At 65.7% G+C, this 56,465-nt stretch carries 55 protein-coding genes, 3 tRNA genes and 1 pseudogene (1 of these 59 running past the window's edge); 37 read left to right on the top strand and 22 right to left on the bottom strand.

Annotated features, from left to right (window positions below):
- From AC1DFC_RS04280 to rimO, 5 genes are all read left to right on the top strand, one after another.
- Positions 1-856, top strand: partial view of a RelA/SpoT family protein gene (locus AC1DFC_RS04280; RefSeq protein WP_413749400.1) — the final stretch only. It extends 1,349 nt beyond the left edge of the window; 856 of the gene's 2,205 nt are visible here — the last part of the coding sequence; its start codon lies beyond the left edge, outside the window; the stop codon is at positions 854-856.
- Between the two features lie 48 nt (positions 857-904).
- Positions 905-981: transfer RNA gene (locus tag AC1DFC_RS04275), tRNA-Val, on the top strand.
- A gap of 172 nt (positions 982-1,153) precedes the next feature.
- On the top strand, positions 1,154-1,522 hold the full coding sequence (locus AC1DFC_RS04270) for a hypothetical protein (RefSeq protein WP_007837006.1): 369 nt from the start codon (positions 1,154-1,156) through the stop codon (positions 1,520-1,522).
- 74 nt (positions 1,523-1,596) lie between these two features.
- A complete protein-coding gene (gene phaR / locus AC1DFC_RS04265; protein ID WP_007837005.1) occupies positions 1,597-2,157 on the top strand; it encodes a polyhydroxyalkanoate synthesis repressor PhaR in 561 nt (186 codons plus the stop codon).
- 39 nt (positions 2,158-2,196) lie between these two features.
- Positions 2,197-3,603: a 30S ribosomal protein S12 methylthiotransferase RimO gene (gene rimO, locus AC1DFC_RS04260; RefSeq protein ID WP_007837004.1), complete on the top strand. Its 1,407-nt coding sequence runs from the start codon at positions 2,197-2,199 to the stop codon at positions 3,601-3,603.
- Between the two features lie 84 nt (positions 3,604-3,687).
- Here rimO and AC1DFC_RS04255 read toward each other — a convergent pair.
- Positions 3,688-3,772: transfer RNA gene (locus AC1DFC_RS04255), tRNA-Leu, on the bottom strand.
- A gap of 155 nt (positions 3,773-3,927) precedes the next feature.
- Positions 3,928-4,012: transfer RNA gene (locus tag AC1DFC_RS04250), tRNA-Leu, on the bottom strand.
- An 81-nt stretch (positions 4,013-4,093) separates the two neighbouring features.
- Here AC1DFC_RS04250 and rnr point away from each other — a divergent pair.
- Entirely contained in the window at positions 4,094-6,355 is a 2,262-nt protein-coding gene (rnr, locus tag AC1DFC_RS04245) for a ribonuclease R (protein WP_478178705.1), read from the top strand.
- A 54-nt stretch (positions 6,356-6,409) separates the two neighbouring features.
- Positions 6,410-7,174 carry an SDR family oxidoreductase gene (locus AC1DFC_RS04240; RefSeq protein WP_007837002.1) on the top strand — a complete coding sequence of 255 codons (765 nt, stop codon included), beginning with the start codon at positions 6,410-6,412 and terminating at the stop codon, positions 7,172-7,174.
- 6 nt (positions 7,175-7,180) lie between these two features.
- Here AC1DFC_RS04240 and AC1DFC_RS04235 read toward each other — a convergent pair whose 3' ends face one another.
- Complete coding sequence (locus AC1DFC_RS04235) at positions 7,181-8,641, bottom strand: NAD(P)H-hydrate dehydratase (protein WP_413331522.1); 1,461 nt, start codon at positions 8,639-8,641, stop codon at positions 7,181-7,183.
- A gap of 41 nt (positions 8,642-8,682) precedes the next feature.
- Between AC1DFC_RS04235 and AC1DFC_RS04230 the strand changes: the two genes are divergently transcribed.
- Positions 8,683-9,111 (top strand): hypothetical protein, encoded by a 429-nt coding sequence (locus AC1DFC_RS04230; RefSeq protein WP_478178704.1) that lies wholly within the window; start codon positions 8,683-8,685, stop codon positions 9,109-9,111.
- Here AC1DFC_RS04230 and AC1DFC_RS04225 read toward each other — a convergent pair.
- Positions 9,101-10,354 (bottom strand): D-amino acid dehydrogenase, encoded by a 1,254-nt coding sequence (locus AC1DFC_RS04225; RefSeq protein WP_413331520.1) that lies wholly within the window; start codon positions 10,352-10,354, stop codon positions 9,101-9,103. The genes AC1DFC_RS04230 and AC1DFC_RS04225 overlap by 11 nt on opposite strands.
- Before the next feature lie 56 nt (positions 10,355-10,410).
- Entirely contained in the window at positions 10,411-11,733 is a 1,323-nt protein-coding gene (locus tag AC1DFC_RS04220; protein WP_007836998.1) for an amidase, read from the bottom strand.
- Positions 11,734-11,941: 208 nt separating this feature from the next.
- Between AC1DFC_RS04220 and rpsB the strand changes: the two genes are divergently transcribed.
- From rpsB to AC1DFC_RS04115, 21 genes are all read left to right on the top strand, one after another.
- Positions 11,942-12,694 carry a 30S ribosomal protein S2 gene (gene rpsB / locus AC1DFC_RS04215; RefSeq protein ID WP_007836997.1) on the top strand — a complete coding sequence of 251 codons (753 nt, stop codon included), beginning with the start codon at positions 11,942-11,944 and terminating at the stop codon, positions 12,692-12,694.
- 81 nt (positions 12,695-12,775) lie between these two features.
- Complete coding sequence (gene tsf, locus AC1DFC_RS04210; RefSeq protein WP_007836995.1) at positions 12,776-13,699, top strand: translation elongation factor Ts; 924 nt, start codon at positions 12,776-12,778, stop codon at positions 13,697-13,699.
- Between the two features lie 95 nt (positions 13,700-13,794).
- A complete protein-coding gene (pyrH, locus tag AC1DFC_RS04205; RefSeq protein ID WP_007836993.1) occupies positions 13,795-14,517 on the top strand; it encodes a UMP kinase in 723 nt (240 codons plus the stop codon).
- Between the two features lie 11 nt (positions 14,518-14,528).
- Positions 14,529-15,089 (top strand): ribosome recycling factor, encoded by a 561-nt coding sequence (frr, locus tag AC1DFC_RS04200; protein ID WP_007836991.1) that lies wholly within the window; start codon positions 14,529-14,531, stop codon positions 15,087-15,089.
- An 8-nt stretch (positions 15,090-15,097) separates the two neighbouring features.
- Entirely contained in the window at positions 15,098-15,817 is a 720-nt protein-coding gene (uppS, locus tag AC1DFC_RS04195) for a polyprenyl diphosphate synthase (protein WP_478178703.1), read from the top strand.
- A 19-nt stretch (positions 15,818-15,836) separates the two neighbouring features.
- Positions 15,837-16,682, top strand: a complete 846-nt coding sequence (locus tag AC1DFC_RS04190; RefSeq protein WP_478178702.1) for a phosphatidate cytidylyltransferase — start codon at positions 15,837-15,839, stop codon at positions 16,680-16,682.
- Positions 16,679-17,869, top strand: a complete 1,191-nt coding sequence (gene ispC / locus AC1DFC_RS04185; RefSeq protein WP_478178701.1) for a 1-deoxy-D-xylulose-5-phosphate reductoisomerase — start codon at positions 16,679-16,681, stop codon at positions 17,867-17,869. The genes AC1DFC_RS04190 and ispC overlap by 4 nt, the downstream gene beginning before the upstream one ends.
- A gap of 29 nt (positions 17,870-17,898) precedes the next feature.
- The gene (rseP, locus tag AC1DFC_RS04180; protein ID WP_478178700.1) at positions 17,899-19,272 is read left to right on the top strand and encodes an RIP metalloprotease RseP; all 1,374 of its coding nucleotides are present in this window, start codon (positions 17,899-17,901) and stop codon (positions 19,270-19,272) included.
- A 38-nt stretch (positions 19,273-19,310) separates the two neighbouring features.
- Positions 19,311-21,782, top strand: a complete 2,472-nt coding sequence (gene bamA, locus AC1DFC_RS04175; RefSeq protein WP_007836984.1) for an outer membrane protein assembly factor BamA — start codon at positions 19,311-19,313, stop codon at positions 21,780-21,782.
- Positions 21,783-22,328: an OmpH/Skp family outer membrane protein gene (locus AC1DFC_RS04170; RefSeq protein ID WP_007836983.1), complete on the top strand. Its 546-nt coding sequence runs from the start codon at positions 21,783-21,785 to the stop codon at positions 22,326-22,328.
- A 14-nt stretch (positions 22,329-22,342) separates the two neighbouring features.
- A complete protein-coding gene (gene lpxD, locus AC1DFC_RS04165) occupies positions 22,343-23,320 on the top strand; it encodes a UDP-3-O-(3-hydroxymyristoyl)glucosamine N-acyltransferase (RefSeq protein ID WP_478178699.1) in 978 nt (325 codons plus the stop codon).
- 23 nt (positions 23,321-23,343) lie between these two features.
- Positions 23,344-23,802, top strand: coding sequence for a 3-hydroxyacyl-ACP dehydratase FabZ (fabZ, locus tag AC1DFC_RS04160; protein ID WP_007836981.1), 459 nt, complete (start codon positions 23,344-23,346; stop codon positions 23,800-23,802).
- A 26-nt stretch (positions 23,803-23,828) separates the two neighbouring features.
- A complete protein-coding gene (gene lpxA / locus AC1DFC_RS04155; RefSeq protein WP_007836980.1) occupies positions 23,829-24,617 on the top strand; it encodes an acyl-ACP--UDP-N-acetylglucosamine O-acyltransferase in 789 nt (262 codons plus the stop codon).
- 10 nt (positions 24,618-24,627) lie between these two features.
- The gene (lpxB, locus tag AC1DFC_RS04150; protein ID WP_478178698.1) at positions 24,628-25,776 is read left to right on the top strand and encodes a lipid-A-disaccharide synthase; all 1,149 of its coding nucleotides are present in this window, start codon (positions 24,628-24,630) and stop codon (positions 25,774-25,776) included.
- The gene (rnhB, locus tag AC1DFC_RS04145) at positions 25,748-26,470 is read left to right on the top strand and encodes a ribonuclease HII (protein ID WP_478178697.1); all 723 of its coding nucleotides are present in this window, start codon (positions 25,748-25,750) and stop codon (positions 26,468-26,470) included. The genes lpxB and rnhB overlap by 29 nt, the downstream gene beginning before the upstream one ends.
- A gap of 5 nt (positions 26,471-26,475) precedes the next feature.
- Positions 26,476-27,261, top strand: a complete 786-nt coding sequence (locus AC1DFC_RS04140) for a TrmH family RNA methyltransferase (protein ID WP_007836977.1) — start codon at positions 26,476-26,478, stop codon at positions 27,259-27,261.
- Between the two features lie 142 nt (positions 27,262-27,403).
- Positions 27,404-28,588 (top strand): glutamine-hydrolyzing carbamoyl-phosphate synthase small subunit, encoded by a 1,185-nt coding sequence (gene carA / locus AC1DFC_RS04135; protein ID WP_007836976.1) that lies wholly within the window; start codon positions 27,404-27,406, stop codon positions 28,586-28,588.
- Positions 28,581-31,829, top strand: coding sequence for a carbamoyl-phosphate synthase large subunit (carB, locus tag AC1DFC_RS04130; RefSeq protein WP_478178696.1), 3,249 nt, complete (start codon positions 28,581-28,583; stop codon positions 31,827-31,829). Before carA ends, carB begins: the two co-directional genes overlap by 8 nt.
- 8 nt (positions 31,830-31,837) lie before the next feature.
- The gene (locus AC1DFC_RS04125; RefSeq protein WP_478178695.1) at positions 31,838-32,707 is read left to right on the top strand and encodes a Kdo hydroxylase family protein; all 870 of its coding nucleotides are present in this window, start codon (positions 31,838-31,840) and stop codon (positions 32,705-32,707) included.
- 64 nt (positions 32,708-32,771) lie between these two features.
- Entirely contained in the window at positions 32,772-33,248 is a 477-nt protein-coding gene (gene greA, locus AC1DFC_RS04120) for a transcription elongation factor GreA (protein ID WP_007836973.1), read from the top strand.
- An 11-nt stretch (positions 33,249-33,259) separates the two neighbouring features.
- Positions 33,260-33,676 carry a DUF4149 domain-containing protein gene (locus AC1DFC_RS04115; RefSeq protein WP_042674026.1) on the top strand — a complete coding sequence of 139 codons (417 nt, stop codon included), beginning with the start codon at positions 33,260-33,262 and terminating at the stop codon, positions 33,674-33,676.
- A gap of 33 nt (positions 33,677-33,709) precedes the next feature.
- Here AC1DFC_RS04115 and AC1DFC_RS04110 read toward each other — a convergent pair whose 3' ends face one another.
- Positions 33,710-34,468 carry a hypothetical protein gene (locus AC1DFC_RS04110; RefSeq protein ID WP_007836971.1) on the bottom strand — a complete coding sequence of 253 codons (759 nt, stop codon included), beginning with the start codon at positions 34,466-34,468 and terminating at the stop codon, positions 33,710-33,712.
- Between the two features lie 2 nt (positions 34,469-34,470).
- Positions 34,471-34,950 carry a YhbY family RNA-binding protein gene (locus tag AC1DFC_RS04105; protein ID WP_042674024.1) on the bottom strand — a complete coding sequence of 160 codons (480 nt, stop codon included), beginning with the start codon at positions 34,948-34,950 and terminating at the stop codon, positions 34,471-34,473.
- 33 nt (positions 34,951-34,983) lie between these two features.
- Between AC1DFC_RS04105 and AC1DFC_RS04100 the strand changes: the two genes are divergently transcribed.
- The 5 genes from AC1DFC_RS04100 to AC1DFC_RS04080 all read left to right on the top strand — a co-directional run bounded on the left by AC1DFC_RS04100 (position 34,984) and on the right by AC1DFC_RS04080 (position 40,492).
- On the top strand, positions 34,984-35,652 hold the full coding sequence (locus tag AC1DFC_RS04100; protein ID WP_413331513.1) for an RlmE family RNA methyltransferase: 669 nt from the start codon (positions 34,984-34,986) through the stop codon (positions 35,650-35,652).
- 167 nt (positions 35,653-35,819) lie between these two features.
- Entirely contained in the window at positions 35,820-37,736 is a 1,917-nt protein-coding gene (ftsH, locus tag AC1DFC_RS04095) for an ATP-dependent zinc metalloprotease FtsH (RefSeq protein ID WP_007836965.1), read from the top strand.
- Positions 37,737-37,839: 103 nt separating this feature from the next.
- The gene (gene folP / locus AC1DFC_RS04090) at positions 37,840-38,652 is read left to right on the top strand and encodes a dihydropteroate synthase (protein WP_413331532.1); all 813 of its coding nucleotides are present in this window, start codon (positions 37,840-37,842) and stop codon (positions 38,650-38,652) included.
- Positions 38,649-39,977, top strand: a complete 1,329-nt coding sequence (gene glmM, locus AC1DFC_RS04085; protein WP_007836960.1) for a phosphoglucosamine mutase — start codon at positions 38,649-38,651, stop codon at positions 39,975-39,977. The genes folP and glmM overlap by 4 nt, the downstream gene beginning before the upstream one ends.
- 14 nt (positions 39,978-39,991) lie before the next feature.
- Positions 39,992-40,492, top strand: coding sequence for a GNAT family N-acetyltransferase (locus AC1DFC_RS04080; RefSeq protein ID WP_413331512.1), 501 nt, complete (start codon positions 39,992-39,994; stop codon positions 40,490-40,492).
- 79 nt (positions 40,493-40,571) lie between these two features.
- Here the strand turns inward: AC1DFC_RS04080 and AC1DFC_RS04075 are convergent, their stop codons facing one another.
- From AC1DFC_RS04075 to lexA, 9 genes are all read right to left on the bottom strand, one after another.
- Positions 40,572-41,846, bottom strand: a complete 1,275-nt coding sequence (locus AC1DFC_RS04075; protein WP_056592700.1) for an acyl-CoA dehydrogenase family protein — start codon at positions 41,844-41,846, stop codon at positions 40,572-40,574.
- Positions 41,847-41,874: 28 nt separating this feature from the next.
- Positions 41,875-42,981 (bottom strand): phosphotransferase, encoded by a 1,107-nt coding sequence (locus tag AC1DFC_RS04070; RefSeq protein WP_413331511.1) that lies wholly within the window; start codon positions 42,979-42,981, stop codon positions 41,875-41,877.
- Between the two features lie 16 nt (positions 42,982-42,997).
- Positions 42,998-43,717: a Crp/Fnr family transcriptional regulator gene (locus AC1DFC_RS04065; protein ID WP_007836955.1), complete on the bottom strand. Its 720-nt coding sequence runs from the start codon at positions 43,715-43,717 to the stop codon at positions 42,998-43,000.
- Positions 43,718-43,778: 61 nt separating this feature from the next.
- Positions 43,779-44,558 carry an oxepin-CoA hydrolase, alternative type gene (locus AC1DFC_RS04060; RefSeq protein ID WP_413315790.1) on the bottom strand — a complete coding sequence of 260 codons (780 nt, stop codon included), beginning with the start codon at positions 44,556-44,558 and terminating at the stop codon, positions 43,779-43,781.
- Between the two features lie 6 nt (positions 44,559-44,564).
- A complete protein-coding gene (locus AC1DFC_RS04055; RefSeq protein WP_478178694.1) occupies positions 44,565-46,085 on the bottom strand; it encodes a 3-hydroxyacyl-CoA dehydrogenase in 1,521 nt (506 codons plus the stop codon).
- A gap of 85 nt (positions 46,086-46,170) precedes the next feature.
- Entirely contained in the window at positions 46,171-47,328 is a 1,158-nt protein-coding gene (locus tag AC1DFC_RS04050; RefSeq protein ID WP_007836952.1) for an MFS transporter, read from the bottom strand.
- On the bottom strand, positions 47,325-48,332 hold the full coding sequence (locus AC1DFC_RS04045; protein ID WP_007836951.1) for a D-2-hydroxyacid dehydrogenase family protein: 1,008 nt from the start codon (positions 48,330-48,332) through the stop codon (positions 47,325-47,327). The genes AC1DFC_RS04050 and AC1DFC_RS04045 overlap by 4 nt, the downstream gene beginning before the upstream one ends.
- 89 nt (positions 48,333-48,421) lie before the next feature.
- Complete coding sequence (locus AC1DFC_RS04040; RefSeq protein ID WP_007836940.1) at positions 48,422-48,799, bottom strand: hypothetical protein; 378 nt, start codon at positions 48,797-48,799, stop codon at positions 48,422-48,424.
- A gap of 138 nt (positions 48,800-48,937) precedes the next feature.
- Entirely contained in the window at positions 48,938-49,621 is a 684-nt protein-coding gene (lexA, locus tag AC1DFC_RS04035; protein WP_007836939.1) for a transcriptional repressor LexA, read from the bottom strand.
- A gap of 73 nt (positions 49,622-49,694) precedes the next feature.
- On the opposite strand from lexA, the gene AC1DFC_RS04030 reads away from it, so the two are divergent.
- Entirely contained in the window at positions 49,695-50,660 is a 966-nt protein-coding gene (locus tag AC1DFC_RS04030; RefSeq protein ID WP_413331509.1) for an asparaginase, read from the top strand.
- A gap of 36 nt (positions 50,661-50,696) precedes the next feature.
- Here the strand turns inward: AC1DFC_RS04030 and adk are convergent, their stop codons facing one another.
- From adk to AC1DFC_RS04000, 6 genes are all read right to left on the bottom strand, one after another.
- Positions 50,697-51,353 (bottom strand): adenylate kinase, encoded by a 657-nt coding sequence (adk, locus tag AC1DFC_RS04025; protein ID WP_413331508.1) that lies wholly within the window; start codon positions 51,351-51,353, stop codon positions 50,697-50,699.
- Positions 51,354-51,486: 133 nt separating this feature from the next.
- Positions 51,487-52,260: a 3-deoxy-manno-octulosonate cytidylyltransferase gene (gene kdsB / locus AC1DFC_RS04020; protein WP_413313576.1), complete on the bottom strand. Its 774-nt coding sequence runs from the start codon at positions 52,258-52,260 to the stop codon at positions 51,487-51,489.
- Positions 52,257-52,439 (bottom strand): Trm112 family protein, encoded by a 183-nt coding sequence (locus AC1DFC_RS04015; RefSeq protein WP_007836935.1) that lies wholly within the window; start codon positions 52,437-52,439, stop codon positions 52,257-52,259. The genes kdsB and AC1DFC_RS04015 overlap by 4 nt, the downstream gene beginning before the upstream one ends.
- The gene (lpxK, locus tag AC1DFC_RS04010) at positions 52,420-53,451 is read right to left on the bottom strand and encodes a tetraacyldisaccharide 4'-kinase (RefSeq protein WP_413331507.1); all 1,032 of its coding nucleotides are present in this window, start codon (positions 53,449-53,451) and stop codon (positions 52,420-52,422) included. Before lpxK ends, AC1DFC_RS04015 begins: the two co-directional genes overlap by 20 nt.
- A complete protein-coding gene (locus tag AC1DFC_RS04005; RefSeq protein ID WP_042674034.1) occupies positions 53,452-53,877 on the bottom strand; it encodes an ExbD/TolR family protein in 426 nt (141 codons plus the stop codon).
- A 100-nt stretch (positions 53,878-53,977) separates the two neighbouring features.
- Positions 53,978-54,610 carry a MotA/TolQ/ExbB proton channel family protein gene (locus AC1DFC_RS04000; protein ID WP_478178693.1) on the bottom strand — a complete coding sequence of 211 codons (633 nt, stop codon included), beginning with the start codon at positions 54,608-54,610 and terminating at the stop codon, positions 53,978-53,980.
- A gap of 315 nt (positions 54,611-54,925) precedes the next feature.
- On the opposite strand from AC1DFC_RS04000, the gene xseA reads away from it, so the two are divergent.
- Both xseA and AC1DFC_RS03990 read left to right on the top strand, forming a co-directional pair.
- On the top strand, positions 54,926-56,239 hold the full coding sequence (gene xseA, locus AC1DFC_RS03995; RefSeq protein WP_413331531.1) for an exodeoxyribonuclease VII large subunit: 1,314 nt from the start codon (positions 54,926-54,928) through the stop codon (positions 56,237-56,239).
- A 50-nt stretch (positions 56,240-56,289) separates the two neighbouring features.
- Positions 56,290-56,465 (top strand): annotated as a pseudogene (locus AC1DFC_RS03990) (superoxide dismutase [Fe]); the annotation flags it as partial.

Below are 56,465 nucleotides of genomic sequence, written 5' to 3'. Positions count from 1 at the left end.
GTTGAACACGCCGCTGTCGAACGGGCAGACGGTCGAGATCATCGCGGCCAAGGAGGGCGGTCCGTCGCGCGACTGGCTCAATGCGGAACTGGGCTATCTGGCCAGCCATCGTGCGCGCGCGAAGGTGCGCGCATGGTTCAACGCACAGATCACGCACGAGACCGTGGCGCGCGGACGCGAAGCGGTCGAGAAGCTGCTGCAGCGCGAAGGCAAGACAGCAGTGCGGCTCGAAGACCTGGCGTCGCAGCTCGGCTTCAAGTCGGCGGACCACCTGTTCGAAGTGGTGGGCAAGGACGAGTTCTCGCTGCGCAACATCGAGACGCTGCTGCGTCCGCCCGAGCCCGCACCGGGGCCGGATGACGGCGTGCTTATCAAGAAGGCGCGCGGCAGCGAAAAATCGGGCAAGGGTGGCGTGCTGGTGGTGGGCGTGTCTTCGCTGATGACGCAGCTCGCCAAGTGCTGCAAGCCCGCGCCGCCCGATGCCATTCGCGGCTTCGTCACGCGGGGCCATGGCGTCAGCGTGCACCGCGGCGATTGCAGCAACTTCCGCACGATGGCAGCGAAGGATGGCGAGCGCGTTATCGATGTGGAGTGGGGCGTTGCGAAGAAGGGTGCCGATGCGCCTGTGTATGCGGTGGACGTGGCCGTCGAGGCGGCCGACCGCCAAGGGCTGCTGCGCGATATCTCCGACGTGTTTGCGCGCGAGAAGATGAACGTGATCGGCGTGCAGACGCAGTCGATCAAGGGCACGGCGTGGATGACGTTCACTGTGGAAATCGCAGATGCCGCGCGGCTCACGCAGGTCCTTGGGCTGGTCACTGCAGTTATTGGTGTGCGATCTGCACGTCGCCGCTGAAAAGCGCGTTTTCTCCTGCTACAATAGCTGCTTCTCGGACACATCCTTAGGCGCGTAGCTCAGCTGGTTAGAGCACCACCTTGACATGGTGGGGGTCGTTGGTTCGAGTCCAATCGCGCCTACCAATTTCTGTTTCAACCCCGGCCAACCACCGGACCCGTTGAACAGAGCATGCACCGGGTTCCCCGGTGCACATATCGTCCCATTTGCGGTGATGCGGAAAAAGCCCTCGACCATGTTGTTGTGCTACCTTGGCCTCTCTGCACCCTCATTCTATTTTTCTTGACAAGCGATCCGATGAATACGCGATCAACGCTGGTTGATCGGGCTCATGCCGACAAGCGCCTTGCGGCGCTGTTGAAGCAGGCTCCCATCGAGTTTGCGCGTGCTGTCTACGGCATCAACGACCACGCGGGTGGACGTACCGACACGATGGCGGCGCGCGAAGTGGCGCGTGCCCAACGCCAGGGCATGCCCTTGACCGAAGAGCGCGCCGAACAGCGCGCTCGTGCCTACCTGCCGACCGTGGGGCAGGAGCACTGTCCGCGCTGCTGGGTGGTCTACGGCCAAAAAACACCGCTGCGTTTTCGAGAGGCCGACGAAGAGCGGCCCGAGTCGGCCGCCTGCCATGCATGCGGCGCGGAGTACGCGACATCGTCGGATTGAGGAAGGCGGCGAGCCCGGTCAGGGTAAACCTTGTCGCGGCGCAGCAAAACCGCTCCCTAGAATCATCCGATGACATGGGCGTCCATGTGAAGGAGTCCGCAGTGCAGAGCAAGAAGTCCGGGGTCAAGCCGGTACAGCGTGTGATCAAGAAGTACCCCAACCGAAGGCTCTACGACACCGAGACATCCACGTACATCACGCTGACCGAGGTGAAGCAGTTGGTCATCCAGAACGCCCAGTTCGTGGTGCGCGATGCCAAGACGGGCGACGACCTCACTCGCAGCATCCTGCTGCAGATCATTCTCGAAGAAGAAGCGGGCGGCGCGCCGATGTTCACCGAGCAGGTCCTGGCCAACATCATCCGGTTCTATGGACAGGCTATGCAGGGCTACATGGGGCCGTATCTCGAGAAGAACATCCAGGCCATGACCGAGGTGCAGGCACAGTTGGCCGAGAAGGCCGAGGGGCTGACGCCCGAAATGTGGTCGCGCTTCATGACCATGCAGTCTCCGATGCTGCAGGGGCTGATGGGCAATTACGTCGAGCAATCGAAGAACGTTTTCCTGCAGATGCAGGAGCAGATGCAGAAAAACACCGAACAGGTACTGGGGGCCTTTGGCATCAAGCGCCCTTGAATGCCCAGCCGTCACCGATAGCTGGGACAATAGAGGCATATGAGCGAAGTTGCCTCCCCCGAACGTACGGCCACGCCGGCCGCCCCCAAGGTCGGATTCGTGAGCCTGGGCTGTCCCAAGGCCCTTACCGATTCCGAACTGATCCTGACCCAGCTGAGTGCCGAGGGTTATCAAACCGCCAAGACTTTCGAAGGCGCCGATCTAGTGATCGTCAACACCTGCGGCTTCATCGACGATGCCGTGAAGGAGAGCCTGGACACCATCGGTGAGGCTTTGGCCGAGAACGGCCGTGTGATCGTCACTGGCTGCCTGGGCGCCAAGACTGGCGACCAGGGGGGCAACCTGGTGCGCCAGATGCACCCGAGCGTGCTGGCCGTGACCGGTCCGCATGCCACGCAGGAGGTGATGGACGCGGTGCATGCGAACCTGCCGAAGCCGCACGATCCGTTTATCGACCTGGTGCCGAACACCTTCGGCGTTGCCGGCCTCAAGCTGACGCCGCGCCACTACGCCTACCTGAAGATCAGCGAAGGCTGCAACCACCGCTGCACCTTCTGCATCATTCCCTCGATGCGCGGCGACCTCGTGTCGCGGCCGGTCGGAGATGTTCTGAGCGAGGCGAAGGCCCTGTTCGAAGGCGGCGTGAAAGAACTGCTGGTGATCAGCCAGGACACTTCGGCCTATGGCGTCGATATGAAGTACCGCACCGGGTTCTGGGATGGCAAGCCGGTCAAGACCCGCATGCTCGAACTGGTGCGCACGCTGGGTGAAATCGCCGAGCCCTACGGCGCATGGGTCCGTTTGCACTACGTGTACCCGTATCCGAGCGTCGACGAAGTCATTCCGCTCATGGCCAGTGGCCAGGTGCTGCCGTACCTCGACGTGCCGTTGCAGCACAGCCATCCCGATGTGCTGAAGCGCATGAAGCGCCCGGCCAGTGGCGAGAAGAATCTGGAGCGGCTGGCGCGCTGGCGCGAGGTGTGCCCGGAGCTTGTGATCCGCAGCACCTTCATCGCCGGCTTTCCTGGCGAGACGGAGCAGGAGTTCGAGCATCTGCTCGACTTCATCCGGGAAGCCGAGATCGATCGTGCTGGTTGCTTTGCCTACAGCCCGGTCGAGGGCGCGACCGCCAATGACATTCCCGGCATGCTGCCCGAGCCGGAGCGTGAAGCGCGTCGCGCCCGCTTCATGGAGGTGGCGGAGATCGTATCGATCGCCAAGCTGCAGAAGCGTGTTGGCTCGACGATGCAGGTGCTGGTTGATTCGGCGCCGGGCATGGGCCGCAAGGGTGGAGTGGGGCGCACGTACGCCGATGCGCCGGAGATCGACGGCACGGTTCGCCTGCTGCCGCCCGAGAAGATCAGCAAGACGCTGAAGGTGGGCGAGTTCACTCGCGCCCGCATCGTGGGCGCCGAGGGCCATGACTTGATCGCGCTGCCCGTTTGATGCTTCAGATTCAAGCGGACAAGAAAAAAGCCACCGGAGGCCGGTGGCTTGAATCGAATGACCTGGTAAGGGTCTTGTTGAATCTGGTGCCCAGAAGAGGACTCGAACCTCCACGATGTTACTCGCTAGTACCTGAAACTAGTGCGTCTACCAATTCCGCCATCTGGGCTTGTTTTTGCTTTTCAGCAAAGATTGCGATTATACATATTTTTGCGAAGCAACTTTGCTGCGCCGGCTGCTCGATGCAAATTCAAGCAGCCATGAAAAAAGCCACCGGAGGCCGGTGGCTTGAATCGAATGACCTGGTAAAGGTCTGTTTAAACTTGGTGCCCAGAAGAGGACTCGAACCTCCACGATGTTACTCGCTAGTACCTGAAACTAGTGCGTCTACCAATTCCGCCATCTGGGCCCACAGAACTGCCGAAGCAGTTATGTTTTGAATTTCAGGAAAGAAGGAGATCATATCAAAAATAATGTCACTTCCAGCGGCTTGCTGGATGAATTCGAAGGAACCGTTCAAGGGCATCGTGACGGGCATGGCTTCGTTCAGCGCGATGACGGCGAGGCAGACATCTACCTGCCCCCGAACGAGATGCGCGCGGTGCTGCACAAGGACCGCGTCAAGGCGCGCGTTGTGCGCCAGGACCGCCGCGGCCGTCCCGAGGGGCGCGTGGTGGAGATCGTCGAGCGTCCCGAGCAGCCCATCATCGGCCGCCTGCTGCACGAAGGCGGCATCTGGCTTGTTGCGCCGGAAGACAAGCGCTACGGACAGGACGTCCTGATTCCCAAGGGCGCCACCGGTCCCGCAAAGGTGGGGCAGGTGGTGGTCGTGCAACTCACCGAGCCGCCGGCGTTGTTCGGCCAGCCGGTGGGCCGCGTGAAGGAAGTGCTGGGCGAGATCGACGACCCCGGCATGGAGATCGAGATCGCCGTGCGCAAGTACGGCGTGCCGCATGAATTTTCCGCAGAGTGCCTGGCCGAGGCCAAGGCGCTGCCAGAGAAGGTTCGTCCCGCCGACAAGAAGGGGCGCGTGGACCTCACCGACATTCCGCTCGTCACCATCGACGGTGAAGACGCGCGCGACTTCGACGACGCCGTGTACTGCGAGCCTGCGAAGGTGGGCCGTGGCAAGGGCTGGCGCTTGCTGGTTGCGATCGCCGACGTCAGCGCCTACGTGCAGACGGGTTCGGGCATCGACATCGACGCCTACGACCGCGCCACCAGCGTCTACTTCCCGCGCCGCGTCATTCCGATGCTGCCCGAGAAGTTGTCGAACGGCCTGTGCTCGCTGAACCCCGAGGTCGAGCGCCTGTGCATGGTGTGCGACATGCTCGTGGCCGCAGACGGCGAGATCTACGCCTACCAGTTCTATCCGGCCGTGATGTTCAGCCATGCGCGCTTCACGTACACCGAAGTGGCGGCCATCCTTGGCAACACACGCGGCCCCGAAGCCGCCAAGCGCAAGGACCGCGTCAAGGATCTGCTGAACCTCGCCGATGTCTACAAGGCGCTGCTCAAGCAACGCGGCAAGCGCGGCGCGGTCGACTTCGAAACCACCGAGACGCAGATCATCTGCGACGACGCCGGGCGCATCGAAAAGATCGTTCCGCGCACGCGCAACGAAGCGCACCGCCTGATCGAGGAAGCGATGCTCGCGGCCAACGTCTGCAGCGCCGACTTCATCGCCGAAGGCAAGCACCCGGGCCTGTACCGCGTGCACGAAGGCCCGACGCCCGAGAAGAAGGAAATCCTGCGTGGCTACCTGAAGGCGATGGGCGTGGGCCTGAGCATCACCGACGACCCCAGGCCGGGCGAGTTCCAGGCGATTGCCGAGGCCACGAAAGAGCGCCCCGATGCGCAGCAGATCCACACCATGCTGCTGCGCTCGATGCAGCAGGCGATCTATACGCCGATCAACAGCGGCCACTTCGGCCTGGCCTACGAGGCCTACACGCATTTCACGAGCCCGATCCGGCGCTATCCGGATTTGCTGGTGCATCGTGTGATCAAGGCGATCCTCGGCAAGACGCGCTACCAGCTGCCGATGCTGCCCACGCCCGGCGAAGCGCACGCCAAACTGGCCAAGCGGCTTGCGTCGCGCGTGAAGGCGCCGACCAACAAGCCGCAGAAGGCCACTGTGGCGCCAAGCAAGGAAGTGCTCGCATGGGAGGCCGCGGGCCTGCATTGCAGCGCCAACGAGCGCCGAGCCGACGAAGCCAGCCGTGACGTCGAGGCGTGGCTCAAGTGCAAGTACATGCGCGAGCACCTCGGCGAGGAATACGGCGGTGTGGTCACGGCCGCCACGACTTTCGGCATCTTCGTCACGCTCGATGCGATGTACGTCGAGGGCCTGGTGCACATCACCGAGCTTGGCGGCGAGTACTTCAAGTTCGACGAGATGCGCCAGGAATTGCGCGGCGAGCGCACCGGCATCCGCTACGCCATCGGCACGCGGGTGCGGGTGCAGGTGAGCCGCGTCGACCTCGACGGCCGCAAGATCGACTTCCGCCTCGTGCGCGAAGGCGAAGAGCTGGCGACCCGTGCCATGAAGGACAAGGGCGTGGCATCGGGCGTGCCGGTCAAGGCCTCGGCCAAGCGCAGCACGCGCCAGAAGGCTGAAGCCGGCAACGCCGAGCCGCGCGCGGAGCGCGGTTCCTCGCCTGCGGCAGGACCGCAGTCGGCAATGCAGGCCTTCAAGTCGGCGGTCAAGAAGGCCGCCAACAAGATGAAGGGGCRCAAGCCGCGCCGATGAAGCCCAGGCCGCACGAACCATCGACCAACCCAAGAAGAGAAAGAGACACACAGCATGAGCGCTGAAGACAACAAGGGCCGCATCGCCATCGTCACGGGGGCGGGCTCCGGCATCGGCCGCGCAGCCGCACTGGCGCTGTTGGGCGACGGCTGGAGCGTGGCGCTGGCGGGGCGCCGCCTGGAGCCGCTGGAACAGGTGGCGCAAGAATCGGGTGCCGGCGCGCGCGCCTTCGCGGTGCCGACCGACGTGGCCAATGCGGACTCGGTGCAAGCCCTGTTCGCGGCCACGGTCGAGCGCTTCGGCCGTGTCGACCTGCTGTTCAACAACGCCGGCGTGGGCAACCCGCCGGGCCCGTTCGAGGACTGGACGCCCGCGCAGTGGCAGGGTGTTGTCGACATCAACCTGACGGGCATGTTCTTCTGCATCCAGCAGGCGTTCCGCACGATGAAGGCGCAAACGCCGCAGGGGGGCCGCATCATCAACAACGGCTCCATCTCGGCCACCGCGCCGCGGCCGAACTCGGCTGCCTATACGGCGACCAAGCATGCGGTCGAAGGGCTGACGAAAACTGCGTCGCTCGATGGCCGCAAGTACGACATCGCGGTGGGGCAGGTCGACGTCGGCAATGCCATGACCGAACTGGCCGCACGCATGGCCAAGGGCGTGCCGCAAGCCAACGGCGAACTTGCGATCGAGCCGCTGATCGACGTCAAGATCGTGGGCCAGTCGGTGCTCTACATGGCAAACCTGCCGCTGGAAGCCAACGTGCTGTTCCACACCATCATGGCGACGAAGATGCCCTTCGTCGGGCGCGGCTAAGCGCCGTCAGGCGGACGCACGGCGGGCCAGCGTGCCGGCCGTGAGCGGGGCGGCATCGGCCGGCCAGGTATCGGCGATGTGGCCGTGCTGCCAGACGGCTTCGTGCGCCGCCTCGAAGGCTGGCTGGCGCATGGCCAGTGCCGCGCCGATCATGCCGGCCAGCACGTCGCCGGTGCCGGCCGTCGCGAGGCGCGCATTGCCGGTCAGGTTGATGATGGGTGGTGCGCCGCGGGCGTCGGCAACCACAGTGCCTGAACCCTTGAGCACTGTCACGACACCGAAGCGCGCGGCGAGTTGGTGGGCTGCGGCCAGCCTGTCGGCCTGGACCTCGCCGACCGGGCAGCCTAGCAGGCGCGCCGCTTCCAGCGGATGCGGCGTGATCACGGTGGGTGCTCCGCCTTTTCCTCGCAATACCAATTGGGCTTGCAGCGCGCCATCGGCTGCGATGGCATTGAGCGCGTCGGCATCGAGTACCAGTGCGGCCGCCGTCGAGAGCGCGCGCGGCAGCAGTTCGGCCACGGCCTTTGCGCCGCCGCATCCGCACACTGCTGTCATGCCTGACAGGTCGAGCGTTCGGGCGTCGCGCAGCATCAGTTCGGGTTGCGCGATGTCGACGGGGGCCGCGCTCGGATCGAGCAGCCCGACGAATACGCGCCCCGCACCGCTGTGCAAAGCCGCCGACCCGGCCAGCAGCGCGGCTCCTGCCATGCCGAGCGCGCCGCCGATCACCGCGACATCGCCAAAACTGCCCTTGTGCGACGCATGTGCGCGCCGCCGAGCTTCGGGCGCCCCGGCGATCCGGGCCGCGGGTTGATCCTTGAATGCGCCGCAACCCAGATCGTCGAACCACACGGCGCCTGCCGCATCGCGGCCCTGGGCGGTGAACAGGCCGGGCTTCAGCGTGAGGAAGGTGACGCAGCTGCGCGTCGATGTCTGGGCAGGTTCGATGCCGTGGGTTAGCGTGCCCGTGTCGGCATTCAGGCCCGATGGCACGTCGACGCTGAGCACCGGCCGGGCACTTGCATGCATATTCGCCAGCCATTCGGCCATCGTGCCTTCGGGTGGCCGAGTCGATCCAATGCCGAGCAGCGCGTCGATGGCCAGTTCATAGGCCGAAGGCGGTGTCGATGCGAATGTCACGCCTGCGTCGCGGGCGCGCTGCAGCGATGCCTTGGCGTCCGGCGGCAAGCGGCTTTCATCCCCCAGGAAGGTGACGACCGGAAAGAAGCCCCTGTGCCGCAACTGCGCAGCGGCCTCGAAGCCATCGCCGCCGTTGTTGCCTGGCCCGCAGGCCACCCAGATCGTCCGTGCATGCGGCGCGATCGCCATTGCCAGCCGTGCGACTGCGAGGCCGGCACGCTGCATCAGCGCGTGCGCGGGCAGGGCGGCCGCCGCAGCCTGTTCGATGCGGCGCGTGGCGGCGATGTCGAACAGCTCGGCGACGGTGGCGGACGTGATGCGTTGCATCGGCGCATTGTGCCGTCGCGTCGTCTCCTTATCATCCGGGGATGAATCTCAAGAGCGTCGGCTGGGTGCTCGTCCTGCTTTGCGCGGCGCTCGTCTTCTTCGTGGCTGCGACGATGTCGTGGATTGCAGGGCTGGGATGGGTCCTGGGCCTGCTGTGCTGCGTGTGGGGCGTCTTTCTGCTGGCCGATTTGAAGCGATGGGTGGCTTTGCGGGACCTGGCATGGGCCGCCAATGTCGGCTTCGGCATCAGCGTGGTCCGCTGGTTTGACGTGCCGTCCGAAACCGTTTCCGGTCTGGTGCGCCTCGCGCTGCTGAGTGCTGATGCGCTGTGCCTGGGTTTCTTTGTGCTGGTCGGCCCCGGTTTGCTGGGATGGACTGCGCAGAAACTCCGGCCGCCGCCGGAGCCCGCGTTGCCCGTCGAGCAGCCGGCCTGCGCCGAGCGCCTGCGCCGGTGGGGTCCTAAAGACTGAGCCGTTCGACGCCCAGGCCTTCGAGGTCGATGCCAGGGTCTTGTCCGGCGATCAGGTCGCCCAGCACGCGCGCGCTACCACATGACAGCGCCCAGCCGCTCGAGCCGTGGCCGAGATTGAGCCACACGCCGGGGATGCCGCTTGCGCCCAGCACGGGCGGGCCGTCGGGCAGCATCGGCCGCGCGCCTTTCCATTGCTGTACGCCGGACTGCAGCGTGGCCGCGCCCGGGAACCAGTCGTGCAGCACCTTGTAGAGCGTCTGCACGGCAGCCGGATTCATCGTGTCGAGCGAGCCGCCGATCTCGGCTCCGCCAGCCACGCGCACGCGCTGGCCCAGACGGGAGATGGCAACCTTGTAGCGCTCGTCCATCACCGCGCTGCGCGGTGCATTGAGCGGTTCGCGGATCGGCGCACTGATCGAATGGCCGTAGACCGGCGCCATCGGGATGCGCAGCCCCAGCGGCCGCAGCAGCGACGCCGACGCCAGGCCGGCGCACATCACGACCGCGTCGTAGCGCACCGGGTCCGAGCCGCTCGCCAAAGACAGCGAAGTGGGCGCCGCGCGGCTCAGGGGGGCAATGTCGCAGTTGAAGTGAAACTGGGCGCCGAGCGACTCGGCCTCCCACTTGAGGAGCAGTGCGAACTGCCGGCAGTTGGCCACTTCATCGTCGGGCAGGTGGATGGCGCCCGCCAGCGGGGCCTCGGGGTTGAGGGCCGGCTCGATCAGCCGGGCCTCGTCTGCATCGATTTCCTTGAAAACGCTGCCGGCCGCGCGCAGTACGTCGAGCCCGGGCTGCACCAGCTTCTTTTCGCGCTTGGAACGCAGCAGCACCAGGTAGCCGTCGCTGCGTTCGTAGCTGAGCTCGCGCGCCTCGGTCACTTCGTGCAGGCGGTTGCGGCTGTAGAAGGCCAGGCGCTGCATGCGTGCGCGATTGGCGAGGTAGGTTTCGAGCTTGCAGGCCTTTTGCCAGCGCGACAGCCAGCCTATGTCGCGCGAAGCCAGCGGCCATCGCAGCTTGACGGCGCCGTGCGAGGACAGCAGCGAACGCAGCACCTTGCCGCGCATGCCGGGGGCGGCCCATGGCGTGACGTACCCGGGAGCGACCACGCCGGCGTTGGCGAAGCTGGCTTCTTCTGCGGCGGCGCCCCTGCGCTCGAACACGGTCACTTCATGGCCGTCGGAAACCAGTTCCCAGGCGGTGGTGACGCCGACGATGCCGGCGCCCACGATCGCGATTTTCATTGAATTTTCTGGATAAGAGAGATGGTTGGCGCCTGTGAGTTGGGCAGCGTCGGTTGTTATTTTTGCAGCGAGCGCTCGGCCTGGAGCGCAACTGCGAGCACGGCGTCGTCGTGCAGCGCGGCGTGCCACAGCATCAGGCCGACCGGCAGTTCGCCGTCGACGTGGCAGGGCAGCGAGATGGCGCAGCCGTCGAGCATGTTGACGATCGATGGATTGCGCAGCAGCAGTGTATTGACGCGGAAGAATTCGTCGTCGCGCTCGGCGCCCGGCGCCACGCTGGAGAGGGACGGCGCGGTGATCGGCACGGTCGGCGACAGGACGGCGTCGAACGGGGCGAGTGCGGTTTCGACGCGGGCGATCCAGTCGCGGCGGGCATGCATCAGGTCGATGTATTCGTGCGCCTTCATCGTGGCACCGCGCAGGATGCGCTGGACCACGCGCGGATCGTAGCCTGCGCCGCTGCGCTCCAGCAGCAGGCGGTGCCAGGCGTAAGACTCGGCTGCCGAGAAGCCGCCGGTGGCGTTGATGGTGGTCAACTCGGCCAGTTCGGGCAGTTCGATCTCGATGATGCGGGCGCCGGCGGCCCGCAACGCCTTCAGCGAGCGCTCGACAGCGGCGGCCACGGCGGGTTCGATACTGTCGAAGAACACGTTCTTCACTACCGCCAGCCTGTAGGCGGCCAGCGGGGCGTTGCCGGCGGTCACGCGCCGCGCGGCGAGGATTTCGTGCACCGTGATGGCGTCGCGCACCGACCGCGTCATGGCGCAAACCGTGTCCAGGGTGGTCGAGAGCGGCAGTGCGCCTTCCGCAGGTGTCAGCCGGGCCGTGTTCTTGAAGCCGACGATGCCGTTCAGCGCCGCCGGGATGCGGATCGAGCCGCCGGTGTCGGAGCCCAGCCCGATGAACGCAGCGCCGCTGGCCACCGACACTGCCGCGCCGGACGACGAGCCGCCCGGGATGCGGGGCGTGGCGGCGTCGCACGCGTTGGCCGGCGTGCCGTGGTGCGGATTGACGCCGACGCCCGAGAAGGCGAACTCCGTCATGTTGGTGCGGCCGGTCAGCACGCCGCCCGCGGCGCGCAGCCGCGCCACGGCAAGGGCGTCGGCCTTGGCAGCGGGCGCATGGGCCAGCACTGCAGAGCCGGCGGGCGTTGGCTGGCCTTCGACATCGAACAGGTCCTTCGCGGTGAAGGCCAGTCCGGAAAGGCGGCTATCGGGGGTCGACGCGGCGGCAGTCTGGCGGGCCTCGTCGAACATGGTGCGGGTGAAGACGTGCGCGCAGGCCGGGGACAGGGCGATGCCGATGGCGCGCTCCATTTCGGTGCGGGCGTCGGAGCCACCTGCCAGAAGGGTAAAGCGAGTGGCGTGAAGGTCGTTCATGGAGGCTGCGGATGCCGTGAGGCGGCTCGGTTTCGAGGGAGAGGAGGCGGCGGCCGTGCTATACTCTTTGGGTTTCGCTGGCAAAGCGACGGCTTTCGTTGCATCCAGCCAGACACATCCGCAAACCGGCCCAATCAAGGTGTTGTGACTCCGTTCAAAAGAGCACAAAACGGGCTGGATTTTAGACCCAACCTTTGGAGTAATTTCAATGTCTACCACCATGCGCGAAATGCTGGAAGCAGGTGTCCATTTCGGTCACCAAACCCGCTTCTGGAACCCCAAGATGGCCCCGTTCATCTTCGGCCATCGCAACAAGATCCACATCATCAACCTGGAAAAGTCGCTCCCGATGTTCCAGGATGCGATGAAGTACGCCAAGCAGCTCACCGCCAACCGCGGCACGATCCTGATGGTCGGCACGAAGCGCCAGGCCCGTGAAATCGTGGCTGCCGAGGCTCGCCGCGCCGGCGTGCCTTTCGTCGACACCCGCTGGCTCGGCGGCATGCTGACCAACTTCAAGACGGTCAAGACCTCGATCAAGCGCCTGAAGGACATGAAGGCCCAGCAGGAAGCCGGTCTCGACTCGCTGAGCAAGAAGGAGCAACTGACCTTCTCGCGCGAAATCGAGAAGCTCGAAAAGGACATCGGCGGCATCCAGGACATGACCGCGCTGCCCGACGCCATCTTCGTGATCGACGTGGGCTTCCACAAGATCGCCGTGGCCGAAGCCAAGAAGCTCGGCATTCCGCTGATCGGCGTGGTGGACTCCAACCACTCGCCCGAAGGCATCGACTATGTGATTCCTGGCAACGACGACTCGTCGAAGGCTGTCACGCTGTACGCCCGCGGCATCGCTGACGCGATCATCGAAGGCCGCAACAGCGCCACCGGTGACGTGGTCAAGGCCATCGCCGAAGGCAGCGACGAATTCGTCGAAGTCGAAGAGGGCGCTTCGGCCTGATAGGCGCGCTCGCGAGCCTGAAGAAGGGGCTTTGGTGCCCCTTTTTTTTAACCTGATTTTTGGATTTACGGAGATACAACAATGGCTGCAATCACCGCAAGCATGGTCGGCGAACTGCGCGCAAAGACCGACGCGCCGATGATGGAATGCAAGAAGGCCCTGACCGAGGCCGACGGCAACATGGAAAAGGCCGAAGAGCTGCTGCGCATCAAGCTCGGCAACAAGGCTGGCAAGGCATCGGGCCGCATCACTGCCGAAGGCGTGGTCACGGCATTCGTCGATGGCGCTGCCGGCGGCATGATCGAAATCAACTGCGAAACCGACTTCGTCACCAAGAACGACAGCTTCCTGGCCATGGCCAACGCTGCCGCGATGCTGGTCGCCAAGAACAACCCGGCCGACATCGCTGCGCTGGGCGCGCTGCCTTACGAGCAGGACGGCTTCGGCCCGACGCTCGAGGACGTGCGCAAGGGCCTGATTGGCAAGATCGGCGAGAACATGAGCTTTCGCCGCTTCAAGCACTTTGCCGGCAACGGCAAGCTGGCTTCGTACCTGCACGGCACGCGCATCGGCGTGATGGTCGAGTTCGAGGGCGACGATACGTCGGCCAAGGACGTGGCGATGCACATTGCCGCCATGAAGCCGGTCGCCATCCAGGCGTCGGACGTGCCTGTCGAGCTGATCGAAAAAGAGCGCGCCGTGGCTGCCGGCAAGGCTGCCGAAGACCGCAAGGTAGCCGAGGCCGAAGGCAAGAAGCCGCAGCCCGACGACATCGTTGCCAAGCGCATCGAAGGCGGCGTGCAGAAGTACCTGAAGGAAGTCTCGCTGCACAACCAGCCGTTCGTGAAGAACGACAAGCAGACCGTCGAGCAGATGCTCAAGGCTGCCGACACCTCGATCAAGGGCTTTACCTTGTACGTGGTCGGCGAAGGCATTGAGAAGAAAGTTGACGACTTCGCTGCGGAAGTTGCCGCGCAGGTCGCAGCAGCCAAGGCCGCTGCCTAAGCCTTTCGGGCTCCAGCGACGGTGCGCCACGCGTGCCGTCGCTTTTTCATCGCTACGTTTTACACTCGTCCCCGCCAAATCAAAGGAAATTGCCCATGTCTGATGCCCGCCCAGCCCACAAGCGAATCTTGTTGAAGCTGTCGGGAGAGGCATTGATGGGCGATGACGCCTTCGGCATCAACCGCGCCACCATCGTGCGCATGGTGCAGGAAGTGGCCGAGGTCGTGAACATGGGCGTCCAGGTGGCGGTCGTGATCGGGGGCGGCAACATCTTCCGCGGCGTCGCGGGTGGCTCGGTCGGCATGGACCGCGCCACGGCCGACTACATGGGCATGCTGGCCACCGTGATGAACTCGCTGGCGCTGGCMGACGCAATGGACAAGCAGGGGCTCGTAGCCCGCGTGATGTCCGCCATTGCCATCGAGCAGGTGGTCGAGCCCTATGTGCGCCCCAAGGCCCTGCAGTACCTCGAAGAGGGCAAGGTCGTGGTGTTCGCGGCCGGCACGGGCAATCCGTTCTTCACCACCGATACGGCCGCCGCGCTGCGCGGCGCCGAGATCGGCGCCGAGCTCGTGCTCAAGGCGACCAAGGTCGACGGCGTCTATACCGCCGACCCCAAGACCAACCCCGATGCAACGCGCTACGCCACGCTGACTTTCGACGAGGCGATCGCAAAAAATCTCGGCATCATGGATGCCACGGCCTTCGCGCTGTGCCGCGACCAGAAGCTGCCGATCAAGGTGTTCTCGATCCTCAAGAACGGTGCGCTCAAGCGCGTCGTGATGGGCGAGGACGAGGGCACGCTGGTGCATGCCTAGGAGTATTTGAGATGACCATTGCAGACATCCGCAGTGCGACCGACGCGAAGATGAATCAGTCGCTCGCCGCATTCCAGAACAACCTCACCAAGATCCGAACGGGTCGCGCCAATTCGGCGCTGCTCGACTCGATCCACGTCGAGTACTACGGCTCGCAGGTGCCGCTGAGCCAGGTGGCCAACGTGTCGGTGCTCGACTCGCGCACCATCAGCGTCCAGCCCTGGGAAAAGGGCATGGGCGCCAAGATCGAGAAGGCCATCCGCGAAAGCGACCTGGGCCTGAATCCCGCCTCGATGGGCGACCTGATCCGCGTGCCGCTGCCCGCCATGAGCGAAGAGCGCCGCAAGGAAATGACCAAGCTGGTCCGCAACGAAGGCGAAACCGCCAAGATCGCCACGCGCAACCTGCGCCGTGACGCGAACGAGTCGGTCAAGAAGCTGGTCAAGGACAAGCTGGCCTCCGAAGACGACCAGAAGCGTGCCGAAGCCGAGATCCAGAAGGTTACCGACCGCCACATCGCGGAAATCGACCGCCTGGTCGCGGCCAAGGAAGCGGAGATCATGGCCGTTTGAGGCTCGCCATGGCCTCGTCAGCGCCGCGCATTCCCCACCACGTTGCCATCGTCATGGACGGCAACGGCCGTTGGGCGACGCGACGTTTCCTGCCTCGCGTCGCGGGGCACAAACAGGGCGTCGAAGCGCTGCGGCGCTGTGTCAAGGCCTGCGCCGATCGCGGCGTGGGCGTGCTCACGGTGTTTGCGTTCTCCTCCGAGAACTGGAATCGGCCCGTCGAGGAAGTCTCCGGGCTTATGGAGCTGATGGTCGGGGCGCTCGCCCGCGAGGTGCCCAAGCTCAGCAGCGACGGTGTGCGGCTGCATTTCGTCGGCGAGCGGGGCGGCCTGTCACCGAAGATGGTGAAGGGCCTGGTCGACGCCGAGGTTGCCACGGCACACAACACGCGCATGGTGCTCAACGTCTGCTTCAACTACGGCGGCCGCTGGGACATCGCGCAGGCCGCCGCCAGGTTGGTGGCGCAGGGCGAAGCGATCACCGAGATCAGCCTCGACCGCGCCATGGCCCTGGCCCACGTGCCCGACCCTGACCTGTTCATCCGAACGGGCGGCGAGCAGCGGTTGTCCAATTTCCTGCTCTGGCAGAGTGCCTACACCGAGCTCTTCTTCAGCGACAAGCTGTGGCCCGAATTCGACGAGGCCGCGCTGGACGAGGCGATTGCCGCGTTCCAAGGCCGCGAGCGCCGCTTCGGCCAGACCTCGGCACAGGTTTCGACGGCTGCGGGCTGAAGACCTCACAACCTCACGCATGCTCAAACAACGCATCCTCACGGCGATCGTGCTGCTCGCGTTCCTGCTGCCGGCGCTGTTCTACCGAAACTACATCCCTTTTGCCTGCGTCATGCTGGTCTTGATCGGCGCGGCCGCTTGGGAGTGGGGGCGCCTGAACGGATACGGCCAGCGGCTGTCGGTATTCCTCGGCTTCGAGATGGTGGTGCTGTGTGCGCTGTCCTGGTGGCTGGGGTTGCTGGAGCGGCCGCTGGTGCTGGTGTGGACCCTGGCCAGCGCAGCCTGGGTGCTGGGCGGTGCGGCCCTGCTGCGCGTGGCGGTGCCGGGCTGGCCCCGCATTCCGCGTGGGCTGCGGCTGGTCGGCGGCCTGCTTGCGCTCTGGGTGGCGTGGCTTGCCGCGGTGCAGGCGCGCATGATCGGCATCAACTTCCTGCTGTCGATCCTGGTGCTGGTATGGGTGGCCGACGTGTTCGCCTATTTCGCCGGCCGTGCCTTCGGCCTCAGGTTCACGCGCAACAAGCTCGCGCCCGCGATCAGTCCCGGCAAGAGCTGGGAAGGTGTCTGGGGCGGCATGATCGGCGTGGTGGTACTGGCCTTTGCCTGGGCCTGGGCCGACAAGGCAACCGGCGCCGCCGTGGCCAGCCTCTACACCCGTCTCAACGAGCGTGGCTGGTGGCTCCTGCTGCTCGCCGCGTTGTTCCTCTCGGCCATGAGCGTCGTGGGCGACCTCGTCGAATCTCTCATCAAGCGCAGTGCCGGCGCCAAGGACAGCAGCCGGCTGTTGCCCGGCCACGGTGGTGTTCTCGACCGCGTGGATGCCCTCTTGCCGGCGCTTCCCATTGCCATGATGCTGGCTTTCCTGTGAACTCACTCAGAAGACAACGCGTCACGGTGCTCGGCTCGACCGGCTCGGTCGGCGTGAGCGCGCTCGACGTCATTTCGCGCCACCCCGAGCGCTTTGAGGTGTTCGCGCTTTCGGCTGCCACCAAGGTCGACGAGTTGCTGGCGCAGTGCGCCCAGTTCTTGCCGCGGTTCGCGGTGATGGCCAGCGCGCCGCATGCCGCGATGCTGGCTGAAAAGCTGAAGCAGAACAGCCTGAAGACAGTTGTCCTGATGGGTGACGATGCTCTCGAAACGATAGCGTCCCACGACGAAACGGATGCCGTCATGGCCGCCATCGTCGGTGCCGCAGGCCTGGGCCCGTGCCTGGCCGCCGCGCGCGCCGGCAAGCGCCTGCTGCTGGCCAACAAGGAGGCGCTGGTCGTCGGCGGCGAGCTCTTCATGCGTACCGTGCGCGAGGGCGGCGCCACGCTGCTGCCTATCGACAGCGAGCATTCGGCCATCTTCCAGTCGCTGCCCGAGGACCCATCCACCTGGGCACGGCGCATCGACAAGATCATCCTGACCGCCTCGGGCGGTCCGTTCCGTACGCGTGCTCCGGAAACCCTGGGCACGGTAACGCCCGAGCAGGCCTGTGCCCATCCGAACTGGGTCATGGGCCGCAAGATTTCGGTCGACTCGGCCACCATGATGAACAAGGCGCTCGAGGTGATCGAGGCGCGTCACCTGTTCGGCGTCTCGCCCGAGCAGATCGAGGTCGTCATCCATCCGCAGAGCGTGGTGCACTCGATGGTGCAGTTCACCGATGCATCGGTCATCGCACAGCTCGGTACGCCCGACATGCGGGTGCCGATCGCGGTGGGCCTGGCCTGGCCCGAACGCATAGAGAGCGGCGCCGCGCGGCTCGACTTCCGCCAGATGGCTTCGCTGACCTTCGATGCACCCGATGCGGCGCTCTTTCCAGGGCTGGGCCTGGCATGGCACGCACTGCGGGCCGCACCGGGCACGACGGCGGTGCTCAACGCTGCCAACGAGGTTGCGGTGGAAGCTTTCCTGAGCCGCCGCCTTCGGTTCGATTGCATTCATGCGGTCAACATGGAAACTTTGGAAGCAGTCTCTCCCTCCAAGCCGGCATCGCTGGCCGACCTGCTGGCGATCGATGCCAGCGCCCGTGCGGCGGCCAATGCCGCTGCGCTGCGCTTCGCAGCCTGACGTACCCCCTCAAGAGACCAAGGATCCCGATGCTGCTCACAGTCATAGCCTTCGTGGTCGCGCTCGGTGTCCTGATCGCGGTGCACGAATACGGGCACTACCGCGTGGCCGTTGCCTGTGGCGTCAAGGTCGAGCGCTTCTCCGTCGGATTCGGCAAGGCGCTGTTTCGCTGGCAACCGAAGCGCCAGCATCCGGGACAGCAGACCGAATTCGTCATCGGCGCCTTTCCATTGGGCGGCTACGTCAAGATGCTCGACGAGCGCGAAGGGCCGGTTGCGCCCGAAGAGCGTCATCGCGCCTTCAACACCCAGCCGCTGCGTTCGCGAGCGGCCATCGTTGCGGCGGGGCCTATTGCCAATCTGCTGCTGGCCGTCGTGCTTTACACCGCGGTCAACTGGATCGGCGTGCAGGAGCCGGTCGCCAGGCTTGCGCGGCCGGTGGCGGCTTCTCTGGCCGAGGCAGCGGGCCTGCGCGGTGGCGAACAGATCACCCGGGCGGGCTTCGATGGAGACCTTTCACCGGTGCAGTCCTTCGAGGACCTGCGCTGGCGCATGACGCGCGGCGCGCTGGATGGACACGACCTGACGCTCGAAGTGGCGGGCGAGGGCGGGCGGCCGGCGCGGCAACTGGTGCTGCCGCTGAGCCGCATGGAGGCCAAGGACGCTGATCCTCAAATGTTCCGCAAGATCGGCGTGCTGGCACCTCTGACCAGGCCCGAGATCGGTGAAGTCATGGCAGGTGGCGCGGCCGAGAGTGCCGGTCTTCGCAACGGCGACGTGGTGCGTGCCATCGGCGGCACGGCCATCGTCGACGGGCAGCAGCTGCGTGAAGCGATCCGGGCGTCGGTCGATGGCGGCGAGCCGCGCACGCAGGCCTGGCAGGTCGAGCGCGGTGGCAGGTCGCTCACGATCGACGTGAAACCCGAGGTGCGGGAAGAGGGCGGCAACAAGGTCGGTCGCATCGGCGCGTACGTCGGTGCGCCGCCCGAAATGGTGACGGTGCGCCAGGGGCCGATCGACGGTGTCTGGCGCGGCGTAGTGCGCACCTGGGAGGTCTCCGCGCTGACTGTGCGCATGATGGGCAAGATGGTCATCGGCGAGGTTTCGCTCAAGAACCTGAGCGGTCCGCTCACGATCGCCGACTACGCGGGCAAGTCCGCAAGCCTCGGCTTCACTCAGTATCTGATCTTCCTGGCGCTCATCAGCGTGAGCCTCGGGGTCCTCAATCTCATGCCGCTGCCGGTCCTCGATGGTGGACACCTGATGTATTATCTTTGGGAGGGCCTGACCGGCAAGAGCGTCTCCGACGCCTGGATGGAACGGCTTCAGCGCGGGGGTGTGGCCCTGCTGCTGGTCATGATGTCGGTCGCACTCTTCAACGACGTCACGCGGCTCTTTGGTTAACTTTCAGCCGGCCCTTTCCGTGCCGGTTCAATTCACAGATGAACAAAAACTTCAGTCGCTTTCGCCTGCGTAGCGTTGCCGCGGTGGTCGCCAGTGCGCTCGCCGCCACGGCAGCTTGGGCCGTCGAGCCTTTCACGGTGCGCGACATTCGCGTCGAAGGCCTGCAACGCGTCGAAGCCGGCACGATCTTCGCATCGCTGCCGCTGCGCGTGGGCGATACCTACAGCGACGAGCGCGGCTCAGCCGCCATTCGTGCGCTGTTCGATCTGGGGTTGTTCAAGGATGTGCGCATCGACGTGAACGGCAACGTGCTGGTGGTGATCGTCGAAGAGCGGCCGACCATTGCAGACGTCGATTTCGTTGGTGCGAAGGAGTTCGACAAGGCGGCTCTGCAGAAGGCGCTGCGCGAAGTCGGCCTGGCCGATGGCCGTCCCTACGACAAGGCGCTGGCCGACCGTGCCGAGCAGGAACTCAAGCGCCAGTACGTGAGCAAGAGCCTCTACAACGCGCAGGTCGTGACCACCGTCACGCCCATCGAGCGCAACCGCGTCAACCTGACCTTCACCGTGACCGAAGGCGATTCGGCCCGCATCCGCGAAGTGCACGTGGTGGGCAACAAGGCCTTCAGCGAATCGACGCTGCTGAGCCTGTTCGACCAGGACAGCGGCGGCTTCATGAGCTGGTACACCAAGTCGAACCAGTACTCGCGCGCCAAGCTCAACGCCGACCTCGAAACCCTGCGCTCGTACTACATCACGCGCGGCTATCTGGAGTTCCGCATCGACTCGACCCAGGTTGCCATCTCGCCGGACCGCAAGGACCTGACGGTGACCGTGAACATCACCGAAGGCGAGAAGTTCGTGGTGTCGAGCGTCAAGCTCGACGGCAACTACCTCGGCCGCGACGAGGAATTCAAGTCGCTCATTACCATCAAGCCGGGCGAGCCCTACAACGGCGAGCAGGTCACCGAGACCACCAAGGCCTTCAACGACTATTTCGGCACCTTCGGCTACGCGTTCGCACGCGTGCAGGCGCGCCCCGAGATCGACCGTGTCAACAACCGGGTCGCGCTCACGCTGCAGGCCGAACCTTCGCGCCGCGTGTACGTGCGGCGCGTGTCGGTGGGCGGCAACAACAAGACCCGCGACGAAGTCATTCGCCGCGAGTTCCGCCAGTACGAGGCCTCCTGGTACGACGGCGACAAGATCAAGCTCTCGCGCGACCGCGTGGACCGCCTGGGGTTCTTCACCGAGGTGAATGTCGATACGCAGGAAGTGCCCGGCTCGCCTGATCAGGTGGACCTGACAGTCAACGTGGCCGAAAAGCCCACCGGCAGCCTGCAGCTCGGCGCCGGCTACTCGAGCGCCGAGAAGGTCGCACTGACCTTCGGTATTTCGCAGGAAAACGTGTTCGGCTCGGGCAACTTCCTGGGCGTGCAGGTCAACACCAGCAAGTACAACCGCACGTTGTCGCTGACGACGACCGACCCGTACTTCACGCCTGACGGCATCTCGCGCACGATCAGCGTGTATCACACGACGACACGGCCGTATTCGACGACCATCGACGGCGACTACAAGCTGGTCAACCAGGGCGCTTCCATCCGCTTTGGCGTTCCGTTCAGCGAGGTCGATACGGTCTTCTTCGGCATCGGCCTGGAGCGGTATGCGTTCGATCCGAACAAGACGACGGCACTCGCGGGCTTGACCACGCCGCGTTCTTACCTCGACTACTTCCAGTGCCATCTCAACACGAGCCCTGTGAGCAACGGCCCGCTGCTGCCGCCGACACCGGCCGGCTGGCTCGTTACGGGCTGCTCGCAGGACAGCGTCTGGGGCGTGCCGCTGAGCGTAGGCTGGGGCCGGGACAACCGCGACAGCGCGCTGATTCCGACCACCGGGCGGCTGCAGCGTGCCAACCTCGAACTGGGGGTGGCGGGCGACATGAAGTACGTCAAGACGAACTACCAGTACCAGCAGTTCTTCGCGATCAACAAGCAGTACACCTTCTCGATCAACGGCGAAGTCGGCTATGCCAAGGCGCTGGGCGGCAAGGTCTATCCGATCTTCAAGAACTTCTACGCGGGTGGTCTCGGCTCCATTCGCGGCTTCGAGCAAAACTCGCTGGGTCCACGCGACGTGCCGCTGTTGGGCCAGAGCGAAGGTGCTGCTTTGGGCGGCACCAAGAAGGCCATCTTCAACGCGGAGCTGAGCACGCCGTTCCCGGGGGCCGGCAACGACCGCACGCTGCGCCTGTACGGCTTCTTCGACGTCGGCAATGTGTTCGGCTCGCGTGCCGCCGGACTGACCGACGAGCAATGGAAGGCCGAGAAGAAGCTGCGCGCTTCCGTCGGCCTGGGCATCAGCTGGATCTCGCCGCTGGGCCCGCTGCGCCTCGCCTACGCCTTCCCCATCAAGTCCCAGAAGGAAGTAGGGGTCCCGCTGACGCCCGGCTACATCCCGAAGGATAGAATTCAGCGCCTCCAATTCCAGATCGGAACGTCTTTCTAAATGAAGCATTTGATTCGCGCCGCGGCAGGCGTGTTGTTGATTCCCGCTCTCGCGTTCGCTGCGGTGCCCGCCCAGGCGCAGGAAACCTTTCGCATCGGTTTCGTGAACCCGGACCGCGTGCTGCGCGAGGCGCAGCCGGCCAAGACTGCCCAGGCAAAACTCGAAGCCGAATTCCTGAAGCGCGAGAAGGATCTGACTTCGCAGGGAGACGCCCTGAAAGCGGCCTCGGAGAAGTTCGAGCGCGAGGCACCCACCCTGTCGGAAAGCCAGCGGGCAGCGCGTCAGCGCGGGCTGGTTGACCAGGACCGCGACTTTCAGCGCAAGCGGCGCGAGTTCCAGGAAGACCTGAACTCGCGCAAGAATGAAGAGCTCCAGCAGGTCTACGAGCGCGCCAACCGCGTGGTGAAGCAGGTGGCCGAGGCCGAGAAGTACGACGCCATCCTGCAGGAGGCGATCTACATCAATCCGAAGCACGACATCACCGACAAGGTGATCAAGGCGCTGAACGCGTCGGTCAGCTCTTCTGCGCCTGCGGCCGGCAAGTAGCGCCGGGAGCCGGCGTGTCACTGCAGCTCGGAGCCATCGTTGACGCCCTTGGGGGCGAACTTCATGGCGATGCGGCGCTGTCCATCGAGCGGTTGGCGCCGCTGCAGAATGCGCAGCCCGATGCGCTCAGTTTCCYGAGCCATCCCAAATACCAGCAGGAATTGGCGGCTTCGAAGGCCGCTTGCGTGATCGTGTCGCCGGCCATGCGCGAGGCGGCTGCGGCGCGTGGCGCTTTCATCCTCACGCCGGATCCGTACTTCTACTTTGCCCGCCTGACACAGCTCTGGAAGGCGCACCACGCGCGTCCGGAAGCCGATCGCATCCATCCCAGCGCAGTGATCCATGCTGAGGCGCAAGTCGATGCCACTGCGCGCATCGGCGCGCTGTGCGTGGTGGAGCGGGGCGCGCGCATCGGTGCGGGCACTGTGCTGAAGTCCCGGGTGACGGTCAGCGAAGACTGCACCATCGGCGAGCGCTGCCTGCTGCACCCGGGCGTGGTCATCGGTGCCGACGGCTTCGGCCTGGCGCCGCACGAGGGGCGCTGGATCAAGATCGAACAGTTGGGTGCGGTGCGCATCGGCAACGACGTCGAGATCGGCGCCAACACCTGCATCGACCGCGGCGCGCTCGACGACACAGTGATCGACGACGGCGTGAAGCTCGACAACCTGATCCAGATCGGCCACAACGTGCGCGTCGGCAAGAACACCGCCATGGCGGGCTGTGTCGGCGTGGCTGGCAGCGCCACCATCGGTGCCAACTGCACCTTCGGCGGCGGCGCCATCGTGCTGGGCCATCTGACGGTGGCCGACGGCGTCCACGTGTCCGCCGCAACCGTGGTTACCCGTTCGATCCACAAGGCCGGCCAATACACCGGCATGTTTCCCATCGATGACAATGCGAGCTGGGAAAAGAATGCGGCAACGCTCAAGCAGTTGCACAGCCTGCGCGAACGACTGAAGGCGCTGGAGAAGGCTCCCTCGAAAAAATGACGACGATGCAGGAACAGAAAATCATGACAAAGCCAGCGATAGCGCTCGATATCCATCAAATCCTCAAGCTGCTGCCCCACCGCTACCCGTTCCTGCTGGTGGACCGCGTACTGGACATGGAAAAGGGCAAGCGCATCACGGCGCTGAAGAACGTGACGATGAACGAGCCGTTCTTCAACGGCCACTTCCCGCACCGTCCGGTGATGCCGGGCGTGCTGATGCTCGAAGCCATGGCCCAGGCCGCGGCCCTGCTGTCGTTCCACTCGCTCGACATCGTGCCGGACGACAACACCGTCTACTACTTTGCCGCCATCGACGGCGCACGCTTCAAGCGGCCCGTGGAGCCCGGTGACCAGTTGACGCTCGAAGTCGAGATCGAGCGCATGAAGGCCGGCATTTCCAAGTTTAAGGGCCGGGCCCTGGTGGGCAGCGAACTCGCCTGCGAGGCGACGCTGATGTGCGCCATGCGCCAGATCAACTGATCCGGCCGCAGTCGTTTCCACAAGGCATGACCCAGGTTCATTCGACCGCACTCGTCGACCCCCAGGCCGAACTCCACGCCTCGGTGTCGGTCGGTCCCTATACCGTGATCGGTCCGCACGTGCGGGTGGGCGCGGGCACTACCATCGGCGCGCATTGCGTGATCGAGGGGCGCACGACCATCGGGCGCGACAACAGGATCTTCCAGTTCTCGTCGCTCGGCGCCATTCCCCAGGACAAGAAGTACGCGGGCGAACCGACCGAGCTCGTTATCGGCGACCGCAACGTCATTCGCGAGTTCTGCACGTTCAATCTCGGCGTGCCGGGGGCGGGCGGCGTGACGCGCGTGGGCGACGACAACTGGATCATGGCGTACACGCACATCGCGCATGACTGCCAGGTCGACAACCACACCACGCTGTCCAACAACACCACGCTGGCCGGCCACGTTCACCTCGCAGACTGGGTGACGGTCGGCGGGCTCACCGGCATTCACCAGTTCGTCTCGGTGGGGGCGCATGCCATGCTCGGCTTCGCAAGCGCGGTGTCGCAGGACGTGCCGCCTTTCATGCTGGTCGACGGCAATCCGCTGGCAGTGCGCGGCTTCAACATCGTCGGCCTGCGGCGGCGCGACTTCTCTGCCCAGCGGCTTGCAGCGGTGAAGCAGATGCATCGCCTGCTATACCGTCAGGGCAAGACGCTCGAAGAAGCGCGCCTGGGCATTGCCGCGCTCGCGACGGAAATGCCGGAAGCTGCAGGTGACGTCGCGCTGATGGAGTCCTTCCTCGCCAACTCGACGCGCGGCATCGCGCGCTGACGTGACCGCGATGCAGAAGGACGGACAGCGACGCTTCGCGCTGGTCGCGGGCGAAGCCTCCGGCGATCTGCTCGCGGGTTTGCTGCTCGATGGCCTCCAGGCCCGTTGGCCGGATCTCCAGACCGTCGGCATCGGCGGCCCCCGCATGCTGGCCCACGGCTTCCAGAGCTGGTGGCCGCAGGAAAAGCTCGCGGTGCGCGGCTACGTCGAGGTGCTGCGGCACTATGCCGAGATCGCCGGCATCCGCCGCCAGCTGAAGACCCGTTTGCTGAGCGAACGGCCCGAGCTGTTCATCGGCGTCGATGCGCCCGATTTCAATCTCGATCTCGAAGCCGGGCTGCGCAGCCAGGGCATCAAGACCGTGCATTTCATCTGCCCTTCGATCTGGGCCTGGCGGCCGAAGCGCATCGAGAAGGTCCGGGCTGCAGCCGACCATGTGCTGTGCATCTTCCCGTTCGAGCCCGAACTGCTCGAAAAGCAGGGTGTTGCCGCGAGCTACGTGGGGCATCCGATTGCCAACGTGATCCCGATGACACCCGACCGCGCCGCGGCCCGCGCCGCGATCGGGTTGGCGTCCGAGGCTCAGGTCGTCGCCTTGTTGCCGGGCAGCCGCCGCTCCGAGATACGCTACCTGGCGGACCGATTCTTCGCCGCCGCCGCGCTGATGCAGAAGGCCCGGGCGGCGCTCCAGTTCGTGGCGCCCATCCTTCCGGGGCTGCGCTCCGAGGTCGAGGCCTTGCTCCAGGCCAGCGGCATGACGGGCCGGGTGAAGCTGCTCGATGGCCAGTCGCACACCGCACTGGCCGCCTGCGACGCCACGCTGATCGCCAGCGGCACCGCCACGCTCGAGGCGGCGCTGTTCAAGCGGCCGATGGTCATCGCATACAACATGAACGCGCTCTCGTGGCGCCTGATGCAGCGCAAGCAGTTGCAGCCGTGGGTCGGCTTGCCCAACATCCTGTGCCGCGAGTTCGTGGTGCCCGAACTGCTGCAGGAAGCCGCCACGCCCGAGGCGCTGGCCCAGGCCACGCTCGCCTGGCTCGACGAGCCCGAAAAGACGCGGGCCCTGCAACAAAGATTTTCCGAGCTGCACGTGCAATTGCAGCGCGATACGCCGACACTTTGCGCCGATGCGATCCAGAAAGTTCTTGAAAGCTGAGCAAGCCCGTTTGGTGTGGGACGCGCCGGGCCTGCTCGCAGGCGTGGACGAGGCCGGTCGCGGCCCGCTGGCGGGCCCCGTGGTGGCCGCGGCGGTGATCCTCGACGACACCCGGCCGATCCGCGGACTGGCCGATTCCAAGACCCTCACACCTTTGCAGCGCGAGCGCCTGCACGACCAGATCCTGGCCAAGGCCCTTTGCTGCTCCATCGCCCAGGCGAGCGTCGAGGAAATCGATATGCACAACATCCTGCAGGCCACGATGCTTGCGATGCGGCGCGCGGTCGAGGGCTTGCGCCTGAAGCCGGCCAAGGTGCTGGTCGACGGCAACCGCCTGCCGACGCTGGACGTGCTGGCCGAAGCCGTGGTCAAGGGCGATGCGCTGGTCAAGGCGATTTCGGCTGCGTCCATCCTGGCCAAGGTCCATCGCGACCGTCTCTGCGAGCAATTGCACGTCGAATTTCCGAATTACGGCTTTGCCGGCCACAAGGGCTACGGCACGCCGGAGCACCTGGAAGCGCTGCAGCGCCACGGCGCCTGTGTGCATCACCGCAGGTCGTTCAGCCCGGTTGCCGCCGCGCTGGCTCGGACGGCAGCGGGTACCGCGCAGGTCGTCGAGACTGAGTCTGCCGCGCCCACGGTGTTCGCGGCAACGGTCGAGACCGTGCACCTCGACCTGCGCGCTGCGCCCTGACTCTCATGACCACCGATCCCGGCGCGAGCCTCATCAGTTCGCGCGACAACCCGCTCCTCAAGGACCTGCGCAAACTGGCCCAGGACCCGGGCGCCTATCGCAAGCTGCGCCGCATCTGGCTCGAAGGTGACCATCTGTGCCGGGCGGCGCTGGCGCGCGGCGTGAAGCCGGCGATTGCGGTGTTTTCGGAGTCTTTCTGGCCTACAGCCCCTGCCGAATGGGCAAGTAGCGCTATTAAAACCGTAGTAGTCAGCGACGATCTGCTGCGCGGCGCCAGCGGCCTGGAGTCGCCTGCGCCGATGGGCTTCGTGCTCGACCTGCCAGCGCGGCCGGAGCTGATCCCCGATGCGCCCAGCGTGGTGCTCGACCGTCTGCAGGACGCCGGCAACGCCGGCTCCATCCTTCGCAGCGCGGCCGCTTTCGGCTTCACCCAGGTGATCGCGCTCAAGGGTACGGCGGCCCTGTGGGCGCCGAAGGTGCTGCGTGCAGGCATGGGTGCGCATTTTGGCCTGCGGCTGATCGAAGGCGTGGACGCCGACGTGCTCGACGGCCTGAAAGTGCCGTTGGTGGCGACCAGTTCGCACCACGGCGAGTGGCTTCACAAGGCCGAGCTGCCGCATCCCTGCGCCTGGCTGATGGGCCATGAAGGGCAGGGCGTGTCGCCCGCGCTCGAGGCGCGCGCCACGCACCATATCCGCATCGCCCAGCCAGGCGGCGAGGAGTCGCTCAACGTCGCGGCAGCTGCCGCGATCTGCTTGCATGCGAGCGGAGCAGCCCTGCAGGCCAAATAACACACCCAGTCCGGGCTACAATCGGGGGCTTACTCGCAAATCAGCGTCGCCCGGCCGCCTTTAACGCCAAAATCCCCTGAAGCAGCAGTCCGCAGGCAACGCGCCTGGGGCTCCGGGCGACCGTAACCATCCGGAGAACCCAGTGCTTTTGTCTCTCAAGGGAAGTTTCCCGCCCGCCATCCTGGCGCTCGCAGACGGCACGGTCTTTCAAGGCAATTCGATCGGAGCCACCGGCTCCACGACCGGTGAAGTGGTGTTCAACACCGCCATGACCGGTTACCAGGAAATCCTCACCGACCCGAGCTACTGCCAGCAGATCGTGACCCTCACGTATCCGCACATTGGCAACTACGGCGTCAACGGTGAAGACATCGAAGCCGACAAGATCCATGCCGCGGGCCTGATCATCAAGGACCTGCCCCTCGTCGCCTCCAACTTCCGCAAGACCACCACGCTGACCGAGTACCTCGTGTCCGGCAACACGGTGGCCATTGCGAACATTGACACCCGCAAGCTCACGCGACACCTGCGCACCCACGGCGCGCAGAACGGCTGCATCCTGGGCCTGGCCGCGGGCGAGACCGTGACGCAGGCGCTGATCGACAAGGCCATCGCCGCAGCCAAGGCCGCGCCGAGCATGTCGGGCCTCGACCTCGCCAAGGTGGTGTCGGTCACGCAGACCTACGAATGGACTGAAACCGAGTGGAAGCTCGGCGCGGGCTACGGCGTGCAGATCACGCCGAAGTTCCACGTCGTCGCCTTCGACTACGGCGTCAAGAAGAACATCCTGCGCATGATCGCGCAGCGCGGCGCGCGCATCACCGTGGTGCCGGCACAGACGCCCGCGGCCGACGTGCTCAAGCTCAAGCCCGATGGCATCTTCCTGGCCAACGGCCCCGGTGACCCGGAGCCTTGCGACTACGCCATCAGCGCCGTCAAGGAACTGATCGAGACCGGCATCCCGACCTTCGGCATCTGCCTGGGCCACCAGATCATGGCGCTGGCCTCGGGCGCCAAGACCTTCAAGATGAAGTTCGGCCACCACGGCGCGAACCATCCGGTGAAGGACCTCGACAACGGCCGCGTGAGCATCACCAGCCAGAACCACGGCTTCGCGGTCGACGAGAAGTCGCTGCCGGCTACCCTGCGTCCCACCCACATCAGCCTGTTCGACAACACGCTGCAGGGCCTGGCGCGCACCGACAAGCCCGCGTTCTGCTTCCAGGGCCACCCTGAAGCCTCGCCCGGCCCGCACGATATCGGCTACCTGTTCGATCGCTTCACGGCACTCATGGAAAAGCACAAGACGGAGAGCAAGAATGCCTAAGCGCACAGATCTCAAATCGATCCTCATCATCGGCGCCGGCCCGATCATCATCGGCCAGGCCTGCGAGTTCGACTACTCCGGCGTGCAAGCCTGCAAGGCGCTGCGCGAAGAGGGCTACAAGGTCATCCTGATCAACAGCAACCCCGCGACGATCATGACCGACCCGGCCACGGCCGACGTCACCTACATCGAGCCGATCACCTGGCAGACCGTCGAGAAAATCATCGCCAAGGAGCGCCCCGACGCGATCCTGCCGACCATGGGCGGCCAGACCGCGCTGAACTGCGCGCTCGACCTCTGGCGCAACGGCGTGCTCGACAAGTACACGGGCGCGGCCACCAACAAGCCAGTCGAACTCATCGGCGCCACGCCCGAAGCCATCGACAAGGCCGAGGACCGTCTGAAGTTCAAGGACGCGATGACCAAGATCGGTCTCGGTTCGGCGCGCTCGGGCATCGCCCACACGATGGACGAAGCCTGGGCCGTGCAGAAGACGCTCGGTTTCCCGACCGTGATCCGCCCCAGCTTCACGCTCGGCGGCACGGGCGGCGGCATCGCCTACAACCCCGACRAATTCGAGACCATTTGCAAGCGCGGCATCGAAGCCTCGCCGACCAACGAGCTGCTGATCGAAGAATCGCTGCTCGGCTGGAAGGAGTACGAGATGGAAGTCGTGCGCGACAAGGCCGACAACTGCATCATCGTCTGCTCGATCGAGAATCTCGACCCCATGGGCGTGCACACCGGCGACTCGATCACCGTGGCACCGGCGCAGACGCTGTCCGACAAGGAATACCAGATCCTGCGCAACGCCTCGCTGGCCGTGCTGCGCGAGATCGGCGTCGACACCGGCGGTTCGAACGTGCAGTTCTCCATCAACCCGAAGGACGGCCGCATGGTCGTCATCGAGATGAACCCGCGCGTCTCGCGCTCCTCGGCGCTGGCCTCCAAGGCCACGGGCTTCCCGATCGCCAAGGTCGCGGCCAAGCTGGCCGTGGGCTACACGCTCGACGAGCTGCGCAACGAAATTACCGGCGGCGCCACGCCCGCGTCGTTCGAGCCCTCGATCGACTACGTGGTCACCAAGATCCCGCGTTTCGCGTTCGAGAAATTCCCGCAGGCCGACTCGCGCCTGACGACGCAGATGAAGTCGGTGGGCGAGGTGATGGCCATGGGCCGCACTTTCCAGGAGTCGTTCCAGAAGGCCCTGCGCGGCCTCGAAGTGGGCGTCGACGGCCTGAACGAGAAGACGCAGGACCGCGAAGTGCTCGAAAAGGAACTGGGCGAGCCCGGTCCCGAGCGCATCTGGTACGTGGGCGATGCCTTCGCCATGGGCCTGAGCGTCGATGAGGTGTTCGCGCTGACCAAGATCGACCCGTGGTTCCTGGTGCAGATCGAAGAGATCGTGAAGATCGAACTCGAGCTGGAAACCAAGTCGCTCGACCAGATCGACAAGGACACGCTGCTCGCGCTGAAGAAGAAGGGCTTCTCCGACCGCCGCCTGGCCAAGCAGCTCAAGACCACCGACACGGCCATCCGCGAGAAGCGCCGTGCCCTGGGCGTGCGCCCGGTCTACAAGCGCGTGGACACCTGCGCGGCCGAGTTCGCGACCAACACGGCCTACATGTACTCGACCTACGAGGACGAGTGCGAAGCCGATCCGACCGACAAGAAGAAAATCATGGTGCTCGGCGGCGGTCCCAACCGCATCGGCCAGGGCATCGAGTTCGATTACTGCTGCGTGCACGCTGCGCTCGCCATGCGCGAGGACGGCTACGAGACCATCATGGTCAACTGCAACCCGGAGACCGTGTCGACCGACTACGACACGTCCGACCGGCTGTACTTCGAGCCGCTGACGCTCGAAGACGTGCTCGAGATCGTCGACCGCGAAAAGCCGCTCGGCGTGATCGTGCAGTACGGCGGCCAGACGCCGCTGAAGCTCGCGCTCGACCTCGAAGCCAACGGCGTGCCGATCATCGGCACCTCGCCCGACATGATCGACGCGGCCGAAGATCGCGAGCGCTTCCAGAAGCTGTTGCATGAACTGGGCCTGCGCCAGCCGCCGAACGCCACGGCGCGCACCGAACCCGAGGCGCTCGAAAAGGCTGCGGCGCTGGGCTACCCGCTGGTGGTGCGCCCGAGCTACGTGCTCGGCGGCCGCGCGATGGAAATCGTGCACGAGCAGCGCGACCTCGAGCGCTACATGCGCGAAGCGGTCAAGGTCAGCAACGACTCGCCGGTGCTGCTCGACCGCTTCCTGAACGACGCTGTCGAGTGCGATGTCGACTGCATCCGCGACGCCGAAGGCGCCACGCTGATCGGTGGCGTGATGGAGCACATCGAACAGGCCGGTGTGCATTCGGGCGACTCTGCCTGTTCGCTGCCGCCCTATAGCCTGAGCGCAGAAACCATCGCTGAACTGAAGCGCCAGAGCGCCGCGATGGCCAAGGCTCTGAACGTGGTCGGCCTGATGAACGTGCAGTTCGCGATCCAGCAGAAAGACGGCAAGGACGTCATCTACGTACTGGAAGTGAACCCGCGCGCTTCTCGCACCGTGCCCTACGTGAGCAAGGCCACCGGCATCCAGCTCGCCAAGGTGGCGGCACGCTGCATGGCCGGCCAGTCGCTCAAGTCGCAGGGAGTGACGAAGGAAGTCACGCCGCCGTATTTCAGCGTGAAGGAAGCCGTGTTCCCGTTCGTCAAGTTCCCGGGCGTGGACACCATCCTCGGCCCCGAAATGAAGTCGACCGGCGAAGTGATGGGTGTGGGCAAGACCTTCGGCGAAGCCTTCGTGAAGTCGCAGCTCGGCGCGGGCACACACCTGCCGAAGTCGGGCAAGGTCTTCATCTCGGTGAAGAACAACGACAAGGCGCGTGCCGTGGAAGTGGCGCGCGGACTCGTCAAGCTGGGCTTCGAGATCATCGCCACCAAGGGCACGGCTGCCGCCATCGGCGCCGCCGGCATCGAATGTGCGACGGTGAACAAGGTGACCGAAGGCCGCCCGCACATCGTGGACATGATCAAGAACAACGAGATTGCGCTGGTCATCAACACGGTGGAAGAGCGCCGCAATGCGATCACCGATTCGCGGCAAATCCGCACTTCGGCGCTGCTGGCGCGCGTGACCACGTTCACCACGATCTTCGGCGCCGAAGCCGCGGTGGAAGGCATGGGCTTCATGGACGAGCTGGGCGTGATCTCGGTGCAGGAGATGCACGCGCAGCTGGCTGCCGCCTGAGCGCCGTCATGGAAACGCAGCTCGTCGAACTGGGCCTGAGCGACTGGAACGCGGCCACGCCGAACGAGGCGTGGATCGCGGAGCTGGAAGCGGGCAAGGTGCTGTATTTCCCGCGCCTGAGCTTCGAGCTGCTGCCCGAAGAGCGCAGCCTGCTCACGCCGAGCCTGCTGTCGCCGGATGTGCGCAACATCAGCCTCGATGCCAATGGCAAGCTCAAGGGCGCTGTCGGCGACGAGGCGGTGCAGCGCAAGGCCGCGGCGATGGTGGGGCGCTTCCGGGCGCAGGCCACGCAGCTCATTCATGGGCTGCTGCCGCATTACACGCCAGCCTTGCGGCTGGCGCCCACGAGCTACCGGCCGGCGCAGGTCGAGACGCGCGTGCAGTCGTGGCGCGCGGACGATCGGCGTTTGCACGTCGATGCGTTCCCGTCGCGTCCCAACTACGGCGAGCGCATCCTGCGTGTGTTCACCAATGTCAATCCTGAAGGCGCACCGCGCGTGTGGCGGGTGGGCGAGCCTTTCGAGAACATCGCGAAGCGCTTCCTGCCGCGCGCCAAGCCGTATGTGCGCTGGCAAGCCAGGCTGCTGCAGGCGCTGCACGTGACCAAGTCGTTCCGCAGCGAGTACGACCACCTGATGCTGCAGCTGCACGACGGCATGAAATCGGACATGGCGTACCAGGAAAACTCGCCGCAGGAAAAGGCCGAGTTCCCGCCGGGCTCGGTGTGGGTGTGCTTCTCCGACCAGACCTCGCACGCCGTGATGGCGGGCCAGTACATGCTCGAGCAGACCCTTCATCTGGCCGCTTCGAAGCAATACAATCCCGGCTCGAGCCCGCTCGCCATCCTGAGCCGGCTGACCGGACGCAATCTCGTCTGACCTGTCCCCCCAATCGACCGCCGAACGGCATCGTTCGGCGGTTTCGCTTTATGGAGAACCAAACATGGCCACCATTCCAATCACCAAGCGCGGTGCCGAAAAGCTGCGCGCCGAACTTCACCAGCTCAAGACGGTGGACCGTCCCTGGGTCATCAACGCCATCTCCGAAGCGCGTGCCCAGGGCGACCTGAGCGAGAACGCCGAATACGAAGTCGCCAAAGACCGCCAGGGCTTCATCGAAGGCCGCATCCAGGAGGTCGAAGGCAAGCTGTCGGCCGCGCAGATCATCGATCCCAGCGAGCTCGATGCCGGTGGCAAGGTGGTGTTCGGCTCCACCGTGGAGCTCGAAGAGGAAGAGACCGGCGACGCGGTGAAGTATCAGATCGTTGGTGAAGACGAAGCCGACCTCAAGCTCGGCCTGATCAACATTTCCAGCCCGATCGCGCGTGCGCTGATCGGCAAGGAAGAAGGCGACACCGCCGAAGTGCAGGCGCCCGGCGGACTCAAGCGCTACGAGATCGTGGCCGTTCGCTACCTCTGATTCTTCGACCCGTGAAAGACCGCATTGCGCTGATGCTGGCCGCCTTCTGGTGGGGTAGCCTCACCACGATCGGCTTCCTGGTGGTGCCGATGCTGTTCGCGAAGCTGGGCAATCCATCGGTGGCGGGCAACTTCGCCGGCCAGTTGTTCGAGGCGCAGAGCTGGATCGCAATTGCCTGCGGACTGATCCTGCTGATCCATTTCAGGTCCAAGGCCGACGAGCGCATGGACGGGCCGGCGATGACGGCGATCTTCTTCATCCTGGGGGCGCTGTTGCTGGCGCTGCTTCAGCAGTACGCCGTGGCGCCGCGCATCCTGGCGCGCGAGAACCTCAAGTTGTGGCACGCCGTGGGCACCGGCATGTACTTCGTGCAGTGGCTGTGTACCGGCGTGCTGCTATGGCGCATGGGCGCCCGCAAGCCGGGCTGAAGTGCAGAGGCGGCAATTGCCGCCTCGTGCCTCTCACTCTTTCCAATACTTGGCGACCCAGCCCGCAGGCCGGATGTACCGGAAGGCCCGGTTGCGGCGGCCTGCCAGCGCATCCGGCGGGTTGCACTCGCCATGGAACACCATGATGCGCGCGCCCTCGGGCACGAAGGGCTCTTCCCAGTAGTTGGTCGGCCAGGTCGGGATGCCGTGGTACTTGAAGCTCGGGCACCAGGCGTCAGGCCAGTAGGCCAGCTTGCCCTGCTTGTGGAGCACGTCGGAGAGGTAAGCCTGCTCGTTGCGGTACTCGGCCTGGACCTTGTCCATGTTGGCGCGGAAATACGCCAGCACGTCGGCATGGGCGCCCAACTCGAAACGGTAGACCGACGAATTGCCGGTGACCCGCTCGCGTCGCCAGGGGCGGGCGTAGTCGTGAATGATCAGGAATTCGCCGGGCTGTTCGAAGAAGGCGTCCAGGCTGCCGACGACCACCACGTCGAGGTCGAGGAAGAGGGCGGTGCCGCGCAGGCCGTGCAGGTCCTGCTCGAAGGTCGTGAGCTTCTTCCAGGCGCCATCGCGCTGGCCCGGGGCCAGGTGCAGATTGAGGGGCGGGATCGGCAGGCACGTCACCTCGGGGTGGATGCCGTTGCCGTCGTCGGTCAGGCACACGAACTTGAAGTCGCCGCGGAGGTTGCGGCGCACCATCGCGTAGAGCCGGTTGACGTATTCGGGGCCGTATTTCGTGCCCCATTTCATGCAGAGGATGTGGCGCTGGGCGCCTTGCGCTGCCACCAAGCTCAGTCCGCCTGGTTGCGCTTCTTGGCCGACAGCGGCCGCTTTGCCTTGGCGCGCTTGATGGTGCCGCCGGGGGTGAGGCGCTGATTGCCGAGCACACGCAGGGTCTTGATTTCGGGGCGCTGGCCGCCGCGCTTGCTGTACTTGACGATCTTGACGTCGCGCGGGCCGGGCATGCGGTCTTCATCGACCACGCGTTCCTTTTCGGGCTTCGGGCGCCACAGCACCAGCAGCTTGCCGATGTGCTGGATCGGGGCCGCGCCGAGTTCGTCGGACAGCTCTCGCAGCATGGCGTCGCGGGCGAGGCGGTCGTCGGAAAAGACCCGGACCTTGATCAAGCCATGGGCCTTGAGCGCCGCATCGGCCTCTTTTTTTACGGCAGGGGTGAGCCCGTCTCCACCGACCATGACGATCGGATCCAGGTGGTGAGCTTCGGCGCGGTGCACCTTGCGCTCGGCAGGGGTAAGTTGAATGGCGGGCATCCCCGTATTATCGACGCGTACACGAAGACCTTCATGAGCACCAAAGCCAAAAGCAAAAAAGTCAACAAGGCGTGGCTGCACGACCATATCAACGACCCCTACGTGAAACTCGCCGCCAAGGAGGGTTATCGCGCACGCGCCGCCTACAAGCTCAAGGAGATCGACGAGTCGCTTGGGCTCGTCAAGCCGGGGCAGCTGGTGGTGGACCTAGGTTCTACCCCGGGCGCCTGGAGCCAGTACCTGCGCCGGCGCATGTCGCCCGGCGGGGCGGCGGCCGGCGAGCTCAACGGCACCATCGTTTCGCTCGACATCCTGCCGATGGAGCCCATCGAGGGCGTGACCTTCCTGCAGGGGGATTTCCGCGAAGACGCGCTGCTGCAACAGTTGCTGGGCGTGCTGGCGGGCCGAAAGGCCGACCTGGTGGTGTCGGACATGGCGCCCAACCTGTCAGGCATCCATTCGGCCGACGCCGCCCGCGTGGCTCACCTGATCGAGCTTGCGATCGACTTCGCCCAGCACCATCTGAAGCCTGAAGGAGCGCTGGTGGCCAAGTTGTTCCACGGCAGCGGCTACGACGACCTGGTGAAGCTTTTCAAGGCGAATTTCCGCATCGTCAAGCCTTTCAAGCCCAAGGCATCGCGGGACAAATCGGCTGAAACCTTCCTGGTCGGCGTGGGCCTCAAGGCCTCGGATACGCCTTGATACCTTGCTGCGCAGGGGCGCGTCCGGGGCACAAACCCATGCCAGCCTATCGCCGCATTAGGGAAATGCCCGCTTTTCGCAGCTTGAAAAGCCTAAAATGGGTCGCAATTGCGTACCCATAGCGCGTTTTTCATCTGTCTGTCACGCGCTTTAGCCTGGAGCTTCGTTTGAACAATCAGTGGTTTTCCAAAGTTGCCGTATGGCTCGTCATTGCCATGGTGTTGTTCACTGTGTTCAAGCAGTTCGACACCCGCGGCAGCGTCGGTTCGGGGACAGTCAGCTATTCCGAGTTCCTGGACCAGGTCCGGAACAATCAGGTCAAGAGCGCCATCATTCCTGAAGGCGCTGCCGGCGGTGAAATCGTCGCCGTCACCAACGACGATCGCAAGATCCGCACGACCGCCACGGTGCTCGACCGCGGCCTCGTGGGCGATCTGATCGACCACAACGTCAAGTTCGACGTCAAGCCGCGCGAAGAGGGCTCGCTCCTCATGACGCTGCTGGTCAGCTGGGGGCCGATGCTGCTGCTGATCGGCGTCTGGATCTACTTCATGCGACAGATGCAGGGCGGCGGCAAGGGCGGGGCGTTCAGCTTCGGCAAGAGCAAGGCCCGCATGATGGACGAGAACAACAACACGGTCACTTTTGCCGACGTCGCGGGCTGCGACGAGGCCAAGGAAGAGGTCCGTGAAGTGGTCGACTTCCTGAAAGACCCGCAACGCTTCCAGAAGCTCGGCGGTCGCATTCCGCGTGGTCTGCTGCTGGTCGGTCCCCCAGGCACCGGCAAGACGCTGCTGGCCAAGTCGATCGCCGGTGAAGCCAAGGTGCCTTTCTTCTCGATCTCGGGTTCCGACTTCGTTGAAATGTTCGTCGGCGTCGGCGCCGCCCGTGTCCGCGACATGTTCGAGAACGCCAAGAAGAACGCGCCCTGCATCATCTTCATCGACGAAATCGATGCGGTGGGCCGTCAGCGCGGCGCCGGTCTCGGCGGCGGCAACGACGAGCGGGAGCAAACCCTCAATCAGATGCTGGTCGAGATGGACGGTTTCGAAACCAACCTCGGCGTGATCGTGGTGGCTGCCACCAACCGCCCCGACATCCTGGACGCCGCTTTGCTGCGTCCCGGCCGCTTCGACCGCCAGGTCTACGTCACGCTGCCCGACATCCGCGGCCGCGAGCAGATCCTCGGCGTGCACATGCGCAAGGTCCCGCTGGGCCAGGACGTGAACCCGAGCGTGATCGCCCGCGGCACGCCCGGCATGTCGGGTGCCGACCTGGCCAACCTCTGCAACGAAGCCGCCCTGATGGCCGCACGCCGCAATGCGCGCGTGGTCGAGATGCAGGACTTCGAGAAGGCCAAGGACAAGATCTTCATGGGCCCCGAGCGCAAGAGCATGGTCATGCCCGAGGAAGAGCGCCGCAACACGGCCTACCACGAGTCCGGCCACGCCCTCATCGGCAAGCTGCTGCCCAAGTGCGACCCGGTCCACAAGGTCACGATCATTCCGCGCGGCCGTGCCCTCGGCGTGACCATGAGCCTGCCTTCGCAGGACCGCTACAGCTACGACCGCGAATACATGCTCAACCAGATCAGCATGCTGTTCGGCGGCCGCATCGCCGAGGAAGTGTTCATGCACCAGATGACCACGGGCGCCAGCAACGACTTCGAGCGCGCGACCTCCATTGCCCGCGACATGGTCACGCGCTACGGCATGACCGATGCGCTGGGCCCGATGGTCTACGCCGAGAACGAAGGCGAAGTGTTTCTGGGCCGCTCGGTCACCAAGACCACGAACATGAGCGAACAGACCATGGAAAAGGTCGACAGCGAGGTGCGCCGCATCATCGACGAGCAGTACGCCCTGGCGCGTCGCCTGATCGAAGAGAACAGCGACAAGATGCACGCCATGGCCAAGGCGCTGCTCGAATGGGAAACCATCGACAGCGAACAGCTCGACGACATCATGGCCGGCCGTGCGCCGCGCCCGCCCAAGGATTGGACGCCGCGCATCCCGCCTTCGGGCAGTGGCGGCAGCGGCGGCACGCCGGCGGTCAATCCCGACCCGGCGCCCACTGCGGCTTGAAGTGGACTTGGCAGCAAGCAACAACGGGGCCTCTGGCCCCGTTTTCCATGGAGAGGTCTGGCAGACCTCACGCTTTCGCATCGACCTCGCGCAGCCGCGCGTGATGGGCATCGTCAACGTCACGCCCGACTCCTTCTCCGATGGCGGTGCCCACGCTTCCACCGGCAGCGCGCTGAAGCACTGCGAGCAGCTGCTGAAGGAGGGCGCCGACATCCTCGACATCGGCGGTGAATCGACCCGCCCAGGGAGCCCCGCGGTGCCGCTCGAGGCCGAGCTGGCACGCGTGCTGCCCGTGGTGCGCGAGGCAGTGAAGCTGAACGCGCCGATCTCCATCGACACCTACAAGCCCGAGGTCATGCGCGCCGTGCTCGATCTGGGCGCTGACATCGTCAACGACATCTGGGCGCTGCGCCAGCCGGGCGCGCGCGAAGCCGTCTCGGCGCACCCTTCGTGCGGCATCTGCCTGATGCACATGCATCGGGACCCGCAGACCATGCAGGCCGTGCCCATGGCGGGCGACGTGATCCCGGCAGTGCTGTCTTTCCTCGGGGAGCAGGCGCAACTTCTTCGTGCGGCGGGAGTCGATTCTTCGCGCATCATGCTCGACCCCGGCGTTGGGTTCGGCAAGACCGTGATGCAGAATTTCGCCTTGCTGGCGCGCCAGCGCGAGTTGCTCGCCGGCGGTTACCCGCTGCTGCTGGGCTGGTCGCGCAAGTCGTCCATCGGCGCCGTCACGGGCATCGAGGCGGCGGGCGAGCGCATGGTACCCAGCGTCGCCGCGGCGGTGCTGGCCGTGGACCGCGGCGCGGCCGTGGTGCGCGTGCATGACATGCGCGACACAGTGGCCGCCCTCGCCGTGTGGCGAGCAATGAAGGCGACACAAGAACCACAACAAAGAAAAGAGGAAACCACATGACCCGCAAATATTTCGGCACCGACGGCATCCGCGGCACTGTCGGCCAGGCGCCCATCACGCCCGATTTCGTGCTGCGCCTCGCACATGCCGTGGGCCGCGTGCTCAAGAGAACCCAGGCGCGTCCCACGGTGCTGATCGGCAAGGACACGCGCATCTCGGGCTACATGCTTGAGTCGGCGCTCGAGTCGGGCTTCAATTCGGCGGGCGTCGATGTGGTGCTGCTCGGCCCGTTGCCGACGCCCGGCGTGGCGTACCTCACGCGCGCCCAGCGCGCGAGCCTGGGCGTGGTGATCAGCGCGAGCCACAACGCCTACCCCGATAACGGCATCAAGTTCTTCAGCGCGCAGGGCACCAAGCTCGACGACGCCTGGGAACTGGCTGTCGAGGCGGCATTGGAGGAAGCGCCGGTATGGGCAGCCTCCGCCGACCTGGGCAAGGCCCGCCGCCTCAACGACGCGCCGGGGCGCTACATCGAGTTCTGCAAGAGCACCTTCGCCAACGACCTGACCCTGCGCGACATGAAGCTGGTCGTCGACGCGGCGCACGGCGCGGCGTATCAGGTCGCGCCCAACGTGTTCCACGAACTGGGTGCGGAGGTCAGCAGCATCGGCGTTTCGCCCGACGGGCTCAACATCAACAAGGGCTTCGGCGCCACGCATCCACAGGCCTTGGTGACCGCGGTGACGACGCAGCAGGCCGACTATGGCATCGCCCTCGACGGCGACGCCGACCGCCTGCAGCTGGTGGATGCCAGCGGGCGCCTGTTCAATGGCGACGAGCTGCTCTACCTCATGGTGGCCGAGCGCATCGCGCGCGGCGAGAAGCCGGCGGGCGTGGTCGGCACGCTCATGACCAACAAGGCCGTCGAAGTGGCGCTGCGCGGGCAGGGCATCGAGTTCGTGCGTGCCAAGGTCGGCGACCGCTACGTGCTCGAAGAGCTGGACAAGCGCGGCTGGCTGCTGGGCGGCGAAGGTTCCGGCCATCTGCTGGCGCTCGATCGCCACACCACGGGCGATGGCATCGTGAGCGCACTGCAGGTGCTGCAGGCCTGCGTGCGCAGCGGCAAGACAGTGGCGCAGCTGCTCGAAGGCGTCACGCTGTTCCCGCAGACGCTGATCAACGTGCGCCTGTCTCCGGACCAGGACTGGAAGTCCAACAAGGCGCTCGCGAGCGAAACCCAGCGCATCGAGGCGGAACTTGGCGACAGCGGCCGCGTGCTGATCCGTGCGAGCGGCACCGAGCCGCTGGTGCGGGTGATGGTCGAGGCGCGCGATGCGGCACAAGCCGACTCGTACGCCCAGCGCCTGGCGGCCACGCTGGGCTGATCGGCGCGCATCGCATGTCGACGCCTGGCCACGCCGCGATCGCGACCCTGATCGCCGACTATCGCAATCCCGCGCACGCCGAGGCTGTCGTGTCCCTGCTGGACAGCTATGCCCGCGATCCGGCTGGTGGCGGCACGCCGCTCGACGCGGCCGTGCGCGAAGCCTTGCCTGCGGCGCTGGCAGCGCGCCCGCAGGCCTTCAGCGTGCTGGCCTACGACGGTGAGCGGGCCGTGGGCCTCATCAACTGCATCGAAGGCTTCTCGACCTTTGCCTGCGAGCCGCTGGTGAACGTGCACGATGTGGTCGTGCTGGCCGGCCATCGCGGGCAGCGCGTGGCGCAGAAGATGTTCGCTCAGGTGGAGCAGGAGGCGCGCAGGCGCGGCGCCTGCAAGCTCACGCTCGAAGTGCTGTCGGGCAACGCGCCCGCGCTGCGCGCCTATGAACGCGACGGGTTCGTGAGCTATCAGCTCGATCCGGCGTTCGGCAGGGCCGTCTTCCTGCAGAAGAAGCTCTGAAAAGAAAAAGGGCCGAGGCGTACCTGTCGCCGTCGGCCCTCACCCCAACCCTCTCCCCCGGGAAGAGGGGCAAGTCAGATCAGAAACGTGTTACCGGCATTTCGGCATCGCCCGCCTTGGTCGGGGCGTACTTGCCCAGCTCCCACTTGGCGATTGCATTGCGGTGCACTTCGTCCGGGCCGTCCGCAAAGCGCAGCGTGCGCGCACCGGCATAGGCGGCCGCAAGCGGGAAGTCGTCGCACATGCCGCCGCCGCCGTGGACCTGCATGGCCCAGTCGATCACCTGGCAGGCCATCGACGGCGCCACCACCTTGATCATGGCGATCTCGTTCTTGGCGACCTTGTTGCCGGCCACGTCCATCAGCCAGGCGGCCTTCAGCGTGAGCAGGCGAGCCATGTCGATCTTGCAGCGGGCTTCGGCGATGCGTTCCTGCGTCACGGTCTGCGAGGCCACGGTCTTGCCGAAGGCCACGCGCGACGAGGCGCGCTTGCACATCAGTTCGAGCGCGCGCTCGGCCAGGCCGATCAGGCGCATGCAGTGGTGGATGCGTCCAGGGCCGAGGCGGCCCTGGGCGATTTCGAAGCCACGGCCTTCGCCGAGCAGAATGTTGTTGACGGGCACGCGCACGTTCTCGAAGTACATCTCGACGTGGCCGTGCGGCGCATCGTCGTAGCCCATCACGTTCAGCGGGCGCACGATGCGGATGCCCTTGGCATCGGCCGGCACGATGACCATGCTCTGCTGCGAGTGGCGCGGCGCATCGGGGTCGCTCTTGCCCATGGTGATGAAGACGGCGCAGCGCGGGTCGGCCGCACCCGAAATCCACCATTTGTGACCGTTGATCACGTATTCGTCGCCCTGGCGTTCGATGCGCGTGGCGATGTTGGTGGCATCGCTCGATGCCACTTCGGGCTCGGTCATCGCGAAGGCCGAGCGAATCTGACCTTCGAGCAACGGCTTGAGCCAGCGGGCCTTGATTTCTTCCGAGCCGTAGCGCGCGATGGTCTCCATGTTGCCGGTGTCGGGCGCCGAGCAGTTGAAGGCTTCACTCGCCCATGGCACCGCGCCCATGATCTCGGCCAGCGGGGCGTATTCCTGGTTGGTCAGCCCCGCGCCTTCATAGCCCGAGGCGGCGGCGCTGTCGACCGGCAGGAACAGGTTCCACAGGCCCTGGGCCTTGGCCTTTTCCTTGAGCTTCTCGACGGTCTTGAGAGCCGACCAGCGCTTGCCGGCGACCGTGTTGGCGGCCAGTTCGGCGTGGTACTCGGCTTCGGCCGGATAGATGTGGTCGTCCATGAATGCCTGGACGCGTTTCTGCAGGTCTTTGGTCTTGGCCGAGTATTCGAAATCCATCTTCGTCTCCTGGTGGGTGTGGGGCGGCTTATGCCTTTTGGGCAAACTGCCAGGCCATTTCGGCCATGGGGCGGGCGCCGCGGGCCGAAGCCACGGCTTGCTCGCTCGACGCGGTGCCGGCCTCGACCCGCTTGGCAATGCCTTGCAGGATCGCGGCCATGCGGAACAGGTTGTAGGCCTGGTAGAAATTCCAGTCGGGCGCCAGCGCCTCGGGTGTGCTGATGCGGGTGCGTTCGCAATAACGGCGGATGTATTCGCTCTCGGTGGGAATCCCCAGCGCGGCGACGTCCACACCGCCGATGCCGCGGCCCGTGGTGGGCGGCATGTGCCAGGACATGCAGTGGTAGCTGAAGTCCGCCAGCGGGTGGCCCAGCGTGGAGAGTTCCCAGTCGAGCACCGCGATGATCCGCGGCTCGGTGGCGTGGAACATCACGTTGTCGAGGCGATAGTCGCCATGGACGATCGACACCTTGCTCTCGTCGCGCGCGCTCGCCGGCATGTGGGCGGGCAGCCAGTCGATCAGGCGCTCCATGGCCTCGATGGGCTGGGAGAGTTCGCCGGTGCCGTCGGCCGAGGCCTTGTACTGCTTGCTCCAGCGGCCGATCTGGCGCTCGAAGTAGTTGCCGGGCTTGCCGTAGCCGGCCAGGCCGCGGGCGGCGAAGTCGACCGTGTGCAGCGCCGCGATGACGCGGTTCATCTCGTCGTAGTGGGCCGCGCGTTCGGCATTGCTGAAGCCGGGCAGCGACTGGTCCCACAGCACGCGGCCCTGCATGAACTCCATGACGTAGAAGGCGCGGCCGATGATGGCCTCGTCTTCGCACAGGCAGTACATGCGTGGCACGGGCACATCGGTGCCGGCCAGGCCGCTCATCACCTTGAACTCGCGCTCTACCGCGTGGGCCGAGGGCAGCAGCTTGGCGACCGGACCCGGCTTGGCGCGCATCACATAGCTTTGCGACGGCGTGACGAGCTTGTAGGTCGGGTTCGACTGGCCGCCCTTGAACATCTCGACCGCGAGCGGACCCTTGAACCCCTCGAGGTTCTTCTCGAGCCAGGCCGCGAGCGCGTCGACGTCGAAAGCGTGCTGTTGCGAGACGGCACGGGTGCCGATGAAGTTGGAGAAGTCCTGGCTCATGTCTGCGTCTGGCTTTTCAGTTCTCGGCTTCGGAAATGCGCCTCAAGGCTGCGCGGTCCAGCACGACCAGGCCGCCCTGTTCGATGCGGATGCTGCCCTCGCGCTCCATGGTCTTGAGTTCCTGGTTGACCCGCTGGCGCGATGCGCCCAGCAGCTGCGCCAGCTCTTCCTGCGCCAGCTGCAGGCCGATGCGCATCTGGTTGCCGTCTTCCAGGTTCGGCACGCCGTAGCTGCGCACGAGGTGAATGAGCTGCTTGGCCAGCCGTGCCCGCAGGGGCAGGGTGTTGAGGTCTTCCACCAGCCCGAACAGCGTGCGGATGCGGCGTGCCTGCAGCCGCATCAGCGCCTCGTACAACTCCACGTGCGAGGCCAGGATCTTCTGGAAGTCGGCGCGCGCCACGCACAGGATCGTGGTGTCGCCGTGCGAGTAGGAATCGTGCGTGCGCCGGTCCCCGTCGAACATCGCCACGTCGCCGAACCAGATGCCCGGCTCCACGTAGGTCAGCGTCACCTGCTTGCCGGAGACGGCCGTCGAACTCACGCGCACCGCGCCCTTGGCACAGGCGATCCAGTGTTCGGGAGGATCGCCGCGGGCAGCGATCAGGTCGCCGTCCTTGTAGCGTTTGACGAAGGCGCATCGGAGGATGTCGTGCCGTAGCGATGGAGATAGGGAAGAAAACCAGCGACCACTATTGATCGCTTCACGTTCTTCGATGGTAAGAATGGGGTCGTCCATTGGTCTGTCCTCTCGGCGACTGGAATGCTGGTGGGTGTCACGGGAGCGACGCCGTTTGGCGTTACTCGTACTGCGGCGGCTTCTTTTCGAGGAACGCGGCGATGCCGATGCCTGCGTTCGCATGGTGCAGGTTGCGCACGAAGTGGTCGCGCTCCTGCGAGAGCTGCGTGGCCAGCGTGGCGCCTCGCGCCTCGCTGAGCAGTTCCTTGATGCTGGCCAGCGAGTTCGGCGCGCGTGCATTGAGCTTCGCGGCCAGCGCCAGCGCACCTGCGAGCGCCTGGCCGTTTTCCGTGAGTTCGTTGACCAGGCCGAGCGCATGCAGACGCGGTGCGCCGATGCGCTCGCCGTTCATGAGCCATTCGCTCGCCAGCTGGCGCGGCAACTGCTGTCCCAGGTGCCAGCTCAGGCCGCCGTCGGGCGACAGCGCCACGTTGCTGTACGAGGCCGCGAACACCGCGTCACGGGCCGACACGACGAAGTCGCAAGCCAGCGCGAGCGAGAAGCCGGCACCGGCAGCCGCGCCTTCGACCGCTGCGATGACCGGCTTGGGAAAGGTGCGGATCGAATCGATCCAGTTGTGCAGGCCCTCGATGCTCTCGGCCTGCACCGAGCGGTCGAGCTGCCGGTTGGCCARCAGCCGCTGCAGCGAGCCGCCGGCGCAGAACCATGCACCTTCGCCCACGATGACGACACTGCGGATCTCGGCGCTGTTCTCGGCGCCGTTGAGCGCCTCGATGCCCGCGGCATAGATTTCCGGACCCAGTGCGTTGCGCTGGGTGGGGTTTGCGATCGTCAGCACCATGGTGCTGCCTTCGCTTGTGCTCTTGAGTTCGGCGGTCATGTCTGTCTATTCTTCTTCGTGCAGCAGGCTCAGGCCCAGCGCGCCGCGCCGGCGCAGCCACGGGCTCGGGCGATAGCGCGGGTCGCCGTAGACCGTCTGCAGGTTGAACAGCACTTCGAGCATGTTGGTCGGGCCGTAGAGGTTGCCCATGGCGAGCGGCCCGCGCGGATAGCCGAGACCCAGCTGCACCGCGGTTTCGAGGTCGGCCGGCGTGCACACGCGCTGCTGGCACATGTCGGTGGCGATGTTGACGATGGTGCCGATCACGCGTTGCGTGACGAAGCCGCCGCTGTCGCGGATCACGCTCACGGCCTTGCCGTCGCGCGCGAAGAGGGCGTGCGCGGCATCGCGGATGTCGCGGCGGGTGGCGGGGTTGGTGGCGAGCACGCGGCGCTTGGTGGCGGCGTCATCGATCAGCATGTCGATGCCGATGGTGCGCGTGGCGTCCAGGCGTTCGACCGCGGCGACCGTGGTCACGTCGAAGCCTAGCGGTGCGACCAGGATCAGCGAATGCGGCGCGGCCGCGGCACCGCTGTCGATCTGCGCGCCCAGCGTGTTCACCAGGCGCAGCAACTCGGCGCGGCGTGCTGCGCGCGGCGACACCCAGACCGAAGGCGTGCCCTCGACCACCGGCGGCGGCGCCTCGGGCGTCTGCTGCATCACGCCGTCGTTGTAGCGGTAGAAGCCCTCGTTGGTCTTGCGACCCAGCACGCCGGCTGCCAGGCGCTGCGCGGTGATCACGCTCGGGCGGAAGCGCGGCTCCTCGAAATACTGGTGGTAGATCGACTCCATCACTGGATGCGACACGTCGAGAGCCGTCAGGTCCAGCAGCTCGAACGGGCCCAGGCGAAAGCCCGCCTGGTCCTTGAGGATGCGGTCGATGGTCGCAAAGTCGGTCACTCCTTCGCCGACGATGCGCAGCGCCTCGGTGCCATAGCCGCGGCCCGCGTGGTTGACGATGAAGCCCGGCGTGTCCTGTGCCTGCACGGCGCTGTGGCCCATCTGCACCGCGTAGCCGGCCAGTTGCTTGCAGACTTCGGGCGCGGTCTTGAAGCCCGCGACCACCTCGACCACCTTCATCAACGGCACGGGGTTGAAGAAGTGGAAGCCCGCGAAGCGCTCCGGGTGCTTGAGGCCGGCGGCGATGGCCGTCACCGAGAGCGACGAGGTGTTGGTGACCAGCGTGGCGGCCTCGCTCACCGAGCCTTCGAGCTCGCGGAACAGCTTGCGCTTGACTTCGAGGTCTTCGATGACCGCTTCGATCACCAGGTCGCAGCCGGCCAGAGCCTGGATGCTGTCGATCGCCTTGACGCGGGCGATCTGGGCATCGCGCGTGGCGGCGTCGATCTTGTTCTTCTCGTGCAGCTTGTTCCATTGCGCAACGAGGGCCTCGCGGCCGCGCTCGGCGGCGCCTGCGAAACTGTCGAGCAGCAGCACTTCGCTGCCTGCCTGGGCGGCGATCTGTGCGATGCCGCGACCCATGGCGCCTGCGCCGATGACGCCGATTCGGGTGTAGTTCACTGTCATTTGCTGGAGATTGATGCTGACGAAGACTCTGATTTTGCAGCCCCGTGCGGGTGGGGCGTGACGGGTTTAACGCGGGGGCGCGCTTTCAGGCCGCCCGGCGGCTGCGATCGATGGCCACGCTGAGCGATATGGCGACCAGCAGCAGGCCAAAACCGACCCAGCTCATCCATGCCCCGGCATCGTTGGCAAGCAGCCAGCCGCCGACCGCGGCGCCCACGGCCTGCCCGGTATAGATGCCGGAGCTGTTGAGCGCCACGGAGCCTGGTGCGAGGGCCGGCGCCAGACCCACCAGACGGGCCTGCTGGGCCGAGTTGGCGGAGAAGCAGCCCAACCCCCACGGAACGAGCACGACAGCCAGCCAGGCGAGCGTGGAGGCCAGCGGCCACAGCAGCAGGCTCGAGGCGATCAGCACGGTGGTAATCAGCACCATGCGGCCGGCGCCCACACGGTCGATGAAGCGGCTGACCATCATGTTGCCGACCAGCCCGCAGGCGCCGAACAGCGCCCACATCACGCTCAGCGTGGTGGCGTCCGCGCCGAAGCCTTGCTTGAGGACCGGGCCGAAATAACTGAACAGCACGAACTGGCCGGCCCCCTGCAGCGCCGTGACCGAAACGATGCCCATCAGCACCGGGCTGCGCAGCACGCGCGACCATGCTTCGGCGGTCAGAGCGGCGGGGCGGACGCCGTTCGGCAAGGTGAGCCAGACCGCTGTCGCGCTTGCGACACTGAGCGCCGCAATGGCCAGGAAGGCCATGCGCCAGCCCAGGTGGCCGCCGATCAGCGCGCCGATGGGCAGGCCCAGCACCGAGGCCATGGACCAGCCCAGGAAGACGAAAGTGACGGCGCGTCCGCGCTGCTCCGGCGGCACCAGCATGCCGGCGCAGGCCGCGGCCTGGGGCGTGAAGATGGCTGGAGCGACCACCGTGAGCATGCGCACCGGCAGCAGGGCGCCGAAGCTCGGCATCAGCGCGCAGAGGATGTGGCCCGCGGCGTACCAGAGCAGGCTGAGCGCCAGCAATTGGCGGCGGTCCCAGCCCGCGACCGCCGCAGCCAGCAGCGGTGCGCCGACGCACATCACTGCCGCTGCGGCCGTGATCAGCTGGCCCGCGGTGGCGGCCGTGACCGAAAGCGAGGTGCTGATTTCATTGAGCGTGCCGGGCACCACCATCACGCCCGTGCCGATCACGAAATTGCCGGCGAGCAGCGCCCAGAGTGCACCCCGGGGCGCCGGCCGGTTCACCGGCGAACCTGCAGCGCGCCGGGATTCACGATGTTCGTCGGGTTGCCGTTGATGTAGCTCACCACGTTGTCGAACGCCTGACCGAAGTAGCTCTCGTAGCTCTCCTGCTCGACGTAACCGATGTGCGGCGTACAGATGCAGTTCTCGAGCCGTAGCAACGCATGGCCTTGCAGCGGCGGCTCGCTCTCGAACACGTCGATGGCGGCCAGCCCGGGGCGGCCGCGGTTGAGCGCGGCGAGCAGGGCGTCGGCTTCGACCAGTTCGGCGCGCGAAGTGTTGACGAACAGCGCCGTCGGCTTCATGCGCGAGAGATCTTCCAGCGTGATGAGGCCGTTGGTCTCTTCGTTGAGCCGCAGATGCACCGACAGCACGTCGGCCGCGGCAAAGAACTCGTGGCGGTTCTGTGCGACCTGGAAGCCGTCGGAGCGGGCCTTGGCGCAACTGGCTTCACGGCCCCAGATCACGACCTGCATCCCGAAAGCCTGTCCATAGCGCGCCACCAGTTGGCCGATGCGGCCATAACCCCAGATGCACAGCGTCTTGCCCTTGAGCACCGAGCCGATCCCGAAGTTGGGCGGCATCGAGGCCGACTTGAGCCCCGACTGCTGCCACGCGCCGTGCTTGAGGTTGCTGATGTACTGCGGCAGCCGGCGCATGGCGGCCATGATGAGCGCCCAGGTGAGCTCAGCAGGCGCCTGCGGCGAGCCCGAGCCCTCCGCGACCGCGACGCCACGTTCCGTGCAGGCAGTAACGTCGATGTGCCCGGCGACACGCCCCGTCTGCGAGATGAGCTTGAGCTTCGGCAGCTTTTCGATCAGCTGGCGCGAGATCTGGGTGCGCTCGCGGATCAGCACGATCACGTCGGCATCCTTGAGGCGAACCGAAAGCTGCCCGATACCCTTCACCGTATTGGTATAGACCTTGGCCGCGTACGCGTCCAGCTTGGCGGCGCAGCGCAGTTTGCGCACGGCGTCCTGGTAATCGTCGAGGATCACAATGTTCATGGCGTGCCATTGTGCCTCGCAGCATTGGAATGTCGTGCCAGTGAACGTTTGGATACCCACCCCACAGCCGCTCGCAGGGGTGTTCTGGCTCAGTGAAGGCGGGTCGAACGAGGGGCCGCGGCCGCGGTCTCGGCGGTTTCGAGTGCGGCCAGCCGGTCGAGTTCGGCGCAGACATCGGCCATGCGGCCCGAGATCACGACGCGGTTGCTGCGCTGCTGGCCCATGCCGTCGACCACGCGAACCACGCGCAACGGACGCGCCGGCGCGGCGCTGGCTGCTGTGGGTGTTGCACCGCCGCCGGCGCGGGCGGTGCAGGCAGGGCGCACCGCCACGTAGCGAAGTCCGGTCGAGGATTCGGCAGCGTCGAGGCGATCCCTGCGGCGAGGACGGTGTGCCGGCATCAGGCGGCTGGCCAGCGATTGCAGCGGCATCCAGAAATCAGCGATGGCGAGGAGGGCGATTCCCATGTGAACTCCAAAAAAGTATGAGGTTGAACACAGGCAGGATTTCTTGAGTCGGCTGCGACAGGGTGATGGCGACTCTTCGCCATACGCCCGCCACCTGTCGCTGCCGGATGGGGTGCTGCAAAAAGCAGGCCGCGGGGCCTACATCAGCATGGTGTTGCGGATGAGCCCGACTGCGAGGCCTTCGATTTCGAAGGGCTCGCCGGGCTGGACGATGATGGTCGGGTAGTCGGGGTTCTCGGCGTGCAGCTCGATGACCTGCTTGTTGCGCTTCAGGCGCTTGACGGTCACTTCGTCGCCCAGGCGCGCAACCACGATCTGGCCATTGCGCGCTTCCTTGGTGGCCTGCACCGCGAGCAGGTCGCCGTCCATGATGCCGGCGTCGCGCATCGACATGCCGCGCACCTTGAGCAGGTAGTCGGGCTGGCGCTGGAACAGCGTGTTCTCGACGTAGTAGGTCTGGTCGACGTGCTCCTGCGCGAGGATGGGCGAGCCGGCTGCGACGCGGCCGATGAGCGGCAATGCCAGTTGGGCCATGCCGGGCAGCGAGAGCGAGAACTGGCCACCTTCGCGGTGGCGTGTTTCATTGAGCGAACGCAGGGCGTCGCCCTTGAGGCGGATGCCGCGCGAGGTGCCGCTCACGAGCTCGATGACACCCTTGCGCGCCAGCGCCTGCAAATGCTCTTCGGCGGCGTTGGCCGACTTGAACCCGAGCTCGGTGGCGATTTCGGCGCGCGTGGGCGGCGCACCGGTGCGTGCTATGGCGCTCTGGATCAGGTCCAGGATCTGCTGCTGGCGGGCTGTAAGCTTCACGGCGAACTGCATATGTGGTTCCTTGCGGCACTGGCTAGATATCCAGTAGCTGTATTTTTAACCAGTTTTTAAAAGTTGACAAGCTATGGTCAATTCCTCTTCGCCTGAATCGCGCCGCCGTGTCGTGGTTTTGGGCACGGGCGGCACCATTGCCGGCCGGGCCGCCAGTAGCGGCGACAACATCGGCTACACCGCGGGACAGGTCGGCGTGGCCGACCTGTTGGGCGGCATCGAGGCGCCTGAGGGCGTGTTGCTGGAAGCGGAGCAGGTCGCGCAGGTGGACAGCAAGGACATGTCGTTCGCCATCTGGCAGCAACTGGCCCGGCGCAGTGCGCACTGGCTGGCGCAGGCCGACGTGGCAGGCGTCGTGATCACGCACGGCACCGACACGCTCGAAGAGACCGCATTCTTCCTGCACTCGGTGCTGGCGCCCTCCAAGCCCGTGGTACTGACCTGCGCGATGCGCCCGGCGACCGCGCTGGCGCCCGACGGACCACAGAACGTGCGCGACGCCATCAGCGTTGCCGCGACGCAGGGCGCGCGAGGCGTAGCGGTGGTGTGCGCCGGCACGATCCACAGCGGCATCGACATCCAGAAGGTGCACACCTATCGGCCTGACGCCTTTGCTTCAGGCGATGCTGGGCCCGTCGGTTATGTCGAGGAAGGGGAGGTTCGCCTTGTCCGGTCTTGGCCGGAAGGCGCTGCATCACACGCGTCGAAGGTCTTCCTGGAGGCTGCGGTTCAGTGGCCCCGCGTCGAGATCGTCATGAGCCATGCCGGCGCCAGCGGTGCTGTGATCGATGCGCTGCTGCAGTTCGGCGGTGCCGATCCCGTGCGAGGACTGGTGCTTGCCGCCACTGGCAACGGCACCCTGCACCACGCGCTGGAAGCGGCTGCGCTCAAGGCGCAGGACGCAGGCGTTGCGGTTGTTCGCGCCACGCGTTGCGCCAACGGGCGCATCCTGCCGAAGGCCGGGGACGAGCTGCGCGATGCTGGCGCATTGACGCCCGTGAAGGCGCGCATCGCGCTGATGCTGGAACTGCTGGGGTGAAAGCAAAACCGCCCCGTACAGGGGCGGTTGGGAGGATCAGCTGTTCAGGGCAGCCAATGCACGTTGCGTGATTTCGTCCACCGTGCCCACACCCTTGATGGCGCGGTATTTCGGGGCGGCGGCCGGGTCGGCCTCGGCCCAGGCCGAGTAGTAGTCGACCAGCGGACGCGTCTGCTGGCTGTACACGTCGAGCCGTTTGCGCACGGTTTCTTCCTTGTCGTCCTCGCGCTGAATCAGTTCCTCGCCGGTCACGTCGTCCTTGCCTTCAACCTTGGGCGGATTGAACTTGACGTGATAGGTGCGGCCCGAGGCCGGGTGCGAGCGGCGGCCGCTCATGCGTTCGATGATGTCGCCGAAGGGCACGTCGATCTCGAGCACGTAGTCGAGCTTGACCCCCGCTGCCTTCATGGCATCGGCCTGGGGAATGGTGCGGGGAAAGCCGTCGAACAGGAAGCCGCCGGCGCAATCGGGTTGCGCAATGCGTTCCTTCACAAGATTGATGATCAGGTCATCGCTGACCAGTGCGCCGGCGTCCATGACGGCCTTGGCCTGCAGGCCGAGCGGCGTGCCGGCCTTGACGGCGGCGCGCAGCATGTCGCCGGTCGAGATTTGGGGAATGCTGTATTTCTGGCAGATGAAAGCCGCTTGCGTGCCTTTGCCCGCCCCGGGCGCGCCCAGCAAAATTAGTCTCATGGTTTCCTCGGACGGTTCTTGGATTTTGTGTCGCACCAAGCGTCGGCCCCAGGGCTGGGCTAGGCGGAGTTGCTTCGAGGATAGCACGCGTGCCCGCGAAGAATTTCCGCTGCCGGGCAGGCTGCGGAGCGTCTCAGGCGGGGGGTGCGGCGGCAAAGACGGCACGCACGCGCGCCAGATCTTCGGGCGTGTCGATGCCCGGTCCGGGGGCGACATGGCTCACATGCACCGCGATGCGATGGCCGTGCCATAGCGCGCGCAGCTGTTCGAGTGCTTCGGTGGCCTCGACAGGCGCCGGCGGCAGCGACGGAAACTTCCGCACGAAGCCCGCGCGATAGCCGTAGATGCCGATGTGGCGCAGCGGGGCGGGCGTGGGCAGCACCGCGGGGGCCGCGCCGTTTGCGGAGCCGTCGCGCCACCACGGGATCGGTGCGCGGCTGAAGTACATGGCGTTGCCTTGCGTGTCGAGCACGGCCTTCACCACGTTGGGGTTCATGAAGTCGCCGATCGAGTCGATCTCGTGGGCCGCTGTGCTCATCGCTGCTTCCGCATGGGTGGCCAGCGTTGATGCCACGGCGTCGATCAGCGCGGGATCGATCAGTGGCTCGTCGCCCTGTACGTTGACAACGATGTCGTCGCCGTCCAGGCCAAGCTGCTCACAGGCTTCGGCCAGCCGGTCGGTGCCGCTGGGGTGGTCCTGGCGCGTCAGGATGGCTTCGACGCCGTGCGCCTTGCACGCCGCAACGATCGAAGGATCGTCGCCGGCGACCACCACACGCGCCGCGCTGGATTCGCCGGCGCGCTGCGCCACGCGCACCACCATAGGCAAGCCAGCGATGTCGGCCAGCGGTTTGTTGGGAAGCCGTGTCGACGCCAGGCGCGCCGGCACCAGAACGGTGAAGCTCACAGCCCGAGCTCTTCGTCGGAGAGCGTGCGCGCTTCGTTCTCGAGCAGCACTGGAATGCCGTCGCGCACCGGATAGGCGAGGCGCGCGCTGCGCGAGCAGAGCTCCTGCTTCTCGGGGTTCCAGGTTAGCGGACCCTTGGTGACGGGGCAGACGAGCAGTTCAAGCAGCTTGGTATCCATCGAGCGATGATAGCTTTGCGTCGAGTGCGGTGAAGAATTCCGGCGAGGGCGCGAAGTGCAATGGCACTGCCAGCGCATCGGGCGCCTTGCGCCACACCTTGACGGCATCTTTTTCCGTGCAGACGATGGTGCGTTCGGTGGCGGCAGGGCGCTGCCAACTCCCGAAGTCAAAGTGGTCGGGCAGTGCGATGGTTTCGGCGAGCATCAGGCCGCGTGCGCGCAGCATGTCGAAGAAGGCCTCCGGCCGCGCAATGGCTGCCAGTGCCACCAGGGGCCGGCCTGCAAGGGTTGCCAGGGGCACGCGTTGTCCGCTGCCGGTCAAGGCGTCGTATGCGAGCGCGCGGGTAGCGGTGTAGCCGCCGGCGAACGCGGGCCGTGCGCCGCTGTGCAACACCAGATCGCATGGCCGCGGCCAGGCTTCGCGCAACGGGCCTGCAGGCAGTCGCCAGCCGTTGCCGATGCCGCGGTCGTCGAACACGCAGATCTCGATATCGCGACCCAGTGCCAGATGCTGCAGGCCGTCGTCGCTCACGACGACCTGCGTGGCCGGGTGGCTGGCGAGCAGGGCGCGCGCCGCATCGATGCGTTTGCGCGCCACGAACACCGGCGCCTTCGTGGCATGGTGAATCAGCGCAGGTTCGTCGCCGACATCCTGTGGATCGCTGTCGCCGAGCACCTCGCGGCAATCGTCGGTGCGCCGGCCGTAGCCGCGCGACACCACGCCGACCGTCAGTCCTCGCGCCTGCAGATGCTGGACGACGGCCATCACGACCGGTGTTTTCCCCGCTCCACCCGCGATCACGTTGCCGACCACGATCACCGGGACGGGCACCCGCTCGGTCCGCAGCCATCCCAGCCGATAGAGCCAGCCCCGCACCGCGAAGAGCGCGGCATATAGCAACGACAATGGCCACAGCAGGCAAGCCAGCGGGCCTCGGCGCAGCCAGGCACGCTGCAGCCGCGAGGCGGACGGCGAACCCGCCTTGCTGCTGCTGCGGCCGTCGGAAGGCACTCAGTGCCCGGCTTGTGCCGTCGACTGGGCGGCGAAGGTGATCTGCATCATGCCGGCGCGGCGCGCGGCCTCCATCACCGTCACCACGGCCTGGTGCGGGCTGGTCGCGTCGGCGCTGATGATCACCACGCTGTCCTTGCCGCCGGTGGCCGCGGCGGCGAGGGCTGCCGTCACGGTTTCCACGCTGCGGTCGGCCACCGGGCTCTTGTTGATCGAGTAGCGGCCGTCGGCCGACACCGCCACGATCACTTCCTTCGGATAGTCACGCTGCGCGTCGACGTCTGCCGTCGGCAACCTCAGCTGCATTTCGGTGAACTTGCTGTAGGTGGTCGACAGCATCAGGAAGATGAGGATCACCAGCAGCACGTCGATGAACGGGATCAGGTTGATCTCCGGCTCGTCGCGCGCACCATGGCGGAACTGCATGCGGGCGCGGGTCATGACAAGCCTCCGCCGGGCCGCCCCAAGGAGGCGGCGGCCCCCTCGGGGGGCAGCGCAGCACACGCAGTGGCAAGCGTGGGGGTCATCATTTGCGCAGTGCGTTCAGGTGGCGGGCGAAGCGCTCGCCGGACAGTTCGAGGTTCAGCAGGTATTCGTCGACGCGGCTGCGGAAGTAGCGCCAGAAGATCAGCGTCGGAATGGCCACGATCAGGCCGAAGGCCGTGTTGTAGAGCGCGATCGAGATGCCGTGCGCCAGCTGGGCAGGATTACCCGAGCCGACAGCGCCGCTGCCCGGCGACTGCGAACCGAAGATCTCGATCATGCCGATCACCGTGCCCAGCAACCCCAGCAGCGGGGCTGCCGAGGCGATGGTGGCCAGCGCCGGCAGGTAGCGCTCCAGCTTGTGCGCCACCGTGCGGCCCGAGGCCTCCATGGCGRCACGCAGATCGTCTTCGGTACAGCGCGGGTTGGCGTTCAGCGCACGCAGGCCGGCGGCCAGCACCTGGCCGAGCATCGAGTTGCGTTCAAGTTTGGTCACGATGTCCGGGCCGGGAATGGCCCCGTGCGACACGGTGATGGTTTCGTCGAGCAGCTTCGGCGGAAGTACCCTCACGGTCTTCAGACTCGTGAAACGTTCTATAACCAGCGCGAGCGCAATGACCGAACAAGCGAGCAAGGGCCAGATTGGCCAACCCGCGGCAACTATGATGGAAAACAAGAAAAAATCCTCCGGCCCGTAGACTGCAAATGCGCGGCGATTATCCACCGAGCCCACCATCGGCACGCACCTTGTTTTTGTGTCGGCAAGGACGCACAGATTCTGTGGATAACTTTGTGATTAACCTGCTACGCAACTCGTCCGGGCCCGCATGGGGCGGCCTTTCTGCTAGATCGACTGAATTTTGAGCAGCACTTTTTTTAATGAAATCAACGGCTTGCACGAGAAACCGTGCGTTTGCCTCGCTCCAGGGGCTGACGCGGGGCCGCATGCGGCCTGTTGTGGACGAGTGGCATCTGGCCGAGCGTGCATTCTGTGAACTTGCGTGAATCGAACTCCGCGCCGGGGCCGCGCGTCTGGGCCGTCGGCGCGTTGTGCCGGGCGGTGGCCGACGCACTCGACGCGCGCTTCAATCCGGTCGCGGTGCGGGGCGAAATTTCCGGCTTCTCGCGAGCCTCAAGCGGACATTGTTACTTCTCGCTCAAGGACGAGTCCGGCCAGCTGCGCTGCGCGATGTTCCGCCGCGCTGCCGGTTTGCTCGACTTTTCGCCGCGCGATGGCGATCAGGTCGAAGTGCGTGGGCGCCTTGCGGTGTATGAGCCTCGCGGCGATCTGCAACTGGTGGTCGAGAGCTTGCGGCGGGCCGGGCAGGGCGCCCTGTTCGAGCAGTTCATGCAGCGCAAGGCACGCCTGGAAGCCGAAGGCCTGTTCGATCCAGCGCGCAAGCGGGCGTTGCCGGCCATGCCGCGGGCGGTCGGCATCGTCACGTCGTTGGGCGCGGCGGCCTTGCACGATGTAGTGACGGCGCTGCGAAGGCGTGTTCCGCACATCCCGGTCGTGCTCGCACCGGCGGCAGTGCAGGGAGTCGGCGCACCAGCCGAGCTGGTGCGGGCGTTGCAGTCGCTCTACCGCCTCGAACCTGCCGTCGACGTGATCCTGCTGGTGCGTGGCGGTGGCTCCATCGAAGACCTTTGGGCTTTCAACGACGAGACGCTGGCGCGCACCATCGTGCAGAGCCCGGTGCCGCTGATCAGCGGCGTGGGCCACGAAACCGACTTCACCATCGCCGATTTCTGCGCCGACCTGCGCGCGCCCACGCCCACGGCCGCGGCAGAACTGGTGAGCGCGCCGCGCGACCTGTGGCTCGGTGCACTCGATCTGCTCGACGAGCGGCTCGGCGATGCGCTGGATGGGCGCCTCGACGCGCTCGGGCAGCGCATCGACCAAGCCGCGGGACGCCTGGGCCGCCCCTCGAACCTCGTGGCGCGGCAGCAGCTCCGATTGGCGCATCATGCGCAGCGCCTGCGGTATGCGGTGCTGTCGAGACGGGAGCGCCTGTCGCAGACGCCGCGGTCGATCGCGGCCGACTTTCCCTTGCGGCTGGGGCGCGCACTGGTTCAGCGTCGCGAGCGCCTGGAGAGCATGGCCTTGCGTTTGCGGCTGCTCGACCCGGCCCTGGTCTTGCAACGCGGCTATGCGTGGCTGACCGACACAGACGGTCATGCGATCGTCAGCGCAACGCAACTGGCGGCGGGCGACGCCGTCAAGGCGCGGCTTGCTGATGGCGAAGTCGACCTGACCGTCACGCCGGGCGATGCAACGGGCACACGTCCGACGCTGCCTCGCTAATTACTTCCTAGAATCGCTGATTCCTACAACCAACCCGCGAGAAAAAAATCATGGAACATGTGCTCCCACCCCTGCCTTACGCCCTCGACGCACTGGCGCCCGAGTATTCGAAGGAAACCCTCGAATACCACTACGGCAAGCACCACAACGCCTACGTGGTGAACCTCAACAACCTGCAGAAGGGCACCGAGTTCGAATCGATGACGCTCGAGGAGATCGTCAAGAA

It is taken from the genome of Variovorax sp. 10L421 (assembly GCF_056395365.1).
The sequence above is the reverse complement of the archived record's forward strand: the minus strand, read 5'-3'. Positions and strand labels throughout refer to the sequence as shown.

Excerpts from the sequence above, each read along its gene's own strand:
- AC1DFC_RS04270 (WP_007837006.1), top strand. The coding sequence starts at position 1,154 with ATGAATACGCGATCAACGCTGGTTGATCGGGCTCATGCCGACAAGCGC.
- phaR (WP_007837005.1), top strand. The coding sequence starts at position 1,597 with ATGGGCGTCCATGTGAAGGAGTCCGCAGTGCAGAGCAAGAAGTCCGGG.
- rimO (WP_007837004.1), top strand. The coding sequence starts at position 2,197 with ATGAGCGAAGTTGCCTCCCCCGAACGTACGGCCACGCCGGCCGCCCCC.
- AC1DFC_RS04240 (WP_007837002.1), top strand. The coding sequence starts at position 6,410 with ATGAGCGCTGAAGACAACAAGGGCCGCATCGCCATCGTCACGGGGGCG.
- AC1DFC_RS04235 (WP_413331522.1), bottom strand. The coding sequence starts at position 8,641 with ATGCAACGCATCACGTCCGCCACCGTCGCCGAGCTGTTCGACATCGCC.
- AC1DFC_RS04230 (WP_478178704.1), top strand. The coding sequence starts at position 8,683 with ATGAATCTCAAGAGCGTCGGCTGGGTGCTCGTCCTGCTTTGCGCGGCG.
- AC1DFC_RS04225 (WP_413331520.1), bottom strand. The coding sequence starts at position 10,354 with ATGAAAATCGCGATCGTGGGCGCCGGCATCGTCGGCGTCACCACCGCC.
- AC1DFC_RS04220 (WP_007836998.1), bottom strand. The coding sequence starts at position 11,733 with ATGAACGACCTTCACGCCACTCGCTTTACCCTTCTGGCAGGTGGCTCC.
- rpsB (WP_007836997.1), top strand. The coding sequence starts at position 11,942 with ATGTCTACCACCATGCGCGAAATGCTGGAAGCAGGTGTCCATTTCGGT.
- tsf (WP_007836995.1), top strand. The coding sequence starts at position 12,776 with ATGGCTGCAATCACCGCAAGCATGGTCGGCGAACTGCGCGCAAAGACC.
- frr (WP_007836991.1), top strand. The coding sequence starts at position 14,529 with ATGACCATTGCAGACATCCGCAGTGCGACCGACGCGAAGATGAATCAG.
- uppS (WP_478178703.1), top strand. The coding sequence starts at position 15,098 with ATGGCCTCGTCAGCGCCGCGCATTCCCCACCACGTTGCCATCGTCATG.
- AC1DFC_RS04190 (WP_478178702.1), top strand. The coding sequence starts at position 15,837 with ATGCTCAAACAACGCATCCTCACGGCGATCGTGCTGCTCGCGTTCCTG.
- rseP (WP_478178700.1), top strand. The coding sequence starts at position 17,899 with ATGCTGCTCACAGTCATAGCCTTCGTGGTCGCGCTCGGTGTCCTGATC.
- bamA (WP_007836984.1), top strand. The coding sequence starts at position 19,311 with ATGAACAAAAACTTCAGTCGCTTTCGCCTGCGTAGCGTTGCCGCGGTG.
- AC1DFC_RS04170 (WP_007836983.1), top strand. The coding sequence starts at position 21,783 with ATGAAGCATTTGATTCGCGCCGCGGCAGGCGTGTTGTTGATTCCCGCT.
- fabZ (WP_007836981.1), top strand. The coding sequence starts at position 23,344 with ATGACAAAGCCAGCGATAGCGCTCGATATCCATCAAATCCTCAAGCTG.
- lpxA (WP_007836980.1), top strand. The coding sequence starts at position 23,829 with ATGACCCAGGTTCATTCGACCGCACTCGTCGACCCCCAGGCCGAACTC.
- lpxB (WP_478178698.1), top strand. The coding sequence starts at position 24,628 with ATGCAGAAGGACGGACAGCGACGCTTCGCGCTGGTCGCGGGCGAAGCC.
- rnhB (WP_478178697.1), top strand. The coding sequence starts at position 25,748 with ATGCGATCCAGAAAGTTCTTGAAAGCTGAGCAAGCCCGTTTGGTGTGG.
- AC1DFC_RS04140 (WP_007836977.1), top strand. The coding sequence starts at position 26,476 with ATGACCACCGATCCCGGCGCGAGCCTCATCAGTTCGCGCGACAACCCG.
- AC1DFC_RS04125 (WP_478178695.1), top strand. The coding sequence starts at position 31,838 with ATGGAAACGCAGCTCGTCGAACTGGGCCTGAGCGACTGGAACGCGGCC.
- greA (WP_007836973.1), top strand. The coding sequence starts at position 32,772 with ATGGCCACCATTCCAATCACCAAGCGCGGTGCCGAAAAGCTGCGCGCC.
- AC1DFC_RS04105 (WP_042674024.1), bottom strand. The coding sequence starts at position 34,950 with ATGCCCGCCATTCAACTTACCCCTGCCGAGCGCAAGGTGCACCGCGCC.
- AC1DFC_RS04100 (WP_413331513.1), top strand. The coding sequence starts at position 34,984 with ATGAGCACCAAAGCCAAAAGCAAAAAAGTCAACAAGGCGTGGCTGCAC.
- folP (WP_413331532.1), top strand. The coding sequence starts at position 37,840 with ATGGGCATCGTCAACGTCACGCCCGACTCCTTCTCCGATGGCGGTGCC.
- glmM (WP_007836960.1), top strand. The coding sequence starts at position 38,649 with ATGACCCGCAAATATTTCGGCACCGACGGCATCCGCGGCACTGTCGGC.
- AC1DFC_RS04080 (WP_413331512.1), top strand. The coding sequence starts at position 39,992 with ATGTCGACGCCTGGCCACGCCGCGATCGCGACCCTGATCGCCGACTAT.
- AC1DFC_RS04075 (WP_056592700.1), bottom strand. The coding sequence starts at position 41,846 with ATGGATTTCGAATACTCGGCCAAGACCAAAGACCTGCAGAAACGCGTC.
- AC1DFC_RS04070 (WP_413331511.1), bottom strand. The coding sequence starts at position 42,981 with ATGAGCCAGGACTTCTCCAACTTCATCGGCACCCGTGCCGTCTCGCAA.
- AC1DFC_RS04065 (WP_007836955.1), bottom strand. The coding sequence starts at position 43,717 with ATGGACGACCCCATTCTTACCATCGAAGAACGTGAAGCGATCAATAGT.
- AC1DFC_RS04055 (WP_478178694.1), bottom strand. The coding sequence starts at position 46,085 with ATGACAGTGAACTACACCCGAATCGGCGTCATCGGCGCAGGCGCCATG.
- AC1DFC_RS04045 (WP_007836951.1), bottom strand. The coding sequence starts at position 48,332 with ATGAACATTGTGATCCTCGACGATTACCAGGACGCCGTGCGCAAACTG.
- AC1DFC_RS04040 (WP_007836940.1), bottom strand. The coding sequence starts at position 48,799 with ATGGGAATCGCCCTCCTCGCCATCGCTGATTTCTGGATGCCGCTGCAA.
- lexA (WP_007836939.1), bottom strand. The coding sequence starts at position 49,621 with ATGCAGTTCGCCGTGAAGCTTACAGCCCGCCAGCAGCAGATCCTGGAC.
- AC1DFC_RS04030 (WP_413331509.1), top strand. The coding sequence starts at position 49,695 with ATGGTCAATTCCTCTTCGCCTGAATCGCGCCGCCGTGTCGTGGTTTTG.
- adk (WP_413331508.1), bottom strand. The coding sequence starts at position 51,353 with ATGAGACTAATTTTGCTGGGCGCGCCCGGGGCGGGCAAAGGCACGCAA.
- AC1DFC_RS04015 (WP_007836935.1), bottom strand. The coding sequence starts at position 52,439 with ATGGATACCAAGCTGCTTGAACTGCTCGTCTGCCCCGTCACCAAGGGT.
- AC1DFC_RS04005 (WP_042674034.1), bottom strand. The coding sequence starts at position 53,877 with ATGCAGTTCCGCCATGGTGCGCGCGACGAGCCGGAGATCAACCTGATC.